Origin of the sequence: Pseudarthrobacter sp. AG30 (assembly GCF_003116525.1) — a bacterium.
GTDB lineage: Bacteria > Actinomycetota > Actinomycetes > Actinomycetales > Micrococcaceae > Arthrobacter.
The window spans coordinates 58,457-116,127 of record NZ_QEHL01000008.1; the positions used below are offsets into that span (position 1 = coordinate 58,457).

47 protein-coding genes and 4 tRNA genes (1 of these 51 cut by a window edge) are annotated in these 57,671 nt (G+C 67.2%); 25 read left to right on the forward strand and 26 right to left on the reverse strand.

Going from position 1 to position 57,671, the window contains the following annotated elements; all coding sequences use genetic code 11:
• On the reverse strand, window positions 1-610 hold the start of the coding sequence (gene leuC / locus DC347_RS08050) for a 3-isopropylmalate dehydratase large subunit (protein WP_109045126.1). 863 nt of this gene lie to the left of the window's left edge; only the first 610 of its 1,473 coding nucleotides appear in the window; it begins with the start codon at window positions 608-610; the stop codon falls past the left edge of the window.
• Between the two features lie 113 nt (window positions 611-723).
• On the opposite strand from leuC, the gene DC347_RS08055 reads away from it, so the two are divergent.
• On the forward strand, window positions 724-1,443 hold the full coding sequence (locus DC347_RS08055) for an IclR family transcriptional regulator (RefSeq protein ID WP_009356552.1): 720 nt from the start codon (window positions 724-726) through the stop codon (window positions 1,441-1,443).
• A gap of 55 nt (window positions 1,444-1,498) precedes the next feature.
• The gene (locus tag DC347_RS08060) at window positions 1,499-2,047 is read left to right on the forward strand and encodes a DUF1697 domain-containing protein (protein ID WP_109045014.1); all 549 of its coding nucleotides are present in this window, start codon (window positions 1,499-1,501) and stop codon (window positions 2,045-2,047) included.
• Between the two features lie 141 nt (window positions 2,048-2,188).
• Here DC347_RS08060 and DC347_RS08065 read toward each other — a convergent pair.
• Window positions 2,189-2,264: transfer RNA gene (locus DC347_RS08065), tRNA-Glu, on the reverse strand.
• A gap of 128 nt (window positions 2,265-2,392) precedes the next feature.
• Window positions 2,393-2,464: transfer RNA gene (locus DC347_RS08070), tRNA-Gln, on the reverse strand.
• Between the two features lie 299 nt (window positions 2,465-2,763).
• On the opposite strand from DC347_RS08070, the gene DC347_RS08075 reads away from it, so the two are divergent.
• Complete coding sequence (locus DC347_RS08075; RefSeq protein WP_240617730.1) at window positions 2,764-4,323, forward strand: hypothetical protein; 1,560 nt, start codon at window positions 2,764-2,766, stop codon at window positions 4,321-4,323.
• Between the two features lie 22 nt (window positions 4,324-4,345).
• On the opposite strand, the gene DC347_RS08080 is transcribed toward DC347_RS08075, so the two are convergent.
• From DC347_RS08080 to DC347_RS08095, 4 genes are read right to left on the reverse strand one after another with little or no spacing between them, the layout of a single operon-like run.
• Window positions 4,346-5,092 carry an HAD family hydrolase gene (locus DC347_RS08080; protein ID WP_018760038.1) on the reverse strand — a complete coding sequence of 249 codons (747 nt, stop codon included), beginning with the start codon at window positions 5,090-5,092 and terminating at the stop codon, window positions 4,346-4,348.
• Window positions 5,092-6,606 carry a glutamate--tRNA ligase gene (gltX, locus tag DC347_RS08085; RefSeq protein ID WP_018760039.1) on the reverse strand — a complete coding sequence of 505 codons (1,515 nt, stop codon included), beginning with the start codon at window positions 6,604-6,606 and terminating at the stop codon, window positions 5,092-5,094. The genes DC347_RS08080 and gltX overlap by 1 nt, the downstream gene beginning before the upstream one ends.
• Before the next feature lie 57 nt (window positions 6,607-6,663).
• On the reverse strand, window positions 6,664-7,440 hold the full coding sequence (locus DC347_RS08090) for a fumarylacetoacetate hydrolase family protein (protein ID WP_018760040.1): 777 nt from the start codon (window positions 7,438-7,440) through the stop codon (window positions 6,664-6,666).
• 5 nt (window positions 7,441-7,445) lie between these two features.
• The gene (locus DC347_RS08095) at window positions 7,446-8,273 is read right to left on the reverse strand and encodes an MBL fold metallo-hydrolase (protein ID WP_109045016.1); all 828 of its coding nucleotides are present in this window, start codon (window positions 8,271-8,273) and stop codon (window positions 7,446-7,448) included.
• Between the two features lie 138 nt (window positions 8,274-8,411).
• Between DC347_RS08095 and DC347_RS08100 the strand changes: the two genes are divergently transcribed.
• Complete coding sequence (locus DC347_RS08100) at window positions 8,412-9,005, forward strand: hypothetical protein (RefSeq protein ID WP_109045017.1); 594 nt, start codon at window positions 8,412-8,414, stop codon at window positions 9,003-9,005.
• A gap of 76 nt (window positions 9,006-9,081) precedes the next feature.
• Here DC347_RS08100 and DC347_RS08105 read toward each other — a convergent pair whose 3' ends face one another.
• Both DC347_RS08105 and DC347_RS08110 read right to left on the reverse strand, forming a co-directional pair.
• On the reverse strand, window positions 9,082-10,194 hold the full coding sequence (locus tag DC347_RS08105; protein WP_109045018.1) for a branched-chain amino acid aminotransferase: 1,113 nt from the start codon (window positions 10,192-10,194) through the stop codon (window positions 9,082-9,084).
• A 104-nt stretch (window positions 10,195-10,298) separates the two neighbouring features.
• Window positions 10,299-11,351, reverse strand: a complete 1,053-nt coding sequence (locus tag DC347_RS08110; protein ID WP_018760045.1) for a 3-isopropylmalate dehydrogenase — start codon at window positions 11,349-11,351, stop codon at window positions 10,299-10,301.
• A 151-nt stretch (window positions 11,352-11,502) separates the two neighbouring features.
• Between DC347_RS08110 and DC347_RS08115 the strand changes: the two genes are divergently transcribed.
• The 4 genes from DC347_RS08115 (at window position 11,503) to DC347_RS08130 (ending at window position 16,836) form a co-directional block, all read left to right on the forward strand.
• The gene (locus DC347_RS08115; RefSeq protein ID WP_109045019.1) at window positions 11,503-12,696 is read left to right on the forward strand and encodes a sensor histidine kinase; all 1,194 of its coding nucleotides are present in this window, start codon (window positions 11,503-11,505) and stop codon (window positions 12,694-12,696) included.
• 2 nt (window positions 12,697-12,698) lie between these two features.
• On the forward strand, window positions 12,699-13,427 hold the full coding sequence (locus tag DC347_RS08120) for a response regulator transcription factor (RefSeq protein WP_196803297.1): 729 nt from the start codon (window positions 12,699-12,701) through the stop codon (window positions 13,425-13,427).
• Between the two features lie 101 nt (window positions 13,428-13,528).
• Window positions 13,529-14,305, forward strand: a complete 777-nt coding sequence (locus tag DC347_RS08125) for an ABC transporter ATP-binding protein (RefSeq protein WP_026264225.1) — start codon at window positions 13,529-13,531, stop codon at window positions 14,303-14,305.
• 2 nt (window positions 14,306-14,307) lie between these two features.
• Complete coding sequence (locus tag DC347_RS08130; RefSeq protein ID WP_109045020.1) at window positions 14,308-16,836, forward strand: FtsX-like permease family protein; 2,529 nt, start codon at window positions 14,308-14,310, stop codon at window positions 16,834-16,836.
• Window positions 16,837-16,922: 86 nt separating this feature from the next.
• On the opposite strand, the gene metG is transcribed toward DC347_RS08130, so the two are convergent.
• From metG to ilvD, 8 genes are all read right to left on the reverse strand, one after another.
• A complete protein-coding gene (metG, locus tag DC347_RS08135; RefSeq protein ID WP_109045021.1) occupies window positions 16,923-18,482 on the reverse strand; it encodes a methionine--tRNA ligase in 1,560 nt (519 codons plus the stop codon).
• 35 nt (window positions 18,483-18,517) lie between these two features.
• On the reverse strand, window positions 18,518-19,273 hold the full coding sequence (locus tag DC347_RS08140) for an ABC transporter ATP-binding protein (protein ID WP_018760051.1): 756 nt from the start codon (window positions 19,271-19,273) through the stop codon (window positions 18,518-18,520).
• Complete coding sequence (locus DC347_RS08145) at window positions 19,270-22,068, reverse strand: ABC transporter permease (RefSeq protein ID WP_109045022.1); 2,799 nt, start codon at window positions 22,066-22,068, stop codon at window positions 19,270-19,272. Before DC347_RS08145 ends, DC347_RS08140 begins: the two co-directional genes overlap by 4 nt.
• Window positions 22,069-22,284: 216 nt before the next feature.
• Window positions 22,285-23,874 carry a phosphoglycerate dehydrogenase gene (gene serA / locus DC347_RS08150; protein WP_109045023.1) on the reverse strand — a complete coding sequence of 530 codons (1,590 nt, stop codon included), beginning with the start codon at window positions 23,872-23,874 and terminating at the stop codon, window positions 22,285-22,287.
• A gap of 125 nt (window positions 23,875-23,999) precedes the next feature.
• Window positions 24,000-25,025 (reverse strand): ketol-acid reductoisomerase, encoded by a 1,026-nt coding sequence (gene ilvC, locus DC347_RS08155; RefSeq protein ID WP_026264226.1) that lies wholly within the window; start codon window positions 25,023-25,025, stop codon window positions 24,000-24,002.
• Between the two features lie 83 nt (window positions 25,026-25,108).
• A complete protein-coding gene (gene ilvN / locus DC347_RS08160) occupies window positions 25,109-25,621 on the reverse strand; it encodes an acetolactate synthase small subunit (protein ID WP_018760055.1) in 513 nt (170 codons plus the stop codon).
• Window positions 25,622-25,623: 2 nt separating this feature from the next.
• Window positions 25,624-27,531: an acetolactate synthase large subunit gene (locus tag DC347_RS08165; RefSeq protein ID WP_018760056.1), complete on the reverse strand. Its 1,908-nt coding sequence runs from the start codon at window positions 27,529-27,531 to the stop codon at window positions 25,624-25,626.
• Window positions 27,532-27,823: 292 nt separating this feature from the next.
• Window positions 27,824-29,542 (reverse strand): dihydroxy-acid dehydratase, encoded by a 1,719-nt coding sequence (gene ilvD, locus DC347_RS08170; protein ID WP_109045024.1) that lies wholly within the window; start codon window positions 29,540-29,542, stop codon window positions 27,824-27,826.
• 255 nt (window positions 29,543-29,797) lie between these two features.
• On the opposite strand from ilvD, the gene DC347_RS08175 reads away from it, so the two are divergent.
• The 4 genes from DC347_RS08175 (at window position 29,798) to DC347_RS08190 (ending at window position 33,017) form a co-directional block, all read left to right on the forward strand.
• Complete coding sequence (locus tag DC347_RS08175) at window positions 29,798-30,754, forward strand: hypothetical protein (protein WP_109045025.1); 957 nt, start codon at window positions 29,798-29,800, stop codon at window positions 30,752-30,754.
• Window positions 30,755-30,773: 19 nt separating this feature from the next.
• Complete coding sequence (locus DC347_RS08180; protein WP_240617731.1) at window positions 30,774-31,847, forward strand: sorbosone dehydrogenase family protein; 1,074 nt, start codon at window positions 30,774-30,776, stop codon at window positions 31,845-31,847.
• A gap of 115 nt (window positions 31,848-31,962) precedes the next feature.
• Window positions 31,963-32,038, forward strand: a tRNA-Lys gene (locus tag DC347_RS08185).
• Between the two features lie 346 nt (window positions 32,039-32,384).
• Entirely contained in the window at window positions 32,385-33,017 is a 633-nt protein-coding gene (locus tag DC347_RS08190; protein WP_109045027.1) for a hypothetical protein, read from the forward strand.
• A gap of 135 nt (window positions 33,018-33,152) precedes the next feature.
• Here the strand turns inward: DC347_RS08190 and DC347_RS08195 are convergent, their stop codons facing one another.
• Window positions 33,153-33,608, reverse strand: a complete 456-nt coding sequence (locus DC347_RS08195) for a MarR family winged helix-turn-helix transcriptional regulator (protein ID WP_018760060.1) — start codon at window positions 33,606-33,608, stop codon at window positions 33,153-33,155.
• 96 nt (window positions 33,609-33,704) lie between these two features.
• On the opposite strand from DC347_RS08195, the gene bcp reads away from it, so the two are divergent.
• The 8 genes from bcp (at window position 33,705) to DC347_RS08235 (ending at window position 43,755) form a co-directional block, all read left to right on the forward strand.
• Entirely contained in the window at window positions 33,705-34,178 is a 474-nt protein-coding gene (bcp, locus tag DC347_RS08200; protein WP_109045028.1) for a thioredoxin-dependent thiol peroxidase, read from the forward strand.
• A gap of 96 nt (window positions 34,179-34,274) precedes the next feature.
• Window positions 34,275-34,356: transfer RNA gene (locus DC347_RS08205), tRNA-Leu, on the forward strand.
• A 229-nt stretch (window positions 34,357-34,585) separates the two neighbouring features.
• The gene (locus DC347_RS08210; protein WP_109045029.1) at window positions 34,586-35,278 is read left to right on the forward strand and encodes a fasciclin domain-containing protein; all 693 of its coding nucleotides are present in this window, start codon (window positions 34,586-34,588) and stop codon (window positions 35,276-35,278) included.
• A gap of 163 nt (window positions 35,279-35,441) precedes the next feature.
• On the forward strand, window positions 35,442-37,109 hold the full coding sequence (locus DC347_RS08215) for an ABC transporter substrate-binding protein (RefSeq protein ID WP_240617732.1): 1,668 nt from the start codon (window positions 35,442-35,444) through the stop codon (window positions 37,107-37,109).
• Window positions 37,110-37,188: 79 nt separating this feature from the next.
• Window positions 37,189-38,691 (forward strand): malate:quinone oxidoreductase, encoded by a 1,503-nt coding sequence (locus DC347_RS08220; protein ID WP_109045030.1) that lies wholly within the window; start codon window positions 37,189-37,191, stop codon window positions 38,689-38,691.
• 66 nt (window positions 38,692-38,757) lie between these two features.
• Window positions 38,758-41,991: an efflux RND transporter permease subunit gene (locus DC347_RS08225; protein ID WP_109045031.1), complete on the forward strand. Its 3,234-nt coding sequence runs from the start codon at window positions 38,758-38,760 to the stop codon at window positions 41,989-41,991.
• 187 nt (window positions 41,992-42,178) lie between these two features.
• Window positions 42,179-43,288: an LLM class flavin-dependent oxidoreductase gene (locus DC347_RS08230; protein ID WP_109045032.1), complete on the forward strand. Its 1,110-nt coding sequence runs from the start codon at window positions 42,179-42,181 to the stop codon at window positions 43,286-43,288.
• Window positions 43,288-43,755: a MarR family winged helix-turn-helix transcriptional regulator gene (locus DC347_RS08235; protein ID WP_109045128.1), complete on the forward strand. Its 468-nt coding sequence runs from the start codon at window positions 43,288-43,290 to the stop codon at window positions 43,753-43,755. The genes DC347_RS08230 and DC347_RS08235 overlap by 1 nt, the downstream gene beginning before the upstream one ends.
• A 28-nt stretch (window positions 43,756-43,783) precedes the next feature.
• Here DC347_RS08235 and DC347_RS08240 read toward each other — a convergent pair whose 3' ends face one another.
• Together DC347_RS08240 and DC347_RS08245 are read right to left on the reverse strand one after the other, a co-directional pair.
• The gene (locus DC347_RS08240) at window positions 43,784-44,590 is read right to left on the reverse strand and encodes a transglutaminase family protein (RefSeq protein WP_109045033.1); all 807 of its coding nucleotides are present in this window, start codon (window positions 44,588-44,590) and stop codon (window positions 43,784-43,786) included.
• A 71-nt stretch (window positions 44,591-44,661) separates the two neighbouring features.
• Entirely contained in the window at window positions 44,662-45,468 is an 807-nt protein-coding gene (locus DC347_RS08245) for a hypothetical protein (protein WP_240617733.1), read from the reverse strand.
• A 146-nt stretch (window positions 45,469-45,614) separates the two neighbouring features.
• Between DC347_RS08245 and DC347_RS08250 the strand changes: the two genes are divergently transcribed.
• Both DC347_RS08250 and DC347_RS08255 read left to right on the forward strand, forming a co-directional pair.
• Window positions 45,615-46,277, forward strand: coding sequence for a DUF1684 domain-containing protein (locus DC347_RS08250; protein ID WP_109045035.1), 663 nt, complete (start codon window positions 45,615-45,617; stop codon window positions 46,275-46,277).
• A gap of 100 nt (window positions 46,278-46,377) precedes the next feature.
• The gene (locus DC347_RS08255) at window positions 46,378-46,866 is read left to right on the forward strand and encodes a GtrA family protein (protein WP_018760071.1); all 489 of its coding nucleotides are present in this window, start codon (window positions 46,378-46,380) and stop codon (window positions 46,864-46,866) included.
• 18 nt (window positions 46,867-46,884) lie between these two features.
• On the opposite strand, the gene DC347_RS08260 is transcribed toward DC347_RS08255, so the two are convergent.
• Genes DC347_RS08260 through DC347_RS08280 form a run of 5 tightly spaced genes read right to left on the reverse strand, consistent with a single transcriptional unit; the run spans window position 46,885 to window position 52,748 of the window.
• The gene (locus DC347_RS08260) at window positions 46,885-48,051 is read right to left on the reverse strand and encodes a cysteine desulfurase family protein (protein WP_109045036.1); all 1,167 of its coding nucleotides are present in this window, start codon (window positions 48,049-48,051) and stop codon (window positions 46,885-46,887) included.
• A gap of 3 nt (window positions 48,052-48,054) precedes the next feature.
• Complete coding sequence (gene nadC / locus DC347_RS08265) at window positions 48,055-48,969, reverse strand: carboxylating nicotinate-nucleotide diphosphorylase (RefSeq protein WP_018760073.1); 915 nt, start codon at window positions 48,967-48,969, stop codon at window positions 48,055-48,057.
• Window positions 48,962-50,737 (reverse strand): L-aspartate oxidase, encoded by a 1,776-nt coding sequence (gene nadB, locus DC347_RS08270; protein ID WP_109045037.1) that lies wholly within the window; start codon window positions 50,735-50,737, stop codon window positions 48,962-48,964. Before nadB ends, nadC begins: the two co-directional genes overlap by 8 nt.
• Window positions 50,737-52,041: a quinolinate synthase NadA gene (gene nadA / locus DC347_RS08275; protein WP_109045038.1), complete on the reverse strand. Its 1,305-nt coding sequence runs from the start codon at window positions 52,039-52,041 to the stop codon at window positions 50,737-50,739. The genes nadB and nadA overlap by 1 nt, the downstream gene beginning before the upstream one ends.
• On the reverse strand, window positions 52,038-52,748 hold the full coding sequence (locus tag DC347_RS08280) for an NUDIX domain-containing protein (RefSeq protein ID WP_109045129.1): 711 nt from the start codon (window positions 52,746-52,748) through the stop codon (window positions 52,038-52,040). The genes nadA and DC347_RS08280 overlap by 4 nt, the downstream gene beginning before the upstream one ends.
• Before the next feature lie 277 nt (window positions 52,749-53,025).
• On the opposite strand from DC347_RS08280, the gene DC347_RS08285 reads away from it, so the two are divergent.
• From DC347_RS08285 to DC347_RS08295, 3 genes are all read left to right on the forward strand, one after another.
• Window positions 53,026-54,423 carry an amino acid permease gene (locus tag DC347_RS08285; protein ID WP_026264230.1) on the forward strand — a complete coding sequence of 466 codons (1,398 nt, stop codon included), beginning with the start codon at window positions 53,026-53,028 and terminating at the stop codon, window positions 54,421-54,423.
• 79 nt (window positions 54,424-54,502) lie between these two features.
• Complete coding sequence (locus DC347_RS08290; RefSeq protein WP_018760079.1) at window positions 54,503-55,330, forward strand: alpha/beta fold hydrolase; 828 nt, start codon at window positions 54,503-54,505, stop codon at window positions 55,328-55,330.
• 68 nt (window positions 55,331-55,398) lie between these two features.
• Window positions 55,399-56,100 carry a phosphoribosyltransferase gene (locus DC347_RS08295; protein WP_051083380.1) on the forward strand — a complete coding sequence of 234 codons (702 nt, stop codon included), beginning with the start codon at window positions 55,399-55,401 and terminating at the stop codon, window positions 56,098-56,100.
• Between the two features lie 28 nt (window positions 56,101-56,128).
• Here the strand turns inward: DC347_RS08295 and DC347_RS08300 are convergent, their stop codons facing one another.
• The gene (locus tag DC347_RS08300) at window positions 56,129-57,463 is read right to left on the reverse strand and encodes an MFS transporter (protein ID WP_018760081.1); all 1,335 of its coding nucleotides are present in this window, start codon (window positions 57,461-57,463) and stop codon (window positions 56,129-56,131) included.
• Between the last annotated feature and the right edge of the window lie 208 nt (window positions 57,464-57,671).

A 57,671-nucleotide genomic window follows, 5' to 3' on the forward strand; every position in this document is an offset into this window, starting at 1 on the left:
AGCCCTGGCCGCCGCCGGTGCCGATCTGGGCGATCACGGCGAGGATGATGTCCTTGGCCGTGACGCCCGGGCGCAACGTGCCCTCGACGTTGATGGCCATGGTCTTGAAGGGCTTAAGGGACAGGGTCTGGGTGGCCATGACGTGCTCCACCTCGGAGGTGCCGATACCCATGGCCAGCGCGCCGAAGGCGCCGTGGGTGGAGGTGTGCGAGTCGCCGCAGACCACCGTCATGCCGGGTTGGGTCAGGCCGAGCTGCGGGCCGACCACGTGGACGATGCCCTGTTCGGCGTCGCCGAGGCTGTGCAGGCGGACGCCGAACTCGGCGCAGTTGTTGCGCAGGGTCTGGATCTGGGTCCGGCTGGTGAGGTCGGCAATCGGCTTGTCGATGTCCAGCGTGGGGGTGTTGTGGTCCTCGGTGGCAATAGTCAGGTCCGGCCGGCGCAGCGGGCGGCCGGCGAGCCGCAGCCCTTCGAAGGCCTGCGGGGAGGTAACTTCGTGGACCAGGTGGAGATCGATAAAGAGGAGGTCGGGCTGGGCGTTGGCTCCTTCGCCGTCGCCTTTGCGCACCACGTGCGCGTCCCAGACTTTCTCGGCCAATGTCTTTGCCATGGCCATCTCCCTTCACTGCTGTTTGGCTGTTGAGTCCAACTGAATCAGGACGGCTCCGCACTGCGCCAGCCGAAAGATTTGCATCTCAGATATTGAGACGGCAATATCATTACATGGACAATTCTAGTGGAGTCGGCGTCATTGATAAAGCAGCCCAGGTGCTCGATGCACTCGAGGCCGGCCCCACCACGCTGGCACAGCTTGTGGCCGCCACCGGGCTGGCCCGGCCCACGGTTCACCGGCTCGCGCTGGCTCTCGTCCACCACCGGCTGGTGAGCCGCGATATCCAGGGCCGGTTCGTCCTTGGCAGCCGGCTGGTGGAACTGGCCTCGGCCGCGGGCGAGGACCGCCTGATCGCCTCCGCCGGCCCCGTCCTCATGCAACTGCGGGACGCCACGGGCGAAAGCGCCCAGATCTTCCGCCGGCAGGGCGACTGGCGCGTGTGCGTTGCCTCCGCCGAGCGCCCCATCGGCCTGCGCGACACCATCCCGGTGGGCACGCAGCTGTCCATGAAGGCCGGCTCCGCCGCCCAGGTGCTTCTCGCCTGGGAGGACCACGACCGGCTGCTCGAGGGCCTGCAGTCAGCTCGCTTCACGCCCACCGTCCTGGCAGGCGTACGACGACGCGGCTGGGGACAGAGCCTCGGCGAACGTGAGCCCGGTGTCGCCTCCGTCTCCGCGCCGGTGCGGGGACCGTCCGGCCGGGTGATCGCCGCCGTCTCAATTTCCGGCCCGATCGAGCGGCTGACCCGCCAGCCGGGGCGCCTGCACGCAGAGGTGGTCTGCAACGCCGGCCGCATCCTCACCGAAGCCCTGCGCAAGAACAACGACTAAGGGGATCCGCCGCGTTGTCCGCTCCTGCGGACGGCGCGGCCACTAGGCTGTGGCCATGGGCAGCTACGCAGTCTTCCTCCGTGGAATCAATGTTGGCGGAATCAACATCAAAATGGCGGACCTCCGGGACGCACTGAAAGCTTCGGGCTTCGCCGATGCCAGGACTCTGCTGGCCAGCGGGAACGTGGTGCTGACCAGCAGCCTGGATGCAACCGGCGTCAAACGCGAAGCCGAAGAATGCCTCCGGGCAGCGTTCGGTTATGAAGCCTGGGTGGTCGTCGTGGACGGCGGACGAGTGGCCGAACTGGTGGATGCCTGCCCTTATCCGGAGGATGACAAATCCACCCACACCTACATCACCTTCTCGTCGGATACCGCCGTCCTGGACGAACTGGAAGCGGCCGGCGCAGCCATAGAGGGCCAGGACCAGAAGCGCCTTGGACCTGAAGCGCTGGCGTGGCTGGCCCCGGTGGGGGGCACCCTGGACAGCCCCTTCAGCAAGGTCAGCTCGAAGTCCAGGTTCAAGGCCGCTACCACCACCCGCAACCTGCGCACCCTGATCAAGGTCCGGGATGCAGCGGCCGCATTGGAGGCGGACTCCTAAGCGGCTCCGCGGAAGACTCCCCGCACGGAGGACCACTCCCCGCCGGGCGGCGCGGGGTTCAGTCCATTGAGCGGGGATTGTCCACCAGCGAATTTCGGGCAAATAAAAAATGGTCCCGGGCTGATGCCCGGGACCATTCCATGGTGACCCCAGCGGGATTCGAACCCGCGTTACCGCCGTGAGAGGGCGGCGTACTAGGCCGCTATACGATGGGGCCGCGTACTTTCCGGCAGCGTTTCCGCTGCTCGGCTCAGTGAGTATTTCACACACTTTGCCGTGGTTTCAAATCGGCGAACCGAGTGGAAACCTTCTGTTTTGCCTGCCCGAATGGGCTTCAAACCAGAGCTGGGATACCAGGACTCGAACCTAGAATGACGGTACCAGAAACCGTAGTGTTGCCAATTACACCATATCCCAATGGCACTTTCGGGCCGGATTCCAGGGCGTTTTCCCTGCTCCGTGCGCCTCAGCACGAGAAATTACTTTACCCGAGACTTGGGGCTCGCACAAATCCGGCGCGGCCTGCGCCTCCGGGCTTCGCGAAAGCGAACCGTCCAAACCCTTGCCCGGCATCCACCGTTATGGTTACCCTCGAGTAAGTTACCGATCAGTAACAAGCCCCCTGCCCTGTTTCCACGGGCACCCACGAGGTCAAGGGACCGCCCTGCCAACCACGGTTTCGCCACCGGACACCGCTGTCCGGCGGAAGTTAGGAAGTGTCAGCGTTGACAACCCGTACAGCAGCCATTGCAGCCGCAACCCGCAAACCCCGGCCACAATTCATCGCCATCATGGCCCTCTCCCTCCTGCTCGTCCTCTTCCTCGCCTTCTATACCTACCTCACGGGCCAGATCGCCAACGGCTCTGCCCAGCTGATGGACGGGGCGGAACAAGCCGCAGCAGGCGCCGCCCAGCTCAAGGACGGCTCGGGCCGGCTGGCAGCGGGCGCAGGCGCAGCGAACAAGGGCGCAGCGCAAGTGCAGGACGGATCGCTCAAGGTCAAGGACGGCACCACCCAACTCAACAACGGAGCCCTCGCCCTGCAATCGGGTGCGGGCAAGATCTACTCAGGTGTCAGGGACCAGCTCGCCCCCGGCGTGGACAAGCTTCATGCCGGCACCACCAAGCTGCAAAATGACGTCCTGAACAAACTCGTCCCTGGCGTCTACCAGGTGGATGACGGAGCCCGGAAGCTCCAGGCCGGCGCCGTCGCGCTGTCCGCCGCGCTCACCCCCACCGCGGGCGGCAACGCCCCCAACAACCTTGCCGACGGCGCCGGACAGCTGGCGGCGGGTACGGGCCGGCTCGCGGCCGGCGCAGGTCAGCTCGACGCCGGCGCCACCAGCCTGAGCGCAGGAACAGCGGCGTTGAAGAACGGAACAGCGCAGCTGACGGGCTACCCCGGCGCGGGGAACGATCCAACCAAGGGAGACGGGCTGGCCGCGCTCAGCCAGGGGCTGGACCAGCTGGAAGCAGCGGCGAACGGGCCCCAGGGCCTGGTTCCCCTGGCCGTCATCAAGGACCAGATCGCCAAGTTGGCCGACGGCGGCCGACGCGCCTACGCGGGAGCGGGGCAGCTCGATGCGGGAGCAGCAAAGCTGAACGACGGAGCCGGGCAGCTCAAAGCCGGAACCGGCAGTCTGACCGCGGGAGCCGCCCAGCTGGATGACGGGGCGGGCCGGCTGAAGGCGGGCTTCGCCACCCTGGCGGAGAAGCTCAACGCCACCGACCCCCAAAACCCCGGCGTGGTGCTGGGTACCTCGATGCTGGCGGATGGCACGGCGAAGATCCGGACCGGCATGGATGGCGTCCCCGGCGATCCGGACAGCCCCGGCCTGATCTACGCCGCCAACAACCTCCAGGACGGCACCACCAAGCTCAGTGCCGGCGTCAACGGCGGCGGCGATCCTGCCAACCCGGGACTCCTGGCCGGGACCGAGGCGTTGTCGGAGGGCACCACCGCGCTGAGCCAAGGCACGGGACAATTGCAGTCGGGATCCGCCCAGCTGGCGGATGGAACCGGGAAACTCGCCGACGGCAACGGCAAGCTTGATGACGGTTCGGGCCAGTTGGCGGACGGTGCCGGCACGCTTGCCGAGGGCAATGCCAGGATCGCGGCCGGAACGCAGGAACTGCACACGAAGGTGGCCGCCGTGTCGCCGTCGTCCTGGCTGGACAGCCCCGTCACGGCATTGCTGCTGATCGCCCTGCTGGTGGGAGCCGCCGTTGGCGGATATCTCCTCCTTCGCCGCGCCGCCCGGATTAAGGCCGCCTGATGGACGACCGCCCGGACAGGACTTAGGCGAAGAGCGGGAGGAGATCCGCCAACGTGGTGACCGCGGTTCCACCAAAGTGGGCCGCGGTCTCGGCGTTCCGGTTGAGCCAGACGCCAACCAGTCCGGCCGCCGTCGAGCCTTCCGCGTCCAGCAGCCGGTTATCGCCCACGTACATCGTCTCGGCCGGGACGGTGCCCAAGAGCCGGACGCCTTCCAGGTAGATGGCGGGATCCGGCTTGGCCACGCCCAGGGTGTCAGTTCCGACGAGGTGCTTCACGCGTTCAAGGCCGGCGCCGTCCAGCTTGGCGCGCTGGTAATCGTGGACGTTGTTGCTGACGGCGCCGTACGGGATCCCGGCAGCGTCCAAGACGTCAAGAAGCGGCGAAACATCCGGGAACGGCTTCACGTAGGACGGCTGCTTTTCCACGTACGCGGCCAGCCAGCGGTGCGATTCATCGCCGTCGCCCAGTTCCACGCCAAAGTGGCCCAGTGCGGCGCGGCCCCGGAGGAGGCGCTGTTCGTTGAACGTCAGCTCGCCGGCCAGGTAGCGGTCGTAGTAGTGCGTGGTCTCATGGGTGAAGATCCGGCCGAACCGCTCCCAGCCGGCCTGGTCCAGGCCGGGCAGGAGGTGTTCACTGACCTCGCGCAAGGCGGTGGTCATCGAGTACTCAAGGTCCACCAGGGTGTCGTCGATGTCGAACAGGACGCCCCTGACCACTCCCCAGGGCGTATGCCGGGCACCCGACCGGGCTTCGCTCGGTGCCGTCATCAGCCGCGGAAGGCGCGGAGCCTGCGCAGGGAGGACTCCTTGCCCAGGATGACCATCGATTCGAACAGGGGCGGGGAGATCCGCCGGCCGGAAACAGCCGTCCGTACCGGCCCGAAAGCGAGCCGCGGTTTGATGCCAAGGTCCTCCACCAGGGCCTGCTTCAGGGCTGCCTGGATGCTCTCCGCTGTCCAGTCTGCCACCGGTTCCAGCGCGGCAAGCGCGGCATCCAGCACCTCGGAAAGGTTCTCGGGAAGGCCCTTGCGGGCGTCATCTGCGACGTCGACGGCGTCGTCCGCCTTGAACAGGAAAGCCAGCATGTCCGGCGCCTCGCCCAGCAGCGTGATGCGCTCCTGGATCAGCGGCGCGGCTTCGGTGAGGATTTCTTCCTCGCGGTCAGTGAGGATCTCCCCCACCAGGCCTGCGTCGCGCAGGTAGTGCGCCACCCGGTCGCGGAAGACCTTGGGCTCAAGCATCCGGACGTGCGTGCCGTTGATGGCCTCGGCCTTCTTCAGGTCGAAACGCGCGGGGTTGCCCAGGACGTCGTGGATGTCGAAGTGCTCAACGAGCTGCTCGACGGTAAAGATGTCTTCGTCGGCGCTCAGCGACCAGCCAAGCAGGGAAAGGTAGTTCAGCAGCCCTTCCGGGATGAAGCCCCGCTCGCGGTGCAGGAAGAGGCTGGACTCGGGGTCCCGCTTGGAGAGCTTCTTGTTGCCCTGGCCCATGACGTACGGCAGGTGGCCGAACTCCGGCATGTACTCGGCGACGCCGATGGCGTAGAGGGCCCGGTAGAGGGCGACCTGGCGCGGCGTCGAGCTGAGCAGGTCTTCGCCGCGGAGCACGTGCGTGATCCCCATCAGGGCGTCGTCCACGGGGTTGACCAAGGTGTACAACGGGGCACCGTTGGCACGCACCACGGCGAAGTCGGGCACCGATCCGGCCTTGAACGTAATTTCGCCGCGGACCAGGTCGGTGAACGTGATGTCCTCGTCCGGCATGCGCAGGCGCAGGACGGCCTGCCGGCCCTCGGCCCGGTACTGTGCCAGCTGTTCCTCGGTCAGGTGACGGTCGAAGCCGTCGTAGCCCAGCTTCGGGTCCCGGCCGGCGGCGCGGTGGCGTGCCTCGATCTCCTCCGGGGTGGAGAAGGACTCGTAAATGAATCCGGCGTCGTGCAGGCGCTTGATGACGTCCTGGTAGATGTCGCCGCGCTGGGACTGCCGGTACGGTTCGTGCGGGCCGCCAACCTCGACACCCTCGTCCCAGTCGATGCCCAGCCACTTCAGTGCGTCCAGCAGCTGGTGGTAGCTTTCCTCGCTGTCCCGGGCCGCGTCCGTGTCCTCGATCCGGAACACCAGGGTGCCCTTGGTGTGGCGGGCGTAGGCCCAGTTGAAGAGCGCGGTCCGGATCAGTCCGACGTGCGGGGTCCCCGTGGGCGAGGGGCAAAACCGGACGCGAACGGGGGTCTCGGCGGTGACGGGCGGAATGGAGGCGGCAAGCGACGAAGAAGCGATAGTCATAGTGGCTTCAACTTTACCCGCCTGGCCGCCCTCCGGCCTTCCGCGCGGCAGCCGGGGTCAGCGGCGGACGATCGGGTTGGAGAGCCGGCCGATGCCTTCGATTTCCACCTCGAAGCGGTCGCCTTCCTTGACCAGTCCCACACCGGCCGGTGTTCCGGTCATGATCACGTCGCCGGGCAGCAGGGTGAACGCGTGCGAGACGACGGACACGAGCTCCCGGACGCCGCGGATCATCTGGCTGGTGCTGCCGTCCTGGCGGATTTCCCCGTTGAGCCGGCCCTGGATCTGCAGGTCCTCGGTGTCCAGGTCCGTCTCGATCCACGGGCCCAGCGGAGCGGAGGTGTCGAAGCCCTTGGCGCGGGTCCACTGCAGGTCCGTCTTCTGGACATCGCGGGCAGTGAGGTCGTTGCCGCACGTGTAGCCAAAGATGACATCGTCAACGCGGTCTTCGGGGACGTCCTTGCAGATCCGGCCGATCACCACGCACAGTTCGGCTTCAAAGGAGACTTCTTCGGAAAACTCCGGCAGGACCACGGGGTCGTTCGGACCTACCACCGCAGTGTTGGGCTTCAGGAACAGCAGCGGCTGGGCGGGCACCTCGTTGCCCAGCTCATGTGCGTGCTCCACGAAGTTCCTGCCCACCCCGATGACCTTGCTCCGCGGGATGATGGGCGCCAGCAGCCGGACGTCCTCCAGCTTGTGGCGCACGGAAGTGCGCTCCACACCATTGAAGAAAGGGTCGCCATGGATGACAGTGATTTCCTCACTGCCGCTATCACCTTCCACAACGCCGTACAGGGGATCGGAATCGACAACAAACCTCGCAATACGCATGGCTCCTACCCTACCGTTTCGATGGCGCCGTCCTGCCTGCCGCCTTCGGGCCCGCGAAGGTAGGAAAGCTGTGCGGCCACGGACAGTTCGGCGGCGCGCCGGACGGAAGGGTCGACGCCGGCATAGACGGCGTCCGCCACCTCAGGCACGGATGCGTTCCCGCCGAGGCCGCGGAGCGCGGAACGGATCTGGGCCAGCCGTTCCTCGCGGTGCCGGCGGTACTCCCGGACGATGTCCCGCAGGGACGGCAATACCGGGCCGTGGGCCGGAAGCACGGTCGCGTTCCCCAGGGCCTCCAACCGGTCCAGGGTGGCGAGGTAGTCTCCCAGCGTGCCGTCAGGGAAGTCCAGGACGGTGGTGCCCCGGCCCAGGACGGTGTCCCCGGTCAGCACCGAGCCGTGCTGCCCGTCGGCCGGCAGGTGGAAGCACACGGAATCCGAAGTGTGGCCGGGGGCAGCCAGCACCGTGATATCCAGTCCCGCTGCCTGGATTACTTCGCCGCCGGCCAGCGGCGCTCCGCCGCCATGGCAGTGGCCTGGGTCCGCTGCCCGTACCGGCGCTCCGGTGAGGTCGTGCAGGCGGGCCGAACCGGCAGTATGGTCCGCATGCCGGTGCGTGACCAGGATCAGTTCGACGACGCCGGCGCCCGACAGTGCCTCCAGGTGCGGTTCATGGTTGGGTCCTGGGTCAACCACCACGACGGCGGACCGGCCGGGGACGCGCAGGAGGTAGGAGTTGGTGCCGTCCAGGCTCATGGGGCCCGGGTTTGGTGCCAGGAGGAACTGGGTGAGGCCGGAGCTGCGCTGCAGGCCGGGGCCGGTAAGTGGGGTCACTGATCCATCCTTGCATCAAGCCCCGCACTCCCCCACCCCCTTGTCCCGGAGGGCAGCGGCGGAATAGATCGGCCGCCCGCGGGGGTTGGCAACCTGTGACAGCACAACGATCTCCACCAGGAAGCCGGACACCGCCCCATGAGCACACCTTCACTCGCCGACCTTCTCGCCCGCGCGGACGCGGACGGCCACGACCATTCGGCGACCGAAAAGGCCACCGGCCTCCTGCACATCCACAACCACGCGACCGGCAGCATCATCTGGTTTCCCACCTGGAAGAAGTTCCGCGAGACAACCGACTGGACGGACGCCGTCACCGGCATCACGGCGGAACTGTCCGCCGCCTCCGCGCCCGCTGACCAGGCCGGCGCCGCCCTGATCGCCGCGGACCTGGAAGCGCTGCTGGACCAGGCCTCCCGCTCCGCTGACGCCGCCGTCTTTGTCCAGGAAAACCTCATCCGCCACCTGACCCGGACCTGGGCTGTCGGCGACGCAGTGGCCCAGGCCGGCGGCAAGGACCTGTTCACCAGCGGCCCCACCCCCGCCGTCTTCGCCGGCTATCCCTACGACGTCTATGCCCAGGACGGCGGCGTCTTTGCCACCACGCTCTGGAACGACCTGATCGACGCCCGGCGCAACCGCGCCCTGGCGGAAGAAGCTGCCCGCAAGGCACTCAAGCCCGTGTCCCGCAAAGCGATGAAGAACGCTGCCCGGAAAGCCGCACGCCGCTGACCCGGCACCCCCTGCGGCAACGCAAAACGGCGCCTGCCGGACCCAAGTCCGGGAGGCGCCGTCGTCAGGGCAGAACCTAGGCCAGGCGTGTCAGCCAGCCGTGCGTGTCCGGTTCGGCGCCGGTCTGGATGCCCAGGAGCTTTTCGCGGATGGCCATGGTGGTTTCGCCCGCTTTGGCGTCCTCGGAACCAATGAACTCGGTGGCGTCCTTCAGCACCCCGATCGGGGTGATCACGGCAGCTGTGCCGCAGGCGAACACTTCGGCAATATCGCCCGAGGCCACGCCGTCGCGCCATTCGTCAAGGGTGATCTTCCGCTCCGCCACGTCACGGCCCATGTCCTTGGCCACCTGGATCACGGACATCCGGGTGACGCCTTCCAGGATGGTGCCGGTGAGGGCGGGCGTGACCAGGGAGCCGTCCTTCATGACGAAGAAGACGTTCATGCCGCCCAGCTCTTCCACGGCGTTGTCATTGGCCTGGTCGAGGAACAGGACCTGCTTGCAGCCGTTGGCGTCGGCCTCCTGCTGCGCGATGAGCGAGGCGGCGTAGTTCCCGCCGCATTTGGCGTCGCCGGTGCCGCCGCGGCCGGCGCGGGCGTACTGGCGCGAGATCCAGATGGAGACCGGCTTGAGTTCGCCGCCGAAGTAGTTGCCGGCCGGAGAGGCGATCACCCGGAAGGACACCTCGCGGGCGGCGCGGACACCCAGGAAGGCCTCGGTGGCGATCATGAAGGGGCGCAGGTAGAGGGCTTCGCCGTCGCCGGAAGGAACCCATTCCTTGTCGGCAGCCACTAGTTCGCGGATGGCGCCGAGGAAGTATTCGGCCGGCAGTTCGGGCAAGGCCAGCCGGCGGGCCGACTTGTTCAGCCGGGCCGCGTTCGCCTCGGGCCGGAACGTCCAGACGGAGCCGTCAGCGTGCCGGTACGCCTTGAGTCCCTCGAAGATTTCCTGGCCGTAGTGGAACACGGCGGCGGACGGGTCAAGGACGATCGGGCCGTAGGGCTCGATCCGGGCATCGTGCCAGCCGCCGTTGCCGTCTGCGTCAACGCTGTAGTCGACGATGGCGGTGTGGTCGGTGAAGTAGTTGCCGAATCCCGGGTTTGCCAGGATGGCTGCACGCTCTTCGGCGGACTTCGGGTTCTCCGAAAGCTGCCGGGTGAATTCGACGCCATGGGCGGTCTGAGTCATGGTTCCTCCACGATCGGCCGCCCCGGGGTTCAGCGCTGAACAGCGAGGCGGCATTTGGTGATTCGAGTCAAGCTTACGCCCGAAGCCGGAGCCCCCGGCGTGGGCTAGAGTCCTGCGGCGATGGCGTCGCCGACGGCGCTGGTGCTGCGGGCGGTTCCGTCGCGCTGTTCGACGTCGGCAACCACAGCGGCTTCGATCCGGCGTGCGGCTTCCGCGTACCCCAGGTGGTCCAGCAGGAGTGCCGCGGAGAGGATGGCCGCGGTGGGGTCGGCCTTGCCTTGGCCGGCGATGTCCGGCGCCGAACCGTGGACCGGCTCGAACATGGAAGGCGCCGTGCGGTCCATGTTGATGTTGCCGGACGCCGCCAGGCCGATGCCGCCGGTGACGGCGGCAGCGAGGTCGGTGATGATATCGCCGAACAGGTTGTCGGTGACGATGACGTCGAAGCGGGACGGGTCCGTGACCATGAAGATGGTGGCGGCATCAACGTGCAGGTAGTCGTGGGTGACGCCTGGGAATTCCTGGGCGACAGCCTCGACGGTGCGCTTCCAGAGATGCCCGGCGAAGACCAGGACGTTGTGCTTGTGGACCAGGGTGACGTGCTTGCGTTCGCGGAGGCTGGCGCGGCGGAAGGCGTCGCGGACCACGCGCTCCACACCGTGTGCGGTGTTCAGGGAGACTTCCGTGGCGACCTCGTGCGGGGTTCCGGCACGCAGCGTGCCGCCGTTTCCCACGTACGGCCCCTCGGTTCCCTCACGCACCACGATGAAGTCGATGGTCCCGGGGTTGGCCAGTGGGCTGCCGACCGTCCCGTAAAGCCGCGACGGCCGCAGGTTGACGAAGTGGTCCAGGCTGAAGCGGAGCTTGAGGAGCAGTTCGCGTTCGATGATTCCGGAGGGGATGCGGGTGTCGCCCGGGGCGGCGCCGACGGCACCGAAGAGGATCGCGTCGCGCGTCTTCAGGTCCGCCAGGACGTGGTCCGGCAGGGTTTCGCCGGTGGCGAGCCAGTGCTCGGCGCCGAGTTCGTAATGTGTCGGCTTGAGCTGCACGCCCTCCGCGGCCACGGCCTTCTCGAGGACTTTGAGGGCCTCGGCAATGACTTCGGGGCCGATGCCGTCGCCGGGAATAACTGCAAGATCGATGGAGGATGCGCTCATATTTTCAGGGTAGCCAAGTCATCCATATGGTGGGCAAGCCGTCCCACATTTCGGACACGGCGTCTGCGGGCGGCGCGGCGGGCGCGGCGGCCGGAGAAGGATCAGCCCCAGGGATGAGGCACTCGCCACCACGACAGCATAGAGTTCCGGGGTGGAATTACGGCACAAGGTTTATCACTGGATCCGGGTCAACACTTTCCGGGTTGACCTGGTCCTCATGCTGGCGGTCCTGCTGATGTGCGGTCCCGTTTACCTCATGGCGGACCGTCCCTGGCACTTCCTGCTGTCGTGCGCCCTGGTGGTGCCGCTGGCGTGGCGGCGCACCAGGCCGGTGCACGCGGCCGGCGCCACCGTACTGGCGTGCCTGGTCTTGTGGGCAACAGGGCTGGAGCCGCTGGCCGGGCTGCTGGCTGTTCCGCTGATTATCTATGCCGTTGCCGCGTACGGTCCTGCCCGGGCCAGCCGTACGGTCCTGGGACTGGGACTGCTGGGCGGCGTGCTGCTGACAACCCGCAATCTCAGCAGCACGGCTGAGACAGGCGTGCTGGGCCTGACCATCAGCGCTGTCTACACGGTCCTGATCTGGATGCTGGTGCTGTTCAGCTGGACCCTCGGAGACCTGACGCGCGTGCGCCGGCAGCAACTGCAGACCCTGGCGGACCGTGCCCGCCGGCTCGAAATCGAACAGCAGCAGGAACGCTCCCTGGCGGCAGCCGATGAACGGGCGCACATTGCCCGTGAGATGCATGACATCGTGGCGCATTCCCTGTCCGTGATCATCACGCAATCTGACGGTGCGCGGTACGCCGCGGCTGCCGACCCCGCCGTGGCCACGGAGACGCTGGCCACGGTTGCCGCCACGGCACGGACGTCACTGGCCGAAATGCGCCGCCTCCTGGGTGTGCTGCGGCACGGCGATGAGTCCACCACCCGCCCGTTGCCCGGACTTGCGGACCTCGATGAACTGTTCCTGGGGTTCCGTGCGGCAGGCCTTCCGCTGGACGTCGAACAGCTGGGGTCTCCGCGGCGCACCCTGCCTCCGGGCGCCGAACTCACCGCATACCGGGTCCTCCAGGAATCCCTGACGAACGTCCTCAAGCATGCAGGTCCGCAAGCCCGGGCCCGGGTCTTGGTGCGGTGGCAGCCGCGCGGGCTGCAGCTTGAGGTGCACGACGACGGCCGGGGCGCTTCTGCCCATCCGGCAGTCGGAGCCGGGGAAGGCGGCGGTAACGGGCTGCGGGGCATGCGGGAGCGGATCAGCCTTTACGATGGTTCGTTGGCGGCCGGCCCGGCCGCGGGCGGGGGCTTCCAGGTTTCGGCCTTCCTTCCCTACACCGAGGCTTGAGCATGACTTTGCCACTAGACCGCGACAGCACCGCTCCTATCCGCGTGGCGCTGGTCGATGACCAGCAACTGGTGCGCTCGGGATTCAGCATGCTGATCAACTCCCAGCCGGACCTTGACGTCGTGGTCGAGGCCGGGAACGGGCTCGAGGCACTCCAGGCCCTCGGAGCAGCAGCCGCGGACGTCGTCCTGATGGACGTGCGCATGCCGGGAATGGACGGCATCGAGGCCACCCGCCGGCTCATCGAACGCGCCGCTTCCGCCCCGGCCGGGTCTGCCAGGGCTGAACTTCGCGTCGTGGTGCTCACGACCTTCGACCTGGACGAGTACGCATTGGCGGCCATCGAAGCCGGAGCCAGCGGTTTCCTCCTGAAGGACGCACCACCGGAGGAACTGCTGGACGCCATCCGCACAGTGCACCGCGGGGACGCCGTCATCGCCCCCTCCACCACCCGCCGGCTCCTGGACCATGTAGCCCCGCTGCTGCGCGCACAGGGCAACGAACGGCCCGAGGACCAGGAGGCCGTCGAACGGCTCACAGCCCGCGAGCGCGAAGTCTTCACCCTCATGGCCCAAGGTCGGTCCAACCCTGAGATCGGGGCAGACCTGTTTGTCTCCGAAGCAACCGTCAAAACGCACGTAGGGCACATCCTGGCCAAGCTTGGGGCACGCGACCGGGTCCAGGCAGTCGTGATCGCCTACGAGACCGGGGTTGTCACTCCCGGAGGCTGACGCCCGGCACGGTGGTGTCAGACCTGGGTATGAGTCCGGCCCCGGCAGGACCAGACCACCGGCCGATTCCCGGGCGCCGGGCCCGGCCATAGCGTGGAAACATGACAACTTCCGCGCATGCCCATACTGCTTTGAACAGGCAAAACATCCCATCCGCTCCCGCCGTGCAGGCCCTCTCCCTGGCCAAGACGTACGGCCGCGGCGCCACCCGCGTCAGCGCCCTGCGCGAGGTCAGCGTCACGTTCGATGCCGGCCGCTTCACCGCAATAATGGGCCCTTCCGGCTCCGGAAAGTCCACCCTGATGCACTGCCTCGCTGGACTCGACAGTGCCGACTCCGGCCAGATCCTGGTTGGCGGAACAGACATTACGGCCCTCAATGACAAACAGCTGACAGCGCTTCGCCGCGACCGGATCGGATTCGTGTTCCAGGCCTTCAACCTGGTGCCCACACTGACCGCCGAACAGAACATCACATTGCCGCTGGCGCTGGCGAACAAAGCCACGGACGCGGCCTGGTTCGACACGGTGGTGGCCACGCTCGGCCTCAAGGACAGGCTCCGGCACCGGCCGCATGAGCTCTCCGGCGGCCAGCAGCAGCGCGTCGCCGTAGCCCGGGCCCTGCTGACCCGTCCCGACGTGGTGTTCGGGGACGAACCCACCGGCAACCTCGATTCGACCGCCGGCGGCGAGGTCCTCGCACTGCTGCGCCGCAGCAGCCGGGAAATGGGCCAGACCATCATCATGGTCACCCACGATCCGGTGGCGGCCAGCTACGCCGACCGGGTGGTCCTGATGAACGACGGCGGCCTGGTGGGCGAGATCGCCGAGCCCACCGCCGGGTCCGTCCTGGCCGCCCTCGGCAAGCTGGGAGGCTGAGCGTGCTGCGCGTTGCCTTCTCGCAATTCCAGTCCCACAGCCGCCGCTTCATAGCCGTCGGCCTGGCAGTCATGCTCTCCGTGGCGTTCCTGTCCACCACCCTGATGGTCGGGGCGAGTACCCGTGCTTCGCTGGGTGCCAGCCTCGGGGAGGCCTACAGCAAGGCCGGCCTCATCGCCACCCCGGACACGGGAACCTTCAACGATGCCGCGCTGGCAGCAGCCCGTGCGGTGCCCGGCGTGACCGAGGCCTATGGCCGGATGCAGGCGTACGCCGAGTTCACCGCAGGCGGCCAGGAGGTGTTGGCGCAAGCCCGGAACCTGGCGCCGATGGCCTTGGAAACCGCGACCGTGACCGACGGCACCCTCCCGGAGAGGGGTGACGGCGTCGCCGTGGACGGGGCTACCGCCGCCCGCTACGGGCTGCGCGTCGGCGACTCCCTGACCCTCAAGGCCCCCGACGCCGCCACAACAGTGGCCATGGCCGTCACCGGGATCCTGCGCGGCAGCAACGACCCCTTCGCCTCTGCCCTCCCGCAGATCCTCGCCGGGACACCGGCCGTCAGTGCCCTGGCTGCTGGCGCCCGGGACGCTCAAGGTGGTACCGGCGCCGCTGGCTACGGAAGCATCCAGCTGGCCCTGGCTTCGGGCTCCGACGCCGCCGCAACCAGCAAGAACGTGGCGGCGGCGCTCACCGGTGCCGGCGCCGGGGTGCAGGTGAAGACAGCAGACGAACAAGTCACCGCCCAGGTGGCGATGATGACCGGAGGCCAGGATGAACTGACGATCATCCTGCTGGCATTCGCCGGGGTCGCCCTGATTGTCTCCGGACTGGTGGTGACCAACACCTTCGCGGTGCTGGTGGCCCAACGCACCAGGGAACTGGCGCTGCTCAGGTGCCTGGGGGCGGGCCGGAACCAGGTGCGCAACTCGGTCCTGGCCGAAGCCCTGGTGGTGGGCCTGGTCTCCTCCGCCGCCGGTGTGCTCGCCGCCGTCGCCCTGATGGCTGCCCTCATCGGCTGGGCCGGGACGCAGCCGGACATGGCTTTTGCCACCATGGCCGTCCCGCCGTCGTCCGTCATTGCGGGGCTGGCGGCAGGCACACTCCTGACCCTGGGCGCCGCCCTGGTTCCCGCGAAAGCTGCCACGGCCGTGGCTCCGCTGGCTGCCCTGCGGCCGGTTGACGATGCCGGAATCGGGAACCGGCGGGGCCGCGTGCGGCTGGTGCTGGGCCTTGCCGCCCTTGCCCTCGGGGTTCCGTTGCTGGCCCTCGGCGCCGCGGGCGTGATGCTGGTGGTGGCCTTCGCCGGCGGCGTGCTCTCCTTCGTGGGCGTCCTGCTCTGCGCCACCCTGTTCGTGCCGCGGCTGGTGGGCCTGGCGGGACGGTTGGCCTCTCCTGCCGGCGTCCCCGGGAAGCTGGCCGCCCTCAATGCCGTCCGCAACCCGGCCCGGACCTCCGTCACTGCTGCCGCCCTCTTGATCGGCGTCACGCTGGTGTCCCTGATGATGGCCGGGGCTGCCACTGCCCGGCAGGCGTTCGATGACGCCCTCGCCGGCACCTACCCCGTGGATATGGTGATCACCGGGGATGCCCTGACAGCCGCCGAGCGTGACGCAGTGGCACGGGTGGACGGCGTCGCAACCGCGGCTTTGCTGCCGGCAGCGGGCACCTTGGCCGGCGAAGGGATGGGCAGCCCCGTCTATGCCCTCGACGCGGCAGAGGCCGGCCGGCTGCTCCGCGACACCGCGCTCACCCTTGAGCCGGGCAGGATCTACCTTCCGGAAGGCTCCACGGCCGGCCCTGTTGAGGTCACCGGGCCGGCCGGGCCGGCCTCCCTGGAAGCGGTGGTCTTGCGGACCCGCAACATCCCGGCACTGGTCTCCACCGACACCGCCCGCCAGTCGGGCCTGACTGGCGGTGGCGTTGCCCCAACCGACAATGCGCGGACAGATGGCACCGGTCCCGCGGCCAGTGCCGTGTGGCTGCGCCTGGCCGACGCTCCCGGCGGCTCCCTGTCCGCGGACCGGATCAAGGACATCCAGTCCGCTGTTGCCGCGGCAGCAGGCGTGTCCGCGGGTGCGGTCAGCGGCGCCGCCATCGAGCGGGTCACCTTCAATGAGGTCATCGACGTACTGCTCTTGGTGGTCACGGGCCTGTTGGGGGTGGCGGTGCTGATCGCGCTGATCGGCGTGGCCAATACACTGTCGCTGTCCGTCCTCGAACGGACCAGGGAAAACTCCCTGCTCCGGGCGCTGGGCCTTACCAAGGGCCAGCTGCGGGGCATGCTGGCCCTCGAGGCAGCCCTGGTGGCCGGCGTCGCCGCAGTGATTGGTGCTGCCCTGGGCAGCATCTATGGCTGGCTGGGCGCGCGGTCGGCCCTCGGCAGCCTGGCCGAGGTCACCCCCTCCGTCCCCTGGCTGCAGTTGCTGGGCGTGCTGGGGGTGGCCGTCGTCGCCGGCCTGCTGGCGTCGGTCATTCCTGCCCGGCGCGCGGCACGGCTGTCACCCGTCGAGGGACTTGCCACCGCATAGCCGTGACGGCGGGCCAGTGCGCCTGCAATGGGAAAGGGCAGGTGGCGCGGAAGTCTGCGCCACCTGCCCTCATCCGCACCGGAACCTCAGGCTTCGGCCGGTTCCTCGAATTTGGGGAAGACGGGAACCGGGGCGGGCAGCGCCGTACCGGGAACGATCGGGGTCGCGATCGCGGTGAACTGGCGCGCGTCCCCCTCAGGCTGGCCCAGGGCGTCCAGGAGCTTCGCGGTGGCGCCGGGCATGACCGGCTGGGCGAGGATCGCCACTATCCGGAGCACCTCCAGCGTCACGTACAGCACAGTGTTCATGCGCTCGACGTCGGTCTTCCGGAGCACCCAGGGCGCCTGCTCGGCGAAGTAGGCGTTGGTGTCCCCCAGCACGGCCCAGATGGCCTCCAGGGCGCGGCTGAACTCCTGCTTGTCGAACGCGGCCCGAGCGGCGTCGAGCAGGCCGTTGGCCTGGGCCAGGATGGCGGTGTCGGCGGCTGTGAGCTCGCCGGGGGCGGGTACGGCGGCGCCGCAGTTCTTGGCCACCATGGACAGGGAGCGCTGGGCGAGGTTGCCGAAGTTGTTCGCCAGGTCCGAGTTCATCCGGCCCACGATGGCCTCATGGTTGTAGCTGCCGTCGGCCCCGAACGGGACTTCGCGCAGGAAGAAGAAGCGCACCTGGTCCAGGCCGTAGCGGGCCACGAAGTCGGCGGGAGCCACCACGTTGCCCAGTGACTTGGACATCTTGACCCCGTTGTTGTTCAGGAAGCCGTGGATCATGACGCGCTTGGGCAGTTCCAGCCCGGCGCTCATCAGGAACGCCGGCCAGTAGATCGCGTGGAAGCGTGAAATGTCCTTGCCGATGATGTGCACGTCGGCGGGCCAGTACTTCCGGAACTTTTCGGACTCCACATCCGGGTAGCCCACGCCGGTGAGGTAGTTGGTCAACGCATCCACCCACACGTACATGACGTGCTTGTCGTTGCCGGGGACGGGGACACCCCAGTCGAACGTGGTCCGGCTGATGGAGAGGTCCTCCAGGCCGCGCTTGACGAAGCTGATGACCTCGTTGAACCGGTACTGCGGGGCGCCAAATTCGGGCTGCGCCTCGTAGAGCGCCAGCAGTTTGTCCTGGTAGGCGGACAGCCGGAAGAAGTAGCTCTCCTCCGCCGTCCACGTCACCTCGGTGTCCGTCTCTTTCGAGTAGCGCACGCCGTCGTCCTTCACCACCGTGTCATCTTCGCCGTAGAAGGCCTCGTCCCGGACGGAGTACCAGCCTTCGTACTTGGAGAGGTAGATGTCGCCGTTGGCTTCCATCTTCTTCCAGATGGCCTGGGATGCGGCGTAGTGGTCCTCGTCCGTGGTCCGGATAAACCGGTCGTAGCTGACGCCCAAGGCAGCGTGTGCCGCCTTGTAGATCTCGGCGTTCCGGGTCACCAGTTCCTTGGGCGTAATGCCTTCCTTCTCCGCGGCCTGGGCGATCTTCATGCCGTGCTCGTCCGTGCCGGTCAGGAACATCACGTCGTAGCCGTCCAGCCGCTTGAAGCGCGCCATGGCGTCGGTGGCTATGTACTCGTAGGCGTGGCCGATGTGCGGCACGCCGTTGGGGTAGGTGATGGCCGTGGTGATGTAGAACGGCGTTTTCTCTGAAGCAGTCACGGTCGGACGTTACCTTCGGTGCGTGAGTGGGTGGGCTAGATCAGTTCTGTCAGGGTATCGCTGAGCCGGACCAGTTCGTGGTCGTGCGAAGCCACCAGGACGGCGATGCCGTCGGAGGTGGTGTCCTTCAGGATGCTGATGATGCGGTTGGCGGAGGCGCGGTCCAGGCTGGCGGTGGGTTCGTCCACCACCAGGACGCGGGTGCCCAGGATCAGGGCCCTGGCGATGGCCACGCGCTGGCGTTCACCACCGGAGAGCTGGGCCGGGCGGTGGCGCATGCGGCGGCCAAGTCCCACCAGGTCCAGCAGGTCCTTGGCCATGTCGCGCCGCTGTTCGACCTCTCCGTCGGGGACGGCCGGCAGCAGGACGTTCTCCAGCGCGCTCATGCCGTCGATCAGTGCACCGCCCTGGTCCACGTAGCCGATGAGCGCACGGCGTCGGTCGGCGATTTCGTCGTCGCCCATGCTTTCGAGCGAGTCGCCTTCCCAGAAGACGCGGCCCGACGTCGGCAGGGTCAGCCCCGCGCCAACGGTCAGGATGCTGGTCTTGCCCGAACCGCTTCGGCCGGCGACGCAGTGCATCTCCCCCGCGTGCAGGGTCAGGTCGAAGCCCTCCACCACGCTGACCGCCTCGGCGCCGCCCTTTCCGCCACCGTAACGGATGGTGATGTCGCGCATCTCCAGCGGGGTGGCGTGATCGGCAGACTTGACGATGGTGTTGGCCCGGGTCTGCAGGGGGACCTCAGTGGAGCCGCTCCGGCGGCTGCGCTGGACATTCGTCGGGTTTGTCATTGGACCACTTTCGTTGCAATCGGTATCCAGCAAAGTACGGCCACCAGCCCGGCCACGGCGGCCCAGATGGCCGCGTAGGGTGCCAGCAGCAGGCCGATGCCCAGGGCGCCCAGCACGCCCAGCGGCAAGGCCACGGTTCCCACCAGCGCGTTCTCGAACAAACGCACCTGGCGAAGCATGTCCGGGTTCCAGCCCATGGCCTGGAGGATGCCCAGGTATTGGCGCTTGGAGTTGAGCTCGAAGCGTCCGGTCACCAGGGTGAGCACCAGCCCCACGGCCACGCCGGCCACTGCCAGCAGGATGCTGGGCAGCGTCACGCTGGCCGCTGCAAGTCCGCTCAGGGCGCTGGCACCTGCGGCCCGCGGAATGTCGATCAGCAGGGCGATCAGGCCGCCGACGGCGGCGCCGAAGACACCTACCGCCACGGCCAGGGACAGGGTGTTGAACTTGTTGGTGCCCAGCTGCCGGTTGGCGAAGGTCAACGGCGAATCGACGGGGATGAGCCGCTCGTCATGCTGCGGTTCCTGGTCGATCACGTCGCGGTGGCGGAGTTGTTGCGCGGCGAACAGTGCCGCGCCGCAGTAGAGGACCACGACGGCGGCGCACACCAGGGCGGTCGGCAGGCTCCAGCTCAGGAGGCTCAGCAGGATCCCCGCGGCGGCGAGGAGGACGGCGCCGACGCCGAACTCCTCAAGGACCCAGGTGCGGATCCGCCGTTGGGTCCAGCCCATGGCCCGCAGTGTCCCGGCCTCGCTCCGGCGTTTCCGGATGTAGCTGACGGTTGACGCGCCGGTCAGCAGGGCCGCGCCGCAGAGGGTAAGGAACAGCAGGGTGACGTTTGTTCCGGACAGGGATCCTGCCACGGCGTCGGCGGCGTTCTGCCGGACCCAGGACTGCTGGACCGTGCCCAGCGCGGATTCCTTGCCCGCCCCGTCCTTTGAGTAGCCGGGGACGGCGATGCTGGTGTCCTCGCGGGCCGAACCGGCCACGATGGTGGCGTCCAGGCCCATGTCCCGGATTTCGGCGGCAAGCTTCTCCACCTCGGGCTGGGCTTCCTTCCAGCTGCCCGGAGCCTTGGCCCGGACGCGGACGGCGTCGATGACCGCGGCGTTCTGCTTGTAGCCGCGGGCGGCCGCCAGGCCGTAGTAGTCGGTGATCGCACCGGCGGACTGGCTCGCCAGTCCGGTGGCGCTGAGGGAAGGCTTCAGTTCCGCGGCGGGGACATCCTTGCCTGCGGCGTCCTTGACCAGGGTGAACGGCGTGGGGTCGTAGCCGCCCAGCGGAAGCTTGTTGACGTCACCCGAGGCGGCGGCAACGGCAGCGGGGTCAAACGTGCCGTAGACCATGGGCAGTGGCTGGGCCGGCTGCTGCTGGCCGGTGGACAGGTTGTCCCGGTACGAGCGCTCGTCTACCGGGTCGCGCTGGGTCTGGTCCACGGGGGCGCCGCTGGCGGCCTTGTCCGGCAGCCGGTTCACCGTTACCCAGTCACCGGGAACTGCGGTCTTGTCCACGGCACCGTTGGCGGCGGTGTCGCCGTCGGTGTACTTGGGGGCGCCGGCAAAGTTGGTGCTCCACTTGGCGGGGGTGTAGAGGCCCTGGTTGAAGTTGCCGTTGTTCCCCAGCAGGGACGAGTGGTCGGTGGAGCCGGGCCAGGAGAGCACGAAGGGGTCCTTGGACACGAACGGCAGGTAATCCTTGCCCAGCGACTTGGACACCGTGCCGACGTCCTTGACCACCTTGCCGGCGTCGTCGATTTCCTCGATCTTGACGTTGTACTTCAGGTCCAGCGACGTGCCCGACCGGACGATCAGCGGCACGGCCTGTGAGCCGCCGCTGAGCTGGCCGGTGCGCTTGGCCTGCTGGTACTGGGTCATCAGGGGTGCCCAGTACTTGAGCTTGACGCCGAGGAAGTCGGGGCCTTCCTTGAGCTGGTCCATGCTGATGCCGTTGGTGAAGAGGCCTTCCAGGTACCGTCCCACGGCGCCGGCGTCACGGGCGTCGGCGGGGGGAGCCTTTTCCAGCGGGGCCAGGAAGTCGCCTGCGGAGCCCAGGAGGGCGCGCTCGGCCGCCGGGTCCACTGCCACGACGGATTCGGTGACCTCGGGGGCGAGCGGCAGCGCCACGGAGAGGTTGAAGAGGTTGTGCTCGGACCCGCCGGCAGGGTTGGGGAATTTGATCCCGGTCTCCCCCGCCGGTGCCGCGATGCGGATGCTGCTGCCGCCCTGGGCCTTCTCTTCGACGAGCCGCGCCTTGCCCAGGGTGCCTTCGGCGGTGGTCTTGAAGAGGGTCTGCTCGGAGTTTCCGTCGGAGCTCACGGCGCTGGCAGTCAGCCGGTACTTCTTGGCAGTGTCGCTGAGGACGGATTCGGCTGCCGGCCACTGGTTCGGGGCGGTGGCCCCTGCGGCCTGGTCGGCGGTGGCGGTGCCGGCGAGCCCGGCGTTGTAGCCGAGGTAGTCCATGGCGTCGAGCCGGGGCGTCTCAAGGTTCTGCGTTACCCGCGAGACCAGGCTGATGGGTGCGGCCACGGACGTGCCGGAGAGTTTCCGGATGGAGTCCAGCTGGTCGAACCCAATGCCGCCGGCGCCATTGGCGATCTCGGGCTGCAGGAGTGCTCCGGAGGGCGCCTTGGCCTGGACCAGGATGTCGTAGAGCCCCCTCGAATTTTCGTCGATTGTCCGGTTGAGCGCGGCCTGTGACTGGCTCTGGACGACGACCGACAAGCACATTGCTGCGATCAAGATGGCCGCGGTCAACAGCAGCACCCTGCTTCTGATGAACCTCTGGACGGCGTTCATGGAACTCCCTGAAACCTGGATTGCGTGCGCGCACTTCCAACCGCCGGGCAGACGTGGGCGATGGCGGACGGATGTGCAAAAGGTATTGGCCGGCCTGCCGGCTATGGTCCTGAACCAGGACCAAGCCATTTTAAGCAGACCGGCCAATCATACGTGGCTCCGCCCGGGCGTGCCTGCGCGGAGGAGCGGCGTCGGCGTTTCGGCCGGTGTGTCGCGTTAGTCTTCCAGGTCCACTTCCCGGACCATTTCAGCGCCGATGCCGGCCTTGATGGCGTCCAGCACCTGCTGGGGCACGGAGCTGTCGATGGTCAGCAGGGCCAGGACCTGGCCGCCTTCGTCGGAGCGGGCCACCTGCATGCCGGCGATGTTGATGTTGTTCATGCCGAGGATGTGGCCGATCGTGCCGATGACGCCGGGGCGGTCGGTGTAGGCCACCACCACCAGGTGCTCGCTGATGGGGATTTCGACTTCGAAGCCGTTGATGCCCACCAGCTTCTCCACCTGCTTGGGGCCGGTCAGGGTCCCGGCCACGGAGATCTGGCTGCCGTCGCTCAGGGCGCCGCGGAGCGTCAGGACGTTGCGGTAAGACTCGGTGTCGGGGGTGGTGATCAGGCGGACGTTGATGCCGCGCTGCTCGGCGATGACGGGTGCATTGACATAGGACACCTGTTCGGTCACGATGTCGGCGAAGATGCCCTTCAGCGCAGCCAGCTCCAGGACCTTGACGTCGAGGGAGGAGATTTCGCCGGCCACTTCGACGTCGAACTGGGTCAGGGAAGCGTGGGTCAGCGCAGTGAAGATGCGGCCCAGCTTCTCGATCAGCGGGATGCCCGGGCGGACGTCGGGGGCGATGACGCCGCCGGCCACGTTGACGGCGTCCGGCACCAGTTCGCCGGCCAGGGCCAGGCGGACGGACTTGGCCACGGAGACGCCGGCCTTTTCCTGGGCTTCATCGGTCGAGGCACCCAGGTGCGGGGTAACCACCACGTTGTCGAGCTTGAAGAACGGCAGGTCGGTGCTGGGTTCCTTGGCGAAGACGTCGACGCCGGCTCCGGCGATCTCGCCGTCCTGCAGGGCCGTGAAGAGGGCTTCCTCGTCCACGAGGCCACCGCGGGCGACGTTCACCACGTAGGCGGTGCTCTTCATCTTCTTGAAGGCGTCAGCGCCGAGCATGCCCACGGTCTCCGGCGTCTTGGGCATGTGGATGGTGATGAAGTCGGACTGGGCCAGGAGCTCATCCAGGGTGACCAGCTGCACGCCCAGCTGCGCCGCGCGTGCGGACGTGATGTAGGGGTCGTAGGCCAGGATCTTGGTGTCAAAGCCCTTGAGGCGGGCTGCCACGAGGGCGCCGATCCGGCCGAGTCCGATGATGCCGATCTTTTTCTCGAACAGCTCGATGCCGGTGTACTTGGAGCGCTTCCACTCGCCATCCTTGAGGGCGGCGCTGGCCTGCGGGATGTGGCGGGCCAGGCTGAGGATGTGGCCCACGGTCAGCTCGGCGGCAGAGACGATGTTGGACGTGGGGGCGTTGACCACCATGACGCCGGCCTGCGTGGCCGCCTTGATGTCCACGTTGTCCAGGCCCACGCCGGCACGGGCGATAACCTTCAGGTTCTTGGCGGCGGCGATGGCTTCGGCGTCCACCTGGGTGGCGGAGCGGACCAGGATGGCGTCTACGTCACTGATTGCCGAGAGCAGCTGGGAACGGTCTGCGCCGTCAGTCTGGCGGATTTCAAAGTCCGGGCCGAGGGCCTCGACGGTGGCGGGGGAAAGTTCTTCGGCGAGCAGTACTACGGGTTTTGACACGGCTGATCCTCTGCGTTGCAGTCCTGGGGATGGAAACAAGTCTAGGCCGACGGAAAGGCCGGGCTCACATTGTTAAGTGTGAACCCGGCCTCACCGCTGCGGTCTGCGTGGTTGGGCTGGCGGCCCTAGCGGGCTGCGGAGCCTTCCACGTAGTCCACGTCCTGCTGCTGCCAGGAGAACAGGGAACGCAGTTCGCGGCCCACGGCCTCGATGGGGTGCTGTTCAGCCTTGGCGCGCAGTTCCTTGAACTCGACGCCGCCGTTGTCCTGGTCTTCGATGAAGCGCTTGGCAAAGGCGCCGGACTGGATGTCGGCCAGGACGGCCTTCATGTTTTCCTTCACCTCGGGGGTGATGACGCGGGGGCCGGAGACGTAGTCGCCGTACTCGGCGGTGTCGGAGACGCTCCAGCGCTGCTTGGCGATGCCGCCCTCCCACATGAGGTCAACGATGAGCTTGAGCTCGTGCAGCACCTCGAAGTAGGCGATCTGCGGCTGGTAGCCGGCTTCGGTGAGGGTTTCGAAACCGTACTGGATCAGCTGGGACACCCCGCCGCAGAGCACGGACTGCTCGCCGAAGAGGTCGGTTTCGGTTTCCTCGGTGAAGGTGGTCTTGATGACGCCGGCGCGGGTGCCGCCGATGGCCTTGGCGTAGGACTTTGCCAGCTCCCAGGCCGACCCGGAGGCGTCCTGCTCGACGGCGATGATGTCCGGGATGCCGCGGCCGGCTTCGAACTCGCGGCGCACGGTGTGGCCCGGCGCCTTCGGGGCGATCAGGATGACGTCAACGCCCTCGGGGGCCTGGATGTAGCCGAAGCGGATGTTGAAGCCGTGGGCGAAGGCGAGGGCCTTGCCGGGGGTCAGCTTGTCCTTGATGGAGTCGTTGTAGATCGCGCGCTGGTGCTGGTCCGGCGCCAGGATCATGATGACGTCGGCCCATTCGGCGGCGTCGGCAACGTTCTTGACCGTGAAGCCGGCGTCCTCGGCCTTGGCGGTCGACTTGGAGCCTTCCTTCAAGGCGATAACGACCTCGACGCCGGAATCGCGCAGGTTCAGCGCGTGGGCGTGGCCCTGCGAGCCATAGCCGACAATGGCAACCTTGCGGCCCTGGATGATGGAAAGGTCGGCGTCGTCGTCGTAGAACATTTCAGTCACTTGCGTAACTCCTCTTGAGTGGTTGTAGATAGTGGTCTTGCGGTGCTGCGGTTACGGGCGCCAATTCCCGCCGGGGCTGGTGCCTAGGCGGAACGGAGGGCCCGGTCACTCATGGAGCGGGATCCCCGTCCAACGGCCAGGGTGCCGGACTGCACGATTTCGCGGATGCCGAAGGGCTCCAGCACTGAAAGCAGGGCTGTGAGCTTTTCCGGATGGCCGGTGGCCTCAATGACGACCGAGTCGGTGGATACGTCCACCACTGAGGCGCGGAACAGGTCTGCGGCCTGGGTTACCTGCAGGCGCGTTGCGGCATCCGCCCGTACCTTGACCAGGATGTGGTCGCGCTGTACGGAAGTTTCTGGGGTCAGCTCAACGATCTTGATCACGTTGACCAGCTTGTTGAGCTGTTTGGTGACCTGCTCGATGAGGTCGCCGTCGGCGTCGACCACCACGGTCATGCGGGACACGCCCGGCACTTCGGTGGGGCCGACGGCCAAGGAGTTGATGTTGAAGGCGCGGCGGGCGAACAGGCTCGCCACGCGGGTCAGGACGCCGGGCTTGTCCTCGACCAGGACGGAAAGTGTGTGGCGGCTCATGCTCAGTCTTCCTCTTCCCATTCCGGGGTCATGTTTCGGGCAACCTGGATCTGGTCGTTGCTCACTCCGGAGGGCACCATCGGCCACACCATGGAGTTGGGGCTCACCACGAAGTCGATGACCACGGGGCGGTCATTGATTTCGAGTGCCTTCTGGATGGTGGCGTCGATGTCCTCTTCGCGTTCGCAGCGGAACGAGGCGCAGCCGTAGGCCTCGCCCAGCTTGACGAAGTCCGGGATGCGGACGGTGTCGTGGCCGGTGTTGAGGTCCGTGTTGGAGTAGCGGCCCTCGTAGAAGAGGGTCTGCCACTGCCGCACCATGCCCAGCGAGGAGTTGTTGATGACGGCAACCTTGATGGGAATGTTGTTGATGGCGCAGGTGGCCAGCTCCTGGTTGGTCATCTGGAAGCAGCCGTCGCCGTCGATGGCCCAGACCACCCGGTCAGGCTCGCCCACCTTGGCGCCCATGGCCGCGGGAACGGCGTAGCCCATGGTGCCGGCGCCGCCGGAGTTCAGCCAGGCGTGCGGGCGCTCGTACTTGATGAACTGGGCAGCCCACATCTGGTGCTGGCCAACGCCCGCCACGTACACGCCTTCGGGGCCGGTCAGCTGGCCGATCCGCTCGATGACCTTCTGCGGGGCGATCAGGCCGTCGTCCGGTTCCGTCCAGCCCAGCGGGTAGGTTTCCTTGAGGTTGTTCAGGAAGGCCCACCAGGTGGTCAGGTCAGGCGTGCCGGAAGCCTCGAACTGGCTGCGGACGGCCTCTGTCAGTTCCGGAATGATCTCCTTGACCGAGCCCACTATGGGGACATCGGCGGTGCGGTTCTTGGAAATCTCGGCGGGGTCGATGTCCGCATGGATAACCTTGGCATGCGGTGCGAAGGTGCGCAGCACGCCGGTCACGCGGTCATCGAAACGGGCGCCGAGCGTGATCAGGAGGTCCGACTGCTGAAGGGCCGTGACGGCGGAAACGCTGCCGTGCATGCCCGGCATGCCCACGTGCTGCGGGTGGGAATCCGGGAAGGCGCCTTTTGCCATCAGGGTGGTCACCACGGGTGCTCCCGTGGCCTCGGCGAGGGCGCGCAGTTCAGCGGAGGCGTGCGCCTTCACCACGCCGCCACCGACGTACAGGACCGGCTTGGAGGCGGCGGCGATGAGTTTCGCCGCCTCGCGCACCTGCTTGTTGTGGCCCCGGGTGACCGGCCGGTACCCGGGCAGGTCGATCCGCGGCGGCCACGAGAACGTCATCTGTCCCACCTGGGCATCCTTGGCAACGTCCACCAGGACGGGGCCGGGACGGCCGGTGGAGGCCAGGTGGAAGGCCTCGGCCATGACGTGGGGGATGTCGTTGGGGTCGGTCACCAGGAACGAGTGCTTGGTGATCGGCATGGTGATGCCCACGATGTCGGCTTCCTGGAACGCATCGGTGCCAATGACGCCGCTGGCGACCTGGCCGGTGATGGCCACCAGGGGCACGGAGTCCATGTGGGCGTCCATGATGGCGGTAACGAGGTTGGTGGCGCCGGGACCCGAGGTGGCGATGCAGACGCCCACCCGCCCGGTAACCATGGCGTAGCCTTGCGCGGCGTGGCCGGCTCCCTGTTCGTGACGGACCAGCACGTGGTTCATGGTGGAGGCCATCAAGGGGTCGTAGGTGGGCAGGATCGCGCCACCAGGCAAACCGAAAATGTCGTCGACGCCGAGTTCTTCGAGCGAACGGACGATTGCTTGCGAGCCGGTCATCACCGTCGGGGGTACGACGTTGTTCGGCCCAAGGACAGGAGAGACGGCAGCAAGGTCTGCGACGACGGCGGCATGGTCAGCCGTCCGGTCGGCGCGTTCCGGAGCCTTGGCGGCTCCAGCGGACTTGGTGGCCATCAGCGAGGGGCTGATGGGCGATCCTTTGCTCATCGGACTCTTCCTTGTGGATCTTCTCTGGTGTTGGTTTGTGGCTGGAAAGGCGGGAAATAAAAAAACCCCTCAGCCTGGTGGCTCTGTGAGGGGTTCGCGCGTGACGGTTCGTTACCAGGGCTAATGTGCCACGCGCTTGGTAAGGACGACGACGATGCCGGTAACGAAAGTCATGCGTTCAGTTTTCCCTCTGGTGTGATGGGTGTCAACGAGCAACAACCCTATCTCACCATGTGGACAACACTGTCCACTCTTTGATCCTATCTCGGAAGGACCAGCCTGAAACCGGACGTCAGCCGGTGTAGGCACCCTGGCTGGCGCTGTGTACCAGCTTGGCGTACTTGGCAAGCACTCCCTTGGTGTAGCGGGCCGGAAGCGGCTGCCAGTCCACTTTGCGGGCCTCGAGTTCCGCGTCGTCCACCAGCAGGTCGAACGTGCGGGCGGCGATGTCCACCCTGATCCGGTCGCCGTCCTTGACGAAGGCGATCGGTCCGCCGTCGACCGCTTCCGGCGCAACGTGGCCGATGCACAAGCCGGTGGTTCCGCCGGAGAAGCGGCCGTCCGTCAGCAGGAGGACGTCCTTGCCCAGCCCGGCACCCTTGATGGCGCCGGTGATCGCCAGCATTTCCCGCATGCCGGGGCCGCCCTTGGGACCTTCATACCGGATGACCACGACGTCGCCGGCCTTGATCTCGCCGTTGTCGAGTGCGTCCAGCGCCCCCTTCTCGCGCTCGAAGACCCGGGCAGAGCCCTCGAAGACGTCGGCGTCGAAGCCGGCGCTCTTGACGACGGCGCCTTCCGGAGCCATTGAGCCGTGCAGGATGGTGATGCCGCCGGTTTTGTGGATCGGATTGTCCAGTGCGCGAAGAATCTTGCCGTCAACGTCCGGCGGGTTGATCGCGTCGAGGTTTTCGGCGACGGTCTTGCCCGTGACGGTGAGGCAGTCGCCGTGCAGCAGGCCGGCGTCGAGCAGGGCCTTCATGATGACGGGAACGCCGCCGATCCTGTCGACGTCGGTCATGACGTAGCGGCCGAAGGGCTTGAGGTCGCCCAGGTGCGGGATCCTGTCGCCGATGCGGTTGAAGTCGTCGAGGGTGAGCTCAACCTCGGCTTCCCGGGCGATGGCCAGCAGGTGCAGCACGGCGTTGGTGGAGCCGCCGAAGGCCATGGTGACGGCGATGGCATTCTCGAACGCTTTCTTGGTCATGATGTCCCGGGCGGTGATGCCCTTGCGCAGGAGATTGACCACCGCTTCGCCGGACTTGCGGGCGAATTCATCACGACGGCGGTCTGCCGAGGGCGGGGCGGCCGAGCCGGGGAGGGACATGCCCAGCGCCTCGCCGATGCAGGCCATCGTGTTGGCCGTGTACATGCCGCCGCAGGCGCCTTCGCCGGGGCAGATGGCCTTTTCGATCCGGGTGAGGTCTTCCATGCTCATCTTGCCCGCGGCGCAGGCACCCACCGCTTCAAAGGCGTCGATGAGCGTGACTTCCTTTTCGGAGCCGTCCTCGAGCTTCACCCAGCCGGGCATGATGGACCCGGCGTAAAGGAAGACGCTGGCCAAGTCCAGGCGGGCGGCCGCCATCAGCATGCCGGGCAGGGACTTGTCGCAGCCGGCCAGCAGGACCGAGCCGTCGATCCGCTCCGCCTGCATGACGGTCTCCACGGAGTCGGCGATGACTTCACGGGAGACCAGGGAGAAGTGCATTCCCTCGTGGCCCATGGAGATGCCGTCCGAAACCGAAATGGTGCCGAATTGCATGGGGAACCCGCCGCCTGCGTGGACGCCTTCCTTGGCGCCCTGCGCGAGGCGGTTCAGGGAGAGGTTGCAGGGAGTGATCTCGTTCCATGAGCTCGCCACGCCAATCTGGGGCTTGGCGAAGTCGTCATCGCCCATGCCGACAGCCCGGAACATGCCGCGCGCGGGCGCCGCATGGATCCCATCGGTGACGACGCGGCTGCGGGGCTTGATATCAGGCGTGTTTGCGGTTGCGGTCTGGGCGTCACTCATAGGGGAAGTCTAGGGCGCGCACCGCGGCCGCACGACCGTAAGATCAGCTTCCTGTTGAAATAACGGGAAAAATTCGCCAAATAGTGGACTCATGTCTCACATAATGAGACGTCGATGGTGTTCGAGGCTCCGTCCGGCCACCCGCACGACCGGGAAGACGCCAGCCTGCGGCCCGCGGCTTCTCTGGACAGCAGTGCCTGCCCGACGTAGCGTCGGGGACACGACACCCCTGCCGCCCGGATCGAGAGGCCTGCCATGGACATTCTTTTCTGGATCATTCTCATCGTTGTTCTCGCGGCAGTCGTTTGGTGGCTGCTGAAGCGCAACAGGTCAACCAGTGCCCCTGGCGCCTCCGGCACCAGATCGGACGGCGCCCTGGAGGGAGGCAGCGCCGCTGCCTCGGCCGAGGCTGCCGCGACCACCGGGATACCCACGGCAGCGGGCTTCGGCCGCGCCGCCGAACCGGCAGCCCCGCCAACGGCTGAGGAACCGGCGGATTCATCGGCGACGCCACGGACGGCGACACCCGCGGCTGCCGAGGCCACCGACAACCCGGTCCAGGGCCCTTCCGGCGCCGATGACGGCATGGCTGCACCCGGCTCCGTCGGCGCCCGGGAAGATGAGCGCAGGCTGCAGGATGAAGCCGAGTGGGAAACCCAGTGGTCGGAGGCCGGGCCGTCCGGGCCACGTCCCGCCCCGCCCGCCGCAGGGGCCGAGGCCGACGCGGCGGACGACGGCGCCGGGAGGCAGGAATCCCGGGCGCACAGCTCCCCCGCACCGGCCCATCCTGTCCATCACGACGAATACACCGCACCCCACGCCCCGACGCTGCCCGGCGCCGAGACGGCCGCCGGGGAGGAGACGGCAGCATCGGAGGAGACGGCAGCATCCGAGGCGACGGAGCATGCGGAGGCCTCCGCCCCGACGGAGGAAGCATCAGGCCACCACGACGCCGCCCCGGGGCACAGCGAAGCGGCGGGAGAACCAGCCGGGCACCTTGCGGCAAAGGAACCGTACGGGGCAGGCTCGGCATCGCCGGCCGCCGATGGAAGCGGTCCGGCGGGCTACAGCGTCAAGGGAGACGCCGCTGCGATGGTCTACTACGAAGAAGGACATCCCGACCATGAGCACATCCGGGCGGATGTCTGGTTTGAGTCTGCCGCGCACGCCGAGGCTGCCGGCTTCCGCGCTCCGCGCCGCAAGCGGCCCTAGCCGGAGGCGGGGCCGCCGTATGACGCTACGCCCCTACTGGATGGCCTGCCTGCTCTTCCTGCTGGCAGCGTGCACCGGCTCGCCCGGCCCAACACATGGCACGGGCTCCGGCACCACGGCCGAGCCGCCCGTCTCCGTACCCGAGGTGCAGGAAAAGCTGGAACTGAAGCTGGCCGTCCCCTGGGCGGCCGTCTTCCTTCCGGACGGCACGGCAATCATCTCCGAGCGGGGAACGGCGTTGTTGAAGGCGGTCCGCGACGGACAGGCCACTACCGTGGGCAAGGTCCCGGGAGTAGTGCCCGCCGGTGAAGGGGGCCTGCTGGGCCTGGCGCTGTCACCGCATTTCGACGTTGACCGCTACCTCTATGCCTACGTGACAGGGCAGGAGGACAACCGGGTGGTCCGGCTGACGCTGCAAAGGGACGCCGACGGCGCACTCTCCCCCGGTCCACCGCAGACCGTCTTTGCCGGCATACCGAAAGCAACGACGCACAACGGCGGGAGGATCCGGTTCGGCCCGGACGGCTTCCTCTATGTTGGCACCGGCGACGCCCAGCGCCGGGAACAGCCCCAGGATCCGGAGGCCCTGGGCGGCAAGATCCTCCGGCTCGCCCCGGACGGCAGTCCGGCGCCCGGGAACCCGTTCGGCAATGCCGTCTACAGCCTGGGTCACCGGAACGTCCAGGGACTGGCCTGGGACGGCGAGGGCAGGCTGTGGGCCAGTGAATTCGGCCCCGACGTCAATGACGAGCTCAACCTGATCCTTCCGGGCGCCAACTACGGATGGCCCGAAGTGACGGGCGCACCCCACCGGCCGGAATTCCAGGATGCAAAGGTCGTGTGGCCCTCCACCAGCGAATCATCGCCCAGCGGCCTGGAAATAGACGGCGGCACCGCGTACCTGGGCGCGCTTCGCGGGGAGCGGCTGTGGGCCGTCCCCCTTCAAGGCACCGAGGCAGGTAATCCTGTGGCCTATTTCACAGGAATGTACGGGCGGATCAGGGACGTGATCCGGACCCCGAACGGTGGATTGTGGCTGATGACGAACAACGAAAACCCTGATTTCGTGCTGGTTTTGGGGCTGCGGCGGTGACGACACTTCCTCCGTGGGCGCCGATTTCACTTGCACCGGAAGTTCGTGTAGAGTTTCATGTCGTTGCGGAGATCAACGGGAAAGAAAAAGCCCGAAAGATTGAAGCAAACAAGATGCACCTCTAGCTCAATTGGCAGAGCAATTGACTCTTAATCAATGGGTTCCGGGTTCAAGTCCCGGGGGGTGCACCAAAGGAACCCCGTCTTTACTGGCCGAGAGGCCACGTAAAGGCGGGGTTTCGTTTTGCGCCTGTAATGGATGGTGTGCCGCACGGCGACCCAGAGGTTCACATCCAATGCCTCCGAATCTGCCTGGTGGCTTCCCGAAGGTAGTCGGTATCCTGCCCTGGTGAACTCGGCACGCCGCCGGACGAGATCGGTGGGCCCGGCGAAGCTTTGTCTGGTCTTCTTGCAGGTTGCCATGATGTCCTGTCAGGGTGCGACCGCGGCCTGCCCGGGCTGCAACCGGGTTAAGCCGGGACCCGGGGTTCCGCACATATGACCGGGGTACCCGTTTCCTCATTGAAAGTAGTCCCAGTTGAAAAAACAGCTCGCCGTTACCGCTGCCCTCGCCGGGATCACCCTGGCCGTCGCAGGATGCTCCGCGACCGCCACCTCCGGCCCTGGCACCGCCGTGTCCACGCCCGGCATGACAGCTCCGCCCACCGCGTCCTCCTCCGCGGCATCCACCGGATGGGAACTGAAGCCACAGGGGGGCGCTGACCGAATCAAGGCCGCCGGGCTGCAGGTCCTCAACGCCGAAGGCGCTGCAGAGCATTTCCACGCGCACCTGGACGTCCTCGTGGACGGCAAGCCGGTCGCCGTTCCGGCGGACATCGGCTTCAGCTTCACCCCGGCCGGCCAGCCCAACGGGATCTCCGCGCTGCACAGCCATGACAAATCCGGGATTATCCACATCGAAGCACCAACCGCCGGCGCCACCTACACGCTCGGGCAGTTCCTCACCGAATGGGGTGTCCTGGACGGCACCGACCCAACGCCAGGAACGCCACACTCCGCCCAGGACGGCTGGAGCGTGGCCGTCAACGGAGTTCCGCACGACGGGAAGATCTCCGATGTGGTCCTAAAAGCCCACGACGAGGTCGTCCTGTTCCACGGCGCGGCGCCAGTCCCGGTCGCCGCCACGTTCACCTTTCCGGCAGGGCTGTAGCCCCCTCACCGGCGGCCGCCAACAAGACCCCCATGTGCTCCGCGCGCACCTAACAGTGTGGCCGCCGGACACAAAAAAGCGTGGCCCCGGCAGTCCTTGCCGGGGCCACGCTTTGAAGGCGTTATGAAAAGCCGGTTACTTGGCGGAGTCCACCAGCGCAGAGGCGTTGCTCGGCGTCGTGGCGAACTGGCTGGCGAGTTCACGGACCACAGCCTTGAGCTCCTGGCGCAGGACCTCGGGGTCGATCGAAGAGGAAGCCAACACCGAACGCTCCATCTCCACGGCCTGGGCTACCGCTTCCTTGCCGCGCTCCGTCAGCGAGACCACATGGCTCCTGCGGTCCGAGGTGCTCCGCACCCGGGCGATATGGCCGTGGGACTCAAGCCGGCTGAGCGTCTTGCCCATGGTCTGGGCCTGGACGCGGACATACTGGGCGAGCTGGGCCTGGGTCATGGGGCCTTGCGCAGCCAGCACCTCTATGGCGATAACACCGGCGTGCGTGAGTCCGATGGCGCCAAGTTTTTCGTTCCAGGAGTGTTCAACGAGGCGCGCAGCAGTGGACAGGAGGCGCCCTGTGGGCCAGTGATCCATATCAGGCATAGCAGCCAGTATAACCAAGTGCCGATTAGCACTCGCCCCACCCGCTTACTAGGCTGTTGTGTCCCGCCCGCAACAAGGAGAAAAACAATGGCTGAAAGACTCGTTACCGGCGACAAAGCACCCGCATTTACCCTGCAGGACTCACGCGGGAAGGAGGTCAGCCTGGACCCGGCCTCCGGCCGCTCCACCATTGTCTACTTCTATCCGGCAGCGTCCACGCCCGGGTGTACCAAAGAAGCCTGCGACTTCCGCGACAGCCTTTCCTCCCTGCAGGCCTCCGGGTACGACGTCCTGGGCATCTCGCCCGACCCCGTCGAAAAACTGGCAAAATTTGCGGCGAATGAAGCCCTGACGTTCCCCCTGCTCTCCGATGAGGACCACGCAGTGGCCGAGGCATACGGCGCCTGGGGCGAAAAGAAGAACTACGGCAAGACGTACCAAGGCCTGATCCGCTCCACCATCGTGGTGGATCCCGACGGCAAGGTTTCCCTCGCACAGTACAACGTCCGGGCGACCGGACATGTGGCCAAGTTGCGGCGGGACCTCAACCTGGACGCCTGACCACGGCGCACCTGCCGGACCACCCCGCCGGCGCGACGCTACAATGGACACTGGCATCCCGCCGTCGAACGCCCTGCGTTCCTGGGGGAAGCCTGCGCGCGAGTGGTGAAATTGGCAGACACGCAGGATTTAGGTTCCTGTGCCTTCGGGCGTGGGGGTTCAAGTCCCCCCTTGCGCACCGCGGATCCCCCGGCTTTGGCCGGGGGATCCTTTGTTTTAAGCCGTCTCCCCCATGCCGGTTCGTGCCCCGAATAGAAAAACTCCACGGATCCACCCATCCACTTCCGCCCGCCGGCCGAATAGCCATTGAGACACCAGCCAAGGGCAGGTGCTTACCCCCAAGTCAGACTGCACGCCACGGACACCGCTCCACGGGCAGCAGGCTCAACGATCCAAGGAGTACTGAAATGCAGACCTTCAAGCGCACCACTTTCACCGTCGCAGGCGTTGCAGCGGCCGCTCTGCTCAGCCTCACCGCGTGTGGCGGTTCGGGCAGCACCTCCGGGTCCTCGGCATCTTCGGCGCCGATGTCCTCCGCCCCCAGCTCCAGCATGGCCTCACCGTCATCCAGCGCCATGGCCAGCTCCTCGGCCGGCAGCATGGACCCGGCAGCAAACCTGGTCGGCCCCGGCTGCGCCGCTTACGCCCAGCAGGTTCCCACCGGCGCAGGCTCCGTAGCCGGCATGGCCCTGGATCCGGTGGCCGTCGCCGCCTCCAACAACCCCATCCTCACCACGCTGACCGCGTCGGTATCCGGCAAGCTCAACCCCAAGGTCAACCTGGTGGACACCCTCAACGGCGGCGAATTCACTGTCTTCGCACCGGTGGATGACGCCTTCAAGAAGATTGACGCCGCCACCATCGACACCCTGAAGACGGACGATGCCCTGCTGAGCAAGATCCTGACCTACCACGTTGTTCCCGGCCAGATCACCCCTGACAAGATCGCCGGCACCCACGCCACCGTCGAGGGCGGCTCCGTCACCGTCACCGGCAGCGGCAACAACCTCAAGGTGGACAACGCCAACGTCATCTGCGGCGGCGTCAAGACCAAGAACGCCACGGTCTACCTGATCGACTCGGTGCTGATGCCCAAGTAGCCCTCACAGGCAACAAGCGTTCTTCGACCAAGCCGGGTTCCACTGGTTATCCAGGGGCCCGGCATTGGCGTGTCCGGATCCGGGCAGCGCCCGGGTCGTGTCCATTAGACTGGATCCCGGCCCGCAACCGGCGGAGCCGGCAGGATCCAGAGGTGATAAACGAGTGCCCAGCAGTACATCGCGGCGGACTGCCCTCAAGGCCGGCGCCGTCCTCATGGCGCTGGGCGTGACATCATGCACAGGCACACCGGTTCCCTCTCCCACGCCCGGCCAGGACAACTCCACGCCCGCGGAACCGGCAGCCACCTTCAGCTTCGGAACCGCCGCCCAGCCACTGGGCCTTGACCCGGCATTGTCCAACGACGTCGAGTCCCAGCGCATCACGCGGCAAATCATGGAAGGCCTCGTGGGAGTTGACCAGACCACGGGAAAGCCCACGCCCCTGCTGGCCACCGAATGGAACGAATCCAACGAGGGCCGCACCTACACCTTCAAGCTTCGTACCGGCGTTACCTTCCAGGACGGGACCCCGTTTAATGCCGACGCCGTCTGCACCAACTTCAACCGCTGGTTCGCCTTCTCCGCCGAACTGCGGAAGCAGGCACCGGGCAGTTCCTTCAAGGGGGTCTTCAAGGCCCACTCGGACGAAGCCAGCCTCTCAATCTTCAAGAGTTGCACCGCCGTGGCCGCGGACACAGTGCAGATCGACCTCACGCAGCGCTTCACGGCGTTCCTGCAGGCATTGACATTGCCCGCCTTTGCGATGGCCTCCCCCGCCGCCCTCGCTGCCGGCAAAGCCGACGTGCTGGACCAAAACCGTGGCGGCCAGGCCTTGTCCGTTTTCGCCACCAACCCGGTCGGCACCGGCCCCTTCACACTCGCTGCCTGGGGCAGCGACAACGTGACCCTGTCCAGCAACAAGACCTACTGGGGCGACCGCGGGCAGATCGCCACCATCAACTTCCTCGCCTACAACTACCCGCAAACCCGCCTCCAGGCCCTCCTGGACGGCAAGATCGACGGCTACGACGCCGTGACCGTGGGGAACTTCGACCAGCTGGTCAAGCGAGGCAAGCAGATCGTCCAGCGCGACCCGTTCTCCGTGATGTACGTGGGCATGAACCAGGACATCCCGGTGCTGCAAAACCAAAAGATCCGGCAGGCGGTGGAGCTTGCGATCGACAAGGAAACGCTGATCCGGAAGTTCTTCATCGACAACACCGCCAAAGCGACGCAGTTCGTCCCGCCCAAGATCAGCGGATTCAACAACGATGCCCCGGCACTGGGCCATGACCCGGAAAAGGCCAAGAGCTACCTCAAGGACGCCGGCTACGCCGGCGAGGAACTCAAGTTCTACTACCCCCTGAACGTCACCCGGCCCTACCTCCCGACCCCCGAAAAGGTCTACGCCGAGCTCAGCCGCCAGCTCACCGCCGTCGGCTTCAACATCCGGCCCGTCCCGGTGGACTGGGCCGATGGCTATCTCCAGAAAGTCCAGTCCCCCGGCGACCATGCCCTGCACATCCTCGGCTGGAACGGCTCGTACTCGGATGCCGACAACTTTGTCGGCCCGCTGTTCGGCGAGAAGAACGGCGAATTCGGGTACCAGGATCCGCAGGTGTTCTCGAAAATCAACAGGGCCCGCGGCCTGCCGGACGGCAAGGAGCGCGATGACTTGTATCACACCATCAACACCCAGATTGCGGCGACGGTGCCGGCCGTTCCCATCGCCTTTCCCATCTCCGCCCTTGCCCTTTCGGACCGGGTCCTGAGCTACCCGGCGTCCCCGGTCTTAAATGAAGTTTTTACGAAGGTCCAACTAAAGCCTTGACGGGCCGGTCCAATTTCAGTATGTCGGCTGCCCGGGGATATTCTGTGACAGCCAGAGCCGCTGCAATCGGAGACTGATCGTGACTTTCATTTCCAAGACCCCACATGCCGACGTTGTCCTGATAGGCGGCGGCATCATGAGCGCGACGCTGGGGGCATTCCTCAAGCAGCTGGAGCCGGACTGGACCATCTCGCTGTTCGAACGGCTGGACCAGCCGGGGCTCGAGAGCTCAGATCCCTGGAACAACGCGGGGACGGGCCATGCGGCCCTCTGCGAACTGAACTACTCCCCCGCAGCCAAGGACGGCTCGGTAAGCCCCAACAAGGCGCTGCTCATCAATGAACAGTTCCAGCTTTCCCGCCAGTTCTGGTCCCACTTGGTGGACAACAACCTGATTGGCTCCCCCAAGGGTTTCATCAACACCGTCCCGCACATGAGCTTTGTGATTGGCGAGGACCACACCCAGTTCCTGAAGACGCGCTACGAGGCCCTGAAGCCGCACACCCTTTTCCGGTCCATGGAGTACTCCGAGGACCACGCACAGATTGCCAAGTGGGCGCCACTGATCGTCAAGGGCCGCGACCCCAAGCAGCGTGTCGCCGCTACCCGGGCAGCTGAAGGAACTGACGTCGACTTCGGCGCGCTGACCCGTGAGCTCACCGGCTACCTGGGGAACAACGGCGTCGAAATCAACTATGGCCATGACGTCACCGGCATCTCCCGGGCGTCCGACGGCGGCTGGGACCTGACGCTGAAGCACCCGCGTTCCGGAGAGCACGGCAAGATCCACGCCAAGTTCGTCTTCGTCGGCGCCGGCGGCGGCGCGCTGCACCTCCTCCAGGCCTCGGGCATCCCCGAAAGCAAGGGTTACGGCGGCTTCCCCGTCTCCGGGCAGTTCTTCCGCTGCACGGACGAGACCATCGCCGCCCAGCACAGCGCAAAGGTCTATGGCCAGGCCTCGGTTGGCGCCCCGCCCATGTCCGTACCGCACCTGGATACCCGCTACGTCAACGGCAAGCGCTCGCTCCTGTTCGGACCCTACGCCGGCTTCTCCACGAACTTCCTCAAGAACGGCTCCTACCTGGACCTGCCGCTGTCCATCCGCCCGGGCAACATCATCCCGATGCTCGCCGTGGCCAAGGACAACATGGACCTCACCGCGTACCTCATCAAGGAGGTTGCAAAGCGGCACGACCAGAAGGTCGAGGCCCTGCGCGAGTACTACCCCGAGGCAAAGGGCGGCGACTGGGAACTTATCACCGCCGGCCAGCGTGTGCAGATCATCAAGAAAGATCCGCAAAAGGGCGGCATCCTTCAGTTCGGAACCGAAGTGATCGCCGGCCGTGACGGCTCCATCGGCGCGCTCCTGGGCGCGTCGCCCGGGGCTTCGACCGCTGTCCCCATCATGATTGAACTGCTGCAGAAGACGTTCCCCCGGAATTTCAAGGGCTGGCAGTCCAAGCTCAAGGACATGATGCCCGGTTACGGGGTCAAGCTGGATGAAAATCCGGACCTGGCCGCGGAGCTGGAACGGGCCACGGCCAAGTCCCTCCAGCTGGAGAGCGTTTCCGCCAGCCATTGACCCTGCCGGGGCCAGCGGCTGGCACCCAGGGCATGTACCAGTCACTAAACCCCCAGGAGGGCATCCATGTTCCGGCTGGCGCACCTTTCCCTTGCCAACAGGGCCCTGATCGCGCTGATCACCGTCTTTGCTTCGGTCTTCGGCGTGATCACCATGTCCTCGTTGAAGCAGGAGCTCATCCCGTCCATTGAGTTCCCGCAGATCACCGTGCTCAGCTCCATGCCGGGCGCGTCGCCCGAGGTCGTGGACAAGCAGGTCAGCGGCCCGCTGGAGAAGGCACTGAACGGCGTGGAGGGGCTGGAATCCACCTCCTCCACGTCACGCACCGGCGTCTCGCAGATCACCTTGGTGTTCACCTATGGTTCCAATCTTGACCGGGCCCGGAACCAGATCGACCGGGCGATCTCCAACGCCAAACGGACGCTTCCCAGCGATGTCCAGCCGCAGGCCATCGCCGGGAGCATCAGCGATTTCCCCATCGTGTTCCTCGCGGTGTCCTCGGACAAGTCCCTGAGTGACCTGAACGCTGACCTGCAGCGCCTGACCGTGCCCCGGCTGCAGAAGATCGACGGCGTCCGCAGCGCCGACGTGACCGGTGGCGCGTCCCAGCACATCGAGATCCTGCCACGCACCGATGCCCTCGCCGCCGCGGGCGTGGGCGTGACCGCGATAAAGGACGCCCTTTCCAACAACGGAGCCCTGGTCCCGGCCGGAACCCTCGAGGACCAGGGAAAGACCCTCTCCCTGCAGATCGGCAGCCCGGTGGATTCCCTTGACGCCATCAAGGCCCTTCCGCTGGCCGGGGCGAAGAACGCAGCGACCGTCGGCTCGGTGGCCGATGTCTCACTCAAGGACGACGAACGCACCTCCATCACCCGCACCAATGGGGCCGAGACCCTGGCCGTTTCCGTCACCAAGAAACCCGAGGGTGACACGGTGGGGATTTCCCATGCGGTGCGGGACTCCCTGCAGGATCTCCAGGCGGAGCTGGGCTCGAACGCAAAGTTCACACCTGTCTTTGACCAGGCACCGTTCATCGAAAAGTCCATCAAGGACCTCACCACGGAAGGCCTGCTGGGGCTGGGATTCGCGGTGGCGGTCATCCTGCTGTTCCTGATGTCGGCGCGTTCCACGCTGGTCACCGCCGTCTCCATCCCGCTGTCGCTGCTCATCACGTTCATCGGCCTTTCGGGCACGGGCTATTCGCTGAACATCCTGACCCTCGGCGCACTCACCATCGCGATCGGGCGCGTGGTGGACGACTCGATCGTGGTCATCGAGAACATCAAGAGGCACCTCAGCTACGGCGAAGAAAAGTCGACGGCGATCCTCACCGCCATCAGGGAGGTGGCCGGTGCCATCACTGCCTCCACGCTGACGACTGTGGCCGTGTTCCTGCCGATTGCCTTCGTCGGCGATCTGGCCGGCGAACTGTTCCGGCCGTTTGCCCTGACCGTCACCATGGCGCTGCTGGCGTCGCTGCTGGTGTCCCTGACCATCGTTCCGGTGCTCGCCTACTGGTTCCTCAAAAACCCCAAGGGCGCCCCGGACGGAGCACCGGCCGGTTCCGCCGAGGCCCGCCGGATTGCCGCGGAAGCCACAGCCAAGGCGCACGACGCCGAGCAGCGCAGCCGCCTGCAGCGCGGCTACCTGCCCATCCTCCGGTCCACCCAGAAACACCCGGTCATCACCCTGGTGGCCGCCGTCCTGGTGCTCGTCGCCACGGGCGCCATGACGCCACTGCTGGCTACCAACCTGCTGGGGAACTCGGGACAGAACAGCCTGACCGTGCGCCAGGTGCTGCCTGCCGGAACCAGCCTCGCGGACACCAGCGCCGCCGCCATCCGGCTCGAGGAGGTCCTGCGCGGGATCGACGGCATCAAAGACGTCCAGGTAACGTCGGGCAATGCGCAGGCCGGGTTCGCCGCGCTGACCTCAACCGGGTCCTCGAACTCCACTTTCACCGTGGTCACTGACGAGAAGGCCAACCAGGAACGGCTCCAGGACACCGTCCGGACCGAGCTGGCCAAGGTGCCTGATTCCGGCAAGATCTCCGTTGGCACCCAGCAGGGCGGCTTCGGTACCTCGTCCACCGTGGACATCACGCTGAAGGCCGCCACCAGCGCCGACCTGCAGTCCGCCAGCGACACCATGGTTGCCGCCATGTCCGGCGTTCCCGGCACCAGCGAGGTGGCCAGCAACCTCGCGGCCAGCAACCCCGTGGTGCAGGTGAAGGTGGACAGGGCAAAGGCGGTGGCCGCAGGACTGAACGAGCAACAGGTTGCCGGGGTCCTGGCTTCCACCATCAGCCCCATTCCCGCGGGGACGGTCCGCATCGACACCAATGATTTCCCGGTGCGGATCGGCCAGGGCACAAAATTCACCAGCATTGACGCCGTCCGCAACATCCCGCTGCCGGCTGGCGGCAAGCCGGTAACGCTGGGAAGCATTGCCTCCGTGGAGCAGGTGGACGTCCCCGTCTCCATCACCGCCAGCAACGGTGAGCGCACCGCCAAGGTGTCCATCACGCCGTCGGGCTCCAACCTGGGTGCCGTGAACACCGAGGTCCAAAAGCGCCTGGCGGACGTCCAGCTGCCTGCCGGCGTCACGGCGACGATCGGCGGGGCCACCACCCAGCAGGCGGACTCCTTCCGGCAGTTGGGCCTGGCCCTGCTGGCTGCCATTGCCATCGTGTACGTGATCATGGTGGCCACGTTCAAATCCCTCATCCAGCCGCTGATCCTGCTGGTATCGGTTCCCTTCGCGGCCACCGGTGCCGTGGCCCTGCTGCTGGTCACGGGAGTTCCGCTGGGCCTGCCGTCGCTGATCGGCATGCTCATGCTGGTGGGCATCGTGGTGACCAATGCCATTGTGCTGATCGACCTGATCAACCAGTACCGCCAGCCGCGTGACGGCCGGCCGGGCATGAACGTGGCGGATGCCATTACCAACGGTGCCCGGCAGCGCCTGCGCCCCATCCTGATGACGGCACTCGCCACAGTCTTTGCCCTGACTCCCATGGCCCTGGGCCTCACGGGCGGGGGCGGTTTCATCTCCCAGCCGCTTGCCGTTGTGGTCATCGGCGGCCTGGTGTCCTCCACTGCACTGACCCTCATCCTGGTCCCCGTGCTGTACCGGCTGGTGGAGGGTCGCCGCGAAAAGAAGGCGTTGCTTAAGGATCTTCAGGCCCGGCCTGAACGCGGCCCGGGGTCCGACGTCGACGCCGGGTTCAAGGACTGGACCACCGGCCAGATGCCCAAACTCAGCGGCCGCCGCGCCGCCCCCGGGGGCGCCGAGTAGCAACAGCACACCTCCCTGATGCCCGTACCGCCCAGCGGTGCGGGCATCAGCTTTTGAATGCCCGCCTGCGAACGCACGCGGGAATATTCTCCGCGGCGGAGCGTTACAGCAGGCGATAGATGCAAATGCATCTAAATTGGTTTACACTTAAACCAAGCCGGAAAGTCCAGCAACGGAAGGGCACATCATGCAGATCGGTGTTTTCAGCGTCAGCGACATCACCACGGACCCCACAACGGGCCGCACCCCCACCGAGCACGAACGCATCAAGGCCTCGGTGGCCATCGCCAAGAAGGTCGAGGAGATCGGCATGGATGTCTACGCCCTGGGCGAGCACCACAACCGGCCCTTCTTCTCCTCCTCACCCACCACAACGCTGGCCTACATCGCAGCGCAGACCAACCGCATCATCCTCTCGACGGCCACCACGCTGATCACCACGAACGATCCCGTAAAAATCGCCGAAGACTTCGCCATGCTCCAGCACCTGTCCGATGGACGCGTGGACCTCGTCCTGGGCCGGGGCAACACCGCCCCCGTCTATCCCTGGTTCGGCAAGAACATCCAGGACGGCGTGGAGCTGGCCATCGAGAACTACAGCCTCCTGCGTAAACTCTGGGACGAGGACACCGTGAACTGGTCCGGCAAGTTCCGTACCCCTTTGCAGAACTTCACGTCCACGCCCCGGCCGCTGGACGGCGTGGCGCCCTTCGTGTGGCACGGCTCCATCCGGACGCCGCAGATCGCAGAGGTGGCCGCCTACTTCGGTGACGGTTTCTTCGCCAACAACATCTTCTGGCCCAAGGAGCACTACCAGCAGCTGATCGGCCTCTACCGCGAGCGTTACGAGCACTACGGCCACGGCACGGCAGACCAGGCGATCGTTGGCCTCGGCGGCCAGTTCTTCATGCGGAAGAACTCCCAGGACGCCGTAAAGGAGTTCCGCCCATACTTCGACAACGCTCCGGTGTATGGCCACGGACCTTCGCTGGAGGACTTCACCTCGCAGACTCCGCTGACCGTGGGCAGCCCGCAGGAAGTCATCGAGAAGACCCTGACCTTCCGCGAGTACTTCGGCGACTACCAGCGCCAGCTGTTCCTGATCGACCACGCCGGCTTGCCGCTGAAGACCGTGCTGGAGCAGCTGGACCTGTTCGGCGAGGAAGTCCTGCCTACGCTGCGTAAGGAATATGCAGCACGCAAGCCCGCACAGGTTCCCGAGCCGCCCACCCACGCCGGGCGGGTCGCCGCGCTGCTGGCCGCCCAGGACGCCGAAAAAGCCACCTCGGAGGCATGATGGCCGGGCAAGGATCCGACTCGCCGGTCCGGCTGGCGGCCGAAACCTGGGAGTCACTGTTCCGGGCGCAGGTTGCGGTGATGCGCAAGCTCCAGTCCGGGCCGGCGTTCCGGAAACTGGCACTGAACGAATATGACGTGCTGTTCACGCTCTCCCGCTGTCCCTCCGGCTGGCTGCGGCTCAACGAGCTCAACGACAACGTCCTGTTGAGCCAGTCCACCCTCAGCAGGCTGGTGGAGCGGCTCGAGAAGCGCGGCCTGGTGGCCCGGATGCCGGCGCCCGAGGACGGCCGCGGAGTGCTGCTCAAGCTCACGGACGAAGGGCGGGAGCTGCAGAAGGAGATCGGCCGCGAGCACGTCCGCGACATCTCGGCACTGGTGGCTCCCGCGCTGACGGCGGCAGAGCAAAAAGAACTCAGGCGGCTCACCGACAAGCTGCGGGCCTCCTTGGGTACCCTTCCACGGTAATCCCGACGCCGGGCAGCCGGGTCCGGCGTCAGCCCAGCGCCACCAGCCGGGTCGGGTCTTCAACCGGCAGCTCGCCGTTGACCACGGCCGTGATGCGCAGCTGGGTCAGGGTCAGGCTGCCGCCCACGGTGGACAGGAACGCCGTGTCCGACGAGTCCCGGCCCGCGGTGATCCGGAGCATTGATTCCCGGGGGGCAAGCCCCGTGGGGTCGATGACATGCCAGGCACCCTCCACGTAGGCTTCCGCCACCGCATGGAAATCCATGGGGCTGAGGCCTGGGGCGTAGACCGCCGCAAGGCGGGCGGGGATGTCCTTGGAACGGAGCAGGGCGATGGCCAAGTGCGCAAAGTCCCGGCACACGCCGCGGCGGCTCAGCAGGGTCTCCACTGCCCCGTCCGTGCCCCGGGAGGAACCGCTGATGTAGCGCAGCTCGCCGTTGACCCAGTTCCGGACCGCATGCAGCAGGGCGGCCCCATGGATCCCGCCGAATTCGGCGTAGGCGGTGGGCAGCAGCCGGTCGGATTCCGCGTAGCGGCTGGGGCGGACGTAACGGATCCGGTCGGCCAGCTCCGCTTCTTCGGGAACGGCGCGTCCGGACACCGTGGCGGTATATTCCACAGCAACCTCGGTGGGTTCGTCGAACTCCATGTAGTGGAACCGGCCGCCGTGGTGGTCGGACACCTCCGTGAGCGGCACGTCCGCACCGCCGGCCGTGACGGACAAGGATTCCGCAAAGGACGAATAGCCGCTGTTCCTCGCCGCGGCAATGGCCATGGCCACTTTGGTATGGGCGGTGGTCCTGAAGGCCAGGCGTGCGGAAACAGAGCGTTCCATGTCTCTCCGGGGGTGTTGGGGGTGGACGGCAAGTCGCGGTCCCCGGCACCGGGTGAGTGCGGGCAGCGGGACTAGTTTTTGACCTTCAGCGACATTAGCATCCGCTGTACGTTGGCGAAGTCGGAACTGTCATTGACATACTGGGCGGCCTGGGCGAGGGTGTCGAACGGCATCGCCGGGGCCACTTTCTCGTCCGGCGCGAAGGCCTTCAACGACACCACGTCGCCAAACGAGTAGTCGCCTTTCCCAGCCGGTCCGCGCACCACGTTGCGCAGCTCGCACGCCTGCCCGTCGCTTCCGCCCACCAGGTTGGTGATGCCGTAGGAGCCAAAGTAGCGGTAGCCCTGGATCACCCGGTAGACCATCCGGGGCGGGATGGTTCCTTCCCCGCCCTGGACGGCGAGGTCGAAGGGCACGCTGCTGATCACCGTGTAGGGGTGCCTGGCGTTGTCCGGGCAAGCGCCGGAAGACGGCGGCAGTCCCGTCCGCAGTGCGGCGACATACGTCCCGTCGGGCTTCTTGACCTCGATTTTCAGGCCGCCGGGGAGCACGCCTTCCTCCGGCGCCACCGACTGGGCGATCCAGTCCTGCGGCAGGTCGAAGCTCACGGTCTTCGCCGGGTCCGAGAAGGTCTTCCAGGAGGACGCCGTGGCAGCGCCCTGGGGTTCGGAGGGGGTGGCGGACGAAGAAGCGGAGGCGCTGCCTGACGCGCCCGGCGTTGCCGTTGCCGCCCCTGATCCGGTGGTTCCCGAGGCGTCCGGCTGCGCCGTCCAGCCCGGTCCACTGCCGGCCTGGGGTCCCGAGCAGCCCGCCAGCAGGAGCGCGGCGCCCAGCAGGGACATCCGGGAAAGAACGGTCAATGGTGCCTTGCCTGTCATGGCAGCCAGCCTAACCGTGCCGTGCCGCCTTCCGTGGCTGGCGCGGCAGGTGTTTCCGGGCCACGACCGGTTCCACCACCCGGGCACCCGGCCTGCGTGTCGCCGTCGGACGTTACCTGCCTTGGCCGGGGACTAGGCTGGAGGCTATGGCGGAAGAGCAGCACGGCACAGCCGAAGAGAATCCTGCGGAAATGTCCGCCCTCGACATCGCCGACTGGCGGCTGAGGACCTTTGCCCTCTACGACAATGTCCGCAAAATCTCGGCGGAGGACCCGGCCGAGGCGCACTCGTACTGGCGCCACCAACGCGACCTCATGTTTGCCACCCACCCTGCGTCCGCGCTCACGGCAGCGGACAAGGCACGCTTCTCCGGGCTGAAGACAGCGGACTACGATCCGATCTACCGGTTCCACGTCCCGCTGACCAAGGAAGGCGCCGGCCGGCAGATGAGCGTGGACACCGGAACCGACGGCGTGGTCAATTTCGTGCGCCTGGGCACGTTCGACCTGCCCGAGATGGGCCAGCTTGGGGTCTGGAAGATCCACGGCTACGGCGGCGGCATCTTCGTCCCGTTCCGGGATGCGACTGCCGGCCAGCCCGGTGGAACGTACGGGGCCGGCCGCTACCTGCTGGACACCATCAAGGGCGCGTTCCATGGTGTGCAGGGCACCGGCCCGGACGCCATGTTCGTTATCGACTTCAACTTCGCCTATAACCCCTCCTGCGCCTACAACGAGGCCTGGGCCTGCCCGCTGCCCGGGCCGTCCAACCGGCTGGCAGTGGAAATTCCCGTAGGAGAGCTGTACTGACCATGGTTTGCTCCCCCACGTACATGCGGCATGCCCTGTTCCCGCTGGACAGCCCGCGATCCCCGGAACCCGGCGCCAACAGCGCCCCCGGTGGGACCGCGTGAGGGACGGTACATCCGCCCCCGCCGTCCAGGAGACGCCAACCCGCCGTCTTCCCGCCACCAGGCACTACCGCGGAGTCCTGCGCTTCCCGGTCATCCGGCAACTGCTCCGCTTCACCGGGGTCGGCATCATCTGCACCGCCGCCTCACTTGGGCTGTACGCTCTGCTGCGTCCGTGGCTGGGCGCGCAGTTGGCAAATGCGGTGGCCCTGGTCCTCACGTCGCTGTTGAACACGGCCTTGAACCGGCGGCTGACGTTCAAGATTGCCGGTGGACAGCGGCGCACCCGCGACCACCTCAACGGCCTGGTGGTGATCGTCGTGGCACTGGTAATCACGGGCAGCAGCCTGGGCGTGCTGCACTGGTTCAACCCGGACGCCACCGTGGGGGACGAACTGGTGGCAACCACCCTGTCCGGCTTCCTGGCCACCGCCGTCCGGTTCAGCATGCTGCGGCACTGGATCTTCCGCCGCGCACGGCACCGCTGACCCGATGGCACGAATCCGCTAGCGTCCCTGGCCCGCGCCGAGGTTTTTGACACTGGCGACGGCGCCCCTGACGGCTGCGGCGGCCTGGTCCAGTTCCTGCGGGGTTACCGATGCGTCGAAACTGAAGCGGACGGCGGTCTGGGCAAGCTCTGCGGAGATTCCCAGGGCAGTGAGGACCGGCGAGGGAGCATCGGAGCCGGCGGCGCAGGCCGAACCGCTGGAGCACACCACGCCGCGGCGTTCCAGCTCCAGGAGGACGGATTCGCCGCTGGTGCCCGGGAAGCAGAATGATGCCACCGACGGCAGCCGTTCGGCGGGATGGCCGGTGAGGACGGCGTCCGGCACGGCGTCCAGCACCGCTGCGATGAACCGGTCGCGCAGGGCGGCCACTCTCTCCCGTTGCTGTTGTTGTCCCGCTTGGGCCAGGGCGAGCGCTGTGGCCAGGCCCACCGCACCGGCCACGTTCTCCGTGCCTGAACGGCGTCCGCGCTCTTGGCCCCCGCCGTGGACCACGGGTTCGAGCTTGGTGCGGCTGCGGACGTAGAGCATCCCGCACCCCTTGGGAGCACCCAGCTTGTGCCCCGAGATGCTCATTGCGTCCACACCCAGGGCCTTGGTGTCCAGCGGCAGCCAGCCGGCTGCCTGGACGGCATCGGTGTGGAACGGGATGCCCTGGCTGCGGGCCAGTTCCGCCAAGGCATTGATGGGCTGCACGGTACCGACCTCGTTGTTGGCGTACATGACGCTGACCAGGGCTGTTCGCGGTCCGAGCAGCGCGGCGAGGGCATCCGGGCTGACCCGGCCGGACGTGTCCACCGGCACCACGTCCACCGTAAACCCGTGGAACCGCTCAAGGTAACGGGCGGATTCCTCCACGGCGGGGTGCTCGACGGCGCTGATCACCACCCGGTCCAGTCGCGGGTTTGCGGCCTGCCGGGCGAGCGCGATTCCTTTGACGGCAAGGTTGTCCGCTTCCGTCCCGCCGGAGGTGAAGACCACTTCCCCCGGACGGCAGCCCAGGACGGCGGCCGCGGCGGACCGTGCCCCGGCCAGTGCCGCCGCCGCAGCCTCGCCGAGCGTGTGGTGGCTGGAGGGGTTCCCGAACCCGCCGGTGAGGTACGGCCACATGGCGTCCAGCACCTCGCGGCGGACGGGCGTGGTGGCGGCGGCATCAAGGAAGATCACGGGTCACCCGGCAGTCAGTTCGACGTCCAGGCCCAGGTCCAGGGCGGCCACGGTGTGCGTGAGGGCCCCTACCGAGATGACGTCCACGCCGGTGGCGGCGATCGCCGCGACAGTCTCGAGGTTGACGTTGCCGCTGGCCTCCACCAGGGCACGTCCGGCAACCAGGGCCACTCCGGCCTGCAGTTCAGGCACCGTGAAGTTGTCCAGCATGATGGTGTCCACCCCTGCCGCGAGGACGGGCTCGATCTGGTCCATCCGGTCGACTTCCACTTCGAAGTGGGTGGTGTGTCCCAGCTGTGCCTTGGCTGCCAGCAGGAGCCCGGTGAGTTTGGCAGGGTCTCCGCCCGTCATCACGGCCAGGTGGTTGTCCTTGGCCAGGACGGCGTCCGAGAGGCTGTACCGGTGGTTGGAGCCGCCGCCGCACCGGACGGCGAATCGTTCCAGGACGCGCAGGCCGGGGGTGGTCTTGCGGGTGTCGGTGATGCGGGCGCGGGTGCCTTCCGTGAGCCGGACGAACCCGGCGGTCTTGGTGGCGATCGCGGACATCCGCTGGACCAGGTTGAGCGCCACGCGTTCGGCCAGCAGCACCGAACGCGCTGATCCGCTGACCCGGGCCAGGTGGGTGCCGGCGTCGAACGCCTGGCCGTCCGCCAGGAGCAGTTCCACCCGGGTGGCAGGGTCCACGAGCTCCATGGCGTCCCGGAAGACGGTGGCTCCGCTGAGGATGCCGGGGACGCGGGCGTTGAGGACGGCGGTGGCGCGCGCTCCGGCGGGGATCAGGAGTTGGGAGGTGATGTCCCCGGAGGGTGCGTCCTCGGCGAAGGCCCGTTCCAGGATCTCCCGTACGGGGGCCGCCGGAAGGGTCAGGTCGAGGGGACGCACGGCAGGGGCGTGGTCGATTACGGCGGGTTCAGTCATGGAGCAGGCTCGCTTTCGGGCGCGGAGGGCAGGTGTTCTCAGGTTCGGCGGCTTCATCGCTGCGGTAGTGGGCGCCCAGCGATTCGGTGCGGTCCAGCGCGGCGGCCACCAGCAGCCGTGCGGCCAGCAGAAGGTTCCGGTCCTCAGACACCACGGGGTCAGCAGAGGAGGAGCCGGCATCAGGACGGACGACGGCGGCCCAGGACTCGAGCGTGGCGGCAGCCTCCCGCAACAGATGCCCGGAGCGCAGCACGCCGGCATGGGACGTCATGAGGCGGCGAAGAGCGCCCCGCGAAAAGGGCTCCCCCACCTCCCCAGCCCCGCCGAAGCCGGACGGCCAATTTCCGCCTGGCCCACCTGAGCGATCCGCCGCGCCTTCTAAAGCAGCAGGGACGGTGACACGCGGACTCGCGTTTCGCGGCAGGGCTGCGGAAGCGTGCGTCAAGCGGAGGCCGCCCGCGGCCGAGGCAGCACGCGGAGCAGCGCTGCCGCGGGGCGCGTCCCAGCCCAGGGCACCGGAGAGCAAGTCTTCAACAGCGCGGCGGCCGAAGACGAGTCCCTCAAGGAGCGAGTTGGACGCCAGCCGGTTAGCACCTTGGACGCCCGTGCACGCAACCTCGCCGGCGGCGTAGAGGCCGGGGACACTGGTGCGGGCGTAGAGGTCGGTGGCCACCCCGCCCATCCAGTAGTGGGCGGCGGGGGCGACAGGGACCAGTTCGCGGGTCCAGTCGATGCCGGCCTCAAGGGTTTTCCGGGTGAGGGTGGGGAACCGCCGGCGGAGGAAGCCCTCGCCCTTGGCCTGCTCGATGGCGCGGGCGTCAAGGTAGACGTGGCCGTTGGCGTCGCCGAGCTTGGCCAGGTGCAGGGCGATGCTGCGGGAGACGACGTCGCGGGGCGCGAGCTCGGCGTCGGGATGGTAGGCCTGCATGAAGCGCCTGCCTCCAGCGTCCAGCAGGGTGGCCCCTTCGCCGCGGACCGCCTCGGAGATCAGCAGCGGACCGTCCAGCCGGCCGGGGTGGGCGGTGGCGGAACTGACGAGGCAGGTGGGGTGGAACTGGAAGAATTCGAGGTCTTTCACGGCTGCGCCGGCGCGGACGGCGAGCGCCAGCCCGTCCGCCGTGGCCACGGCCGGGTTGGTGGTTTGGGCGAACAGCTGGCCTGCTCCCCCGCTGGCCAGCAGCACGGCATCGGCCGCCAGGACGGCCGGCCGGCCCGCCTGGAGGTATTCGACTCCGCTGACGCTGCCGCTTGAGATGACCAGGGCGGTTGCCTGGGCTTGGGAAAGAATGCGGAGCGTGCCCCGGTCACGCCGGTCCCGGACCGCCTGGATGAGCGCAGCGGCCACCCGCGCACCCGTGGCGTCCCCGCCCGCATGCAGGATGCGCGGGGCACTGTGTGCGGCTTCGAGCCCAAGCGCCGGGCCGTCGTCGTGCGCGGCGTCAAAGCGGACACCGTACCGCTGGAGCCCGGCGATGTCCTCGCGCGCCTCGGTGCACATCAGCCGGACGGCGGCCTCGTTGCAGTGCCCTGCCCCGGCGCGGAGGGTGTCGGCGATATGCGCGGCAACGGTGTCCCCGGGCGACGGTTCGGCGAGCACCGCCGAGATACCGCCCTGGGCGTACCAGGTGTTGCTGTCTTCCAGGGCGCCTTTGGTCAGCAGCACCACGTCCGTACCGGCGTCGGCGGCGAGCAGCGCAGCGTAGAGGCCGGCGATGCCGCTTCCCACGACGGCGAGGCGACCCGCAGGCGTGCCGGGCTCGCGGGTCATTACGGCCTCGCAGCGAGCATGCGCTCGAGTGCCGTCCTGGCGTTGGCCTGCACATCCTCGTCAACGGTGATGCGGTTGACGATTCGGCCGGCGACCAGTTCCTCCAGGACCCAGGCTAGGTAGCCGGGGTGGATGCGGTACATGGTGGAGCAGGGGCAGATCACCGGGTCCAGGCAGAAGATGGTGTGCTGCGGGTATTCGGCGGCGAGACGGTTCACCATGTTGATTTCGGTGCCAATGGCGAACGTGGTGGGCTCGGTGGCGGCCGCGATGGCTTTCTTGATGAAGTCGGTGGAGCCGGCTGAATCGGCGGCGTCCACCACCTCCATGGGGCATTCGGGGTGCACGATGACCTGCACGCCCGGGAAGTCGGCCCGAGCCTTTTCGATCTGCGCCACGTTGAACCGCTTGTGCACGGAGCAGAAGCCGTGCCAGAGGATCACCCGGGAATCGAGCAGTGCCTGTTCGTCGTTGCCGCCGAGGTCCTTGCGCGGGTTCCACATGGGCATCTGGTCCAGGGGAACGCCGAGCGCCTTGGCGGTGTTGCGGCCCAGGTGCTGGTCGGGGAAGAACAGCACCCGCTGCCCGCGCTGGAACGCCCACTCCAGGACGGTCCTGGCGTTGGAGGAGGTGCAGACGATGCCGCCGTGTTCGCCGCAGAACGCTTTCAGGGCTGCGGAGGAATTCATGTAGGTGACGGGGATGACCGGAACCCGGCCCTCGGCGTCGGGCTCGGTGCCGAAGATTTCTGCCAGCTGCTCCCAGCATTCCTCCACGGAGTCTTCGTCCGCCATGTCCGCCATGGAGCAGCCGGCCGCGAGGTTGGGCAGGATGACGGCCTGTTCCGGGGCGGACAGGATATCCGCCGTCTCGGCCATGAAGTGGACCCCGCAGAAGATGATCGCTTCCGCCTCCGGTCGGGTCAGGGCTGCGTTGGCGAGCTGGAACGAGTCACCCACGAAATCGGCGTACTGGACCACCTCGTCGCGCTGGTAGAAGTGGCCCAGGATGACGGCACGCTCACCCAAGGTGGCTTTGGCCGCCCTGATCCGTTCACCCAGTTCGGCATCGCCGGCCAGCTTGTATTCCTCCGGCAGCTGGCCCTGGCGTGGCGTGGAAGCGGGAGCGGGGTCGGCGCTTGATGCGCCCGGGCCGTATGCCGGGATGCCTGCAAGCGCCTCGGCGAGGTCGTAGTCCCAGGGACCTTTCGCCAGTGCCGGGCTGCAAGTGCTGCGGTCCGCGGCGGCGCCCTTTTCGGCTTGTTCGCGCGTGATCAGCTGGATTGCCGTATTGACGCTGCTCATGGTGTGCTCCTGTTGTCTGGGTCAAGGCCTGGCCGGCCGGTGTAGCGGTAGAGGCGTGGCGGACGGTGCTTGCCGCCCTGGAGGTATTCCCCGGTTTCTTCGATTTCCGGGGTGGACTTGAGTTGGCGGCGGAAGTTGGCGGGATCCAGCTGGCGGTCCAGGACGGCTTCGTAGACTTCGCGGACCTGGGCCAGGGTGAAGTACTCCCCCAGCAGGTGGTAGGCAATGGAGCCGTAGGCGAGCTTGTTGCGCAGGCGCCAGAGGGCGTAGTCGACGATCGCGTTGTGGTCGAACGCCAAGTCCCCCAGGCGGTCGGCCCGGAACCACCTGACGTTCTCGGACTCGTCCGCGAGCGCCGCTTCCGTGGGCTGGACCAGGGCCCAGTAGACGATCGAAACCACGCGCTGGGTGGGTGAGCGGTGCAGGCCGCCGAACGCATACAACTGCTCGAGGTAGCTGGGGCTCAGTCCCGTGGTTTCCCGGAGGTTCCTGGATGCGGCGTCCTGCAGCGACTCGTCGTGGCTCAGGGGCCCGCCCGGCAGCGCCCACAGGCCTTTGAAGGGTTCCCTGATCCGCCGGACCAGCGGCAGCCACAAGGTGGGACGGCCCGAGGTGGCGCTCGGGCGCAGGGCGAAGATCACCGTGGAAATGGCGAGCGACGGCGGCGCGGCCTGCCGCTCGGACACGTTGGCTGAGCTGAAGTACACCGTCACACCCCCTTCCACCACCCCGTCCTCGGGGCCCGAAATCCTAGTTATGGTCACTTTGACCAAAACTAATTTTACGGCCAGCCCGACGGAAAAGGAAATGTTTCCGCGCCGGCGGCCCAGGCGCCGCAGCGTCCCCGGGAAGCCGCAACCTGGTGCAGGGACGGGGCGCGCGTTTTTGGCCGGCTGCCGGAAGCGGTAAATTCAAGTGGTCCCACAAGGACCTCCGGCCCACGGGACCGGACCCCGAACCAACCCCAAGAAGGTTTACCGCCCCATGACGATGAAGTCCGCCCCGACCACATCCACCACAGCGCCACCCAAGGCTCCGGCAGGCCACAGCATGAAGCCGCGCCAGCTCACCATGATGGGGCTGGGCAGCGCCATCGGTGCCGGATTGTTTCTGGGATCGGGCGCCGGCGTGCAGGCGGCCGGCCCGGCGGTCCTCATCTCCTACCTGGTGGCGGGGACCCTCATCATCCTGGTGATGTGGGCCCTGGGTGAGATGGCAGCCGCGAACCCGAACAGCGGAGCGTTCTCGGTCTACGCCGCACGCGCCCTGGGCCGCACCGCGGGAGCCACCATCGGGTGGCTTTGGTGGCTGCAGCTGGTGGTGGTGATCGCGGCCGAAGCCCTGGGCGCGGCCGGCCTGCTGTTCTCCGTCTGGCCCGTGGTGCCGGTCTGGGCGCTGGCACTGCTGTTCATGGTGGTCTTCACCGGAATCAACCTGGCCGGCGTCCGGAACTTCGGCGAGTTCGAGTTCTGGTTCGCCATCCTCAAGGTGGCCGTCATCGTCCTGTTCCTGGCGGTCGGCGCCGCCTTGCTCCTGGGCCTGCTGCCAGGCGTCGAGTCCCCCGGCGCGTCAAACCTCACCACCAACTTTGCCCCGCAGGGACTGGGCGGGGTGGCGTCGGCCCTCTTCGTGGTGATCTTCGCATTCGGAGGCACGGAAATCGTCTCCGTCGCTGCGGCCGAAACCGAGGATCCCCAGCGCAGCGTCGGCAAAGCCATCCGGACCGTGGTGTGGCGGATCCTGGTGTTCTACATCGGCTCGGTCTTCGTCATCGCCGCGGTCCTTCCGGCCACGTCCGCGGGCCTTGCCTCGCCCTTCGCCGGAGTGCTCGACGCCGCCCGGATCCCCGGCGCGTCCACCGCCATCACCCTGGTGGCCGTCGTCGCGCTCCTCTCGGCACTGAACGCGAACCTCTATGGCGCCTCCCGCATGGCGTACTCGCTGGCGCGGCGGGGCGAGGCGCCGCACCTCCTTGCCCGACTCAACGCCGCCGGCGTCCCCATGCTTGCCGTTACGGTCTCCGTGGCCTTCGGCTTCATCGCCACTGTGCTGGAGCTGCTGTTCCCGGAACGGGTCCTGCCCGCGCTGTTCCAGCTGGTGGGCTCCACCTGCCTGGTGGTGTGGGGCAGCGCGCTCGTGTCCCAGCTGATCCTGCGGCGCCGCGCCGACCGGGACGGGGCAGCGCTGCCGCTGCGGATGAAGGGATTCCCGGGCTTGACCATCCTGGGACTGGTCCTGCTGGGCCTGATTTTCGCCGTCGGCTTCAGCGCCGAGGCCAGCCGGGCCCAGCTCCTTGGCACCTTGGCCCTGATCACCGGCATCGCGCTGGCCTGCGCTGCAGCCGCCCGGCTCACCAGCCGGAACGGTGCTGCCAGCAGGTAGAGTGAAACTACCTTTCCAAGGAAGACGCACCGACGCGCCGGGTCCGCCTGGGCGCCGTACCTGATGAGGAACTGACAGCATGAGCGGCAGGCACACCGGACAGCAGCAGGCGCACACGGTCGAGGGCACCGACCCGCAACTCTTCGTGGCGGTGCACGAGCCGGCGGAGGACGCCGGGCTCCGGCCGGTGCTCCTGCTGCACGGGTTCTCCTCCTCGTCCAAACTCAACTGGGAGGACACAGGCTGGGTGGCCGCCCTGCTGGAGGCCGGGCGCCGGGTCGTCACCGTGGACCTTCCCGGCCATGGCCGCAGCGGCGCCCCGGAAGACCGGGACTCATACTCCCCCAGCAGGATCAGGGCGGACCTGCTTCAGGCAGCGTTCGACGCCGGTGCGCGGCCGCTGCACGACGGCGATCCTTCCAGCGGCCTGGACGTGGTGGGATATTCCCTGGGTTCCCGGCTCGCCTGGGAGTTCGCCGCAACCCAGCCGGAACTCGTCCACAGGCTGGTGCTGGGCGGACCCAACAATACCGACCCGCTGGCAGCCTTCGATCTGCGGGCCGCGCAGGACTACCTGGCGGACGGCACGCCGATCGCTGACGAATCGACGGCCCAGCTGCTGAAGATGGCGCTGCTGCTGCCGAGCAACAACATCTTCGCGCTGTTGTCGCTCGTGGAAGCCATCAAGGCGGAGCCCTACGACCCCGCCGAAGCGGTGCCCCACGTACCCATGCTCCTGGTTGCCGGGGACAAGGACGAACGGGCCGGCACGCTGCCCCACCTCGCCGAACTGGCGCGCGGAGCCGGGTCCATGGCCGAGCAGCTGCTCCTGCCGGGCCGGAACCACACCAACGCCATCACCAGCAGGGCCTTCAAGCAGGCCGCCATTTCCTTCCTGGGTGTGTAGCCACCGGCGGCACCCGGCCGCCCCACGGGCTTTCGTTCACACCGGGCCCGGCCCGCGGGGAGGGACAGATGCCGACGCGTTTTGAAGACCGCACGGAAGCGGGGGTGCGCCTGGCTGCCGCGCTTTCAGCGTTCCAGGAGCGGCCCGGCACCGTGGTCCTTGGCCTTGCCCGCGGCGGCATCCCGGTAGCGGCGGCCACAGCACGTGCCCTCCATCTGCCCTTGGGTGCTGTCCTGGTGCGGAAACTGGGGATCCCCGGCTATGAAGAAACCGCCTACGGTGCCCTGGCCTGGACATCCGGAAGGATCGTCCGGCTGATCAACAAGCCCCTGCGGGAGCGGGTCCTCCAGCACGGCGTTCGCCGGGAGTGGCTGGATGGCGTGGAGGACCGCGAACGCAGCGAAATCCTGCGCCGGGCTGCCCTGTATCCGGGAACCGGCCTGGACCTGGCCGGCAAGGCCGTCCTGCTCGTGGATGACGGCCTGGCCACCGGCGCCACCATGCGGGCCGCCGTCGAGGCCGTGCGCGCCGGCGGCGCGGCAACCGTGGTGGCCGCAGCTCCGGTGGGTTCCGTTGACGCCGAGGCCTCGCTGGAGCGCGTGTGCGACGCCGTCGTATGCCTGCACCTGCCGGGAAAGTTCCGGGCCGTGGGCAGCTTCTACCGGCACTTCGGGCAGCTGACCGACGACGACGCCATCACCGCGCTGCGGCAGGGACCGCCGCTGCCGCACGCCGCAGGCCCGGAGCAAAGTCCGGGCCTGCGGAGCTGAGGACCGGCGAGCCGGCCACGCAACGGTGTTAGTGGTGGCTGCTGACGCCCAGCGGCCGCCCCTTGGTTTCCTTGGCCAGCACCACGCCGAGGGCGGAGATGACGCACAGGACCATGATGTAGATGCCGATCGAACCGGCCCACTTGGTGGACTGCAGCAGGGATTCGGCGATGGTGGCGGCAAAGGCCCCGCCCAGGATGGCGCCAAAGGCGTATCCAATGGAGATGCCGGAGTACCGCACTTCGGCCGGGAACATCTCGGCGTACATGGCGGACATGGGGCCGTAGGAAAGGCCCAGGCCAACGGTCAGGACGAACAGGGCCACCCCGTACAGGACGATGTCCTTGGTGTCGATCAGCGCGAACATGGGGATCATCCAGGCGAACACGATGGCGTAGCCGATCAGGAACGTCTTGACGCGGCCGATCCGGTCGGACAACCAGCCGCCCACCAGCGTGAAGATCAGCCAGCCGAAGGAGGCCAGGGTGGTGGCGAGCAGGATCTGCGGGGTCGGCATCTTCAGGGTCTTGGTGGCGTAGGAGATGAAGAAGGCGATGAGCAGGTAGCCGGCTGCGTTGTTGCCGATGAAGATCATGGTCGAGTAGAGGACGGGCTTCTTGTGGTTGCGGACCAGTTCACCCAGGGGCGCCTTGCTTTCCTTCTTCCGCAGTGCCATTTCCTGGAAGACCGGGCTCTCGGCCACGGCGCGGCGGATCAGGTAGCCCACCACGATCAGCACGATGGACAGCAGGAACGGCACCCGCCAGCCCCAGGCTGCGAAGTCTTCCTTGGACATGCCGGTGTTGAGGAAGAACAAGAGGCCGGTGGCCAGGATCATACCCACCGGGACACCGATCTGCGGGTAGGCGCCGAACAGGCCGCGGCGGTTCAATGGTGCGTGCTCAACGGCCATCAGCGCGGCCCCGCCCCATTCGCCGCCGGCCGAGAAGCCCTGGATGATCCGCAGCACGATCAACAGGACTGGGGCCCAAGCCCCGATCTGCGCGTAGGTGGGGAGCACGCCGATCAGTGCGGTGGCCGCACCCATCATCACCAGGGTGAAGACCAGCATGGCCTTGCGTCCCAGGCGGTCGCCGAGGTGCCCGGCAATGACGGCGCCCAGGGGTCGGAACAGGAAGCTGATGCCGATGAGGGCGAAGGACAGGATCTGCGCCAAGCCCGGGTTGGACTCGTTCAGCGGTGCAAGGAACAGCGGCGACAGCAGCGTCGCGGTCAGCTGGGCAAAAATGAAGAAGTCGTACCACTCGATGGTGGTGCCTACGAGGGTGCCCGCGAGGACTTTGCGCTCTTCAGTCCGGCTGCTGGGGCCGGCGGGTGTGTCCACCTTGGAAGGTGTGGTCATTTAAACTCCATTGTTTTTATTGGGCAGCGGTGCCGCCCGGACGCCTCAGGATTACCGACAGAACGGTCAGTTAGTTAGCAGGGTACTACGAAAACGTGATGCGGGACACGGAAGGACCGGCCTGGGTGGGGCCCGCCACCAACTGCGTGTTCGATAATGGAACACACTGTTCGTATAGAGGACAATACAGTCACGACGCGGCGAGGAC

Bases quoted from the DNA above. Each gene is read 5' to 3' on its own strand.
- DC347_RS08055 (WP_009356552.1), top strand. From the start codon at position 724: ATGGACAATTCTAGTGGAGTCGGCGTCATTGATAAAGCAGCCCAGGTG.
- DC347_RS08060 (WP_109045014.1), top strand. From the start codon at position 1,499: ATGGGCAGCTACGCAGTCTTCCTCCGTGGAATCAATGTTGGCGGAATC.
- DC347_RS08080 (WP_018760038.1), bottom strand. From the start codon at position 5,092: ATGACGGCACCGAGCGAAGCCCGGTCGGGTGCCCGGCATACGCCCTGG.
- gltX (WP_018760039.1), bottom strand. From the start codon at position 6,606: ATGACTATCGCTTCTTCGTCGCTTGCCGCCTCCATTCCGCCCGTCACC.
- DC347_RS08090 (WP_018760040.1), bottom strand. From the start codon at position 7,440: ATGCGTATTGCGAGGTTTGTTGTCGATTCCGATCCCCTGTACGGCGTT.
- DC347_RS08100 (WP_109045017.1), top strand. From the start codon at position 8,412: ATGAGCACACCTTCACTCGCCGACCTTCTCGCCCGCGCGGACGCGGAC.
- DC347_RS08105 (WP_109045018.1), bottom strand. From the start codon at position 10,194: ATGACTCAGACCGCCCATGGCGTCGAATTCACCCGGCAGCTTTCGGAG.
- DC347_RS08110 (WP_018760045.1), bottom strand. From the start codon at position 11,351: ATGAGCGCATCCTCCATCGATCTTGCAGTTATTCCCGGCGACGGCATC.
- DC347_RS08120 (WP_196803297.1), top strand. From the start codon at position 12,699: ATGACTTTGCCACTAGACCGCGACAGCACCGCTCCTATCCGCGTGGCG.
- DC347_RS08125 (WP_026264225.1), top strand. From the start codon at position 13,529: ATGACAACTTCCGCGCATGCCCATACTGCTTTGAACAGGCAAAACATC.
- DC347_RS08140 (WP_018760051.1), bottom strand. From the start codon at position 19,273: ATGACAAACCCGACGAATGTCCAGCGCAGCCGCCGGAGCGGCTCCACT.
- DC347_RS08145 (WP_109045022.1), bottom strand. From the start codon at position 22,068: ATGAACGCCGTCCAGAGGTTCATCAGAAGCAGGGTGCTGCTGTTGACC.
- ilvN (WP_018760055.1), bottom strand. From the start codon at position 25,621: ATGAGCCGCCACACACTTTCCGTCCTGGTCGAGGACAAGCCCGGCGTC.
- DC347_RS08165 (WP_018760056.1), bottom strand. From the start codon at position 27,531: ATGAGCAAAGGATCGCCCATCAGCCCCTCGCTGATGGCCACCAAGTCC.
- ilvD (WP_109045024.1), bottom strand. From the start codon at position 29,542: ATGAGTGACGCCCAGACCGCAACCGCAAACACGCCTGATATCAAGCCC.
- DC347_RS08175 (WP_109045025.1), top strand. From the start codon at position 29,798: ATGGACATTCTTTTCTGGATCATTCTCATCGTTGTTCTCGCGGCAGTC.
- DC347_RS08180 (WP_240617731.1), top strand. From the start codon at position 30,774: ATGACGCTACGCCCCTACTGGATGGCCTGCCTGCTCTTCCTGCTGGCA.
- DC347_RS08195 (WP_018760060.1), bottom strand. From the start codon at position 33,608: ATGGATCACTGGCCCACAGGGCGCCTCCTGTCCACTGCTGCGCGCCTC.
- bcp (WP_109045028.1), top strand. From the start codon at position 33,705: ATGGCTGAAAGACTCGTTACCGGCGACAAAGCACCCGCATTTACCCTG.
- DC347_RS08210 (WP_109045029.1), top strand. From the start codon at position 34,586: ATGCAGACCTTCAAGCGCACCACTTTCACCGTCGCAGGCGTTGCAGCG.
- DC347_RS08225 (WP_109045031.1), top strand. From the start codon at position 38,758: ATGTTCCGGCTGGCGCACCTTTCCCTTGCCAACAGGGCCCTGATCGCG.
- DC347_RS08230 (WP_109045032.1), top strand. From the start codon at position 42,179: ATGCAGATCGGTGTTTTCAGCGTCAGCGACATCACCACGGACCCCACA.
- DC347_RS08235 (WP_109045128.1), top strand. From the start codon at position 43,288: ATGGCCGGGCAAGGATCCGACTCGCCGGTCCGGCTGGCGGCCGAAACC.
- DC347_RS08240 (WP_109045033.1), bottom strand. From the start codon at position 44,590: ATGGAACGCTCTGTTTCCGCACGCCTGGCCTTCAGGACCACCGCCCAT.
- DC347_RS08245 (WP_240617733.1), bottom strand. From the start codon at position 45,468: ATGACAGGCAAGGCACCATTGACCGTTCTTTCCCGGATGTCCCTGCTG.
- DC347_RS08250 (WP_109045035.1), top strand. From the start codon at position 45,615: ATGGCGGAAGAGCAGCACGGCACAGCCGAAGAGAATCCTGCGGAAATG.
- nadC (WP_018760073.1), bottom strand. From the start codon at position 48,969: ATGACTGAACCCGCCGTAATCGACCACGCCCCTGCCGTGCGTCCCCTC.
- nadB (WP_109045037.1), bottom strand. From the start codon at position 50,737: ATGACCCGCGAGCCCGGCACGCCTGCGGGTCGCCTCGCCGTCGTGGGA.
- nadA (WP_109045038.1), bottom strand. From the start codon at position 52,041: ATGAGCAGCGTCAATACGGCAATCCAGCTGATCACGCGCGAACAAGCC.
- DC347_RS08285 (WP_026264230.1), top strand. From the start codon at position 53,026: ATGACGATGAAGTCCGCCCCGACCACATCCACCACAGCGCCACCCAAG.
- DC347_RS08290 (WP_018760079.1), top strand. From the start codon at position 54,503: ATGAGCGGCAGGCACACCGGACAGCAGCAGGCGCACACGGTCGAGGGC.
- DC347_RS08295 (WP_051083380.1), top strand. From the start codon at position 55,399: ATGCCGACGCGTTTTGAAGACCGCACGGAAGCGGGGGTGCGCCTGGCT.
- DC347_RS08300 (WP_018760081.1), bottom strand. From the start codon at position 57,463: ATGACCACACCTTCCAAGGTGGACACACCCGCCGGCCCCAGCAGCCGG.